The 53216-nt window shown below is 73.4% G+C and carries 49 protein-coding genes, 1 tRNA gene and 1 pseudogene; 27 read left to right on the forward strand and 24 right to left on the reverse strand.

Annotation, left to right across the window (positions count from 1 at the left end):
• From LG632_RS10745 to pdhA (LG632_RS10755), 3 genes are all read right to left on the reverse strand, one after another.
• On the reverse strand, window positions 1-320 hold a 320-nt coding region (locus LG632_RS10745; RefSeq protein ID WP_308108227.1), incomplete at its 3' end, for a biotin/lipoyl-containing protein.
• A 31-nt stretch (window positions 321-351) separates the two neighbouring features.
• Window positions 352-1332, reverse strand: a complete 981-nt coding sequence (locus LG632_RS10750; protein WP_226726695.1) for an alpha-ketoacid dehydrogenase subunit beta — start codon at window positions 1330-1332, stop codon at window positions 352-354.
• A complete protein-coding gene (gene pdhA / locus LG632_RS10755) occupies window positions 1332-2513 on the reverse strand; it encodes a pyruvate dehydrogenase (acetyl-transferring) E1 component subunit alpha (RefSeq protein WP_226726696.1) in 1182 nt (393 codons plus the stop codon). Before pdhA (LG632_RS10755) ends, LG632_RS10750 begins: the two co-directional genes overlap by 1 nt.
• 325 nt (window positions 2514-2838) lie before the next feature.
• Between pdhA (LG632_RS10755) and LG632_RS10760 the strand changes: the two genes are divergently transcribed.
• Both LG632_RS10760 and LG632_RS10765 read left to right on the forward strand, forming a co-directional pair.
• The gene (locus LG632_RS10760) at window positions 2839-3498 is read left to right on the forward strand and encodes a response regulator (RefSeq protein ID WP_308108215.1); all 660 of its coding nucleotides are present in this window, start codon (window positions 2839-2841) and stop codon (window positions 3496-3498) included.
• A 76-nt stretch (window positions 3499-3574) separates the two neighbouring features.
• On the forward strand, window positions 3575-3991 hold the full coding sequence (locus LG632_RS10765) for a pyridoxamine 5'-phosphate oxidase family protein (RefSeq protein ID WP_226726697.1): 417 nt from the start codon (window positions 3575-3577) through the stop codon (window positions 3989-3991).
• A 33-nt stretch (window positions 3992-4024) separates the two neighbouring features.
• Here the strand turns inward: LG632_RS10765 and LG632_RS10770 are convergent, their stop codons facing one another.
• On the reverse strand, window positions 4025-5587 hold the full coding sequence (locus tag LG632_RS10770) for a protein kinase domain-containing protein (RefSeq protein ID WP_226726698.1): 1563 nt from the start codon (window positions 5585-5587) through the stop codon (window positions 4025-4027).
• 224 nt (window positions 5588-5811) lie between these two features.
• Here LG632_RS10770 and LG632_RS10775 point away from each other — a divergent pair, with 224 nt between their 5' ends.
• The 10 genes from LG632_RS10775 to LG632_RS10820 all read left to right on the forward strand — a co-directional run bounded on the left by LG632_RS10775 (window position 5812) and on the right by LG632_RS10820 (window position 17704).
• Window positions 5812-7500: a protein kinase domain-containing protein gene (locus LG632_RS10775; RefSeq protein ID WP_226726699.1), complete on the forward strand. Its 1689-nt coding sequence runs from the start codon at window positions 5812-5814 to the stop codon at window positions 7498-7500.
• Between the two features lie 146 nt (window positions 7501-7646).
• Window positions 7647-8090, forward strand: a complete 444-nt coding sequence (locus tag LG632_RS10780) for a hypothetical protein (protein WP_226726700.1) — start codon at window positions 7647-7649, stop codon at window positions 8088-8090.
• A gap of 110 nt (window positions 8091-8200) precedes the next feature.
• Window positions 8201-8848 carry a PadR family transcriptional regulator gene (locus tag LG632_RS10785; protein ID WP_226726701.1) on the forward strand — a complete coding sequence of 216 codons (648 nt, stop codon included), beginning with the start codon at window positions 8201-8203 and terminating at the stop codon, window positions 8846-8848.
• Window positions 8849-8870: 22 nt separating this feature from the next.
• Window positions 8871-9608, forward strand: coding sequence for an ABC transporter ATP-binding protein (locus LG632_RS10790; RefSeq protein WP_226726702.1), 738 nt, complete (start codon window positions 8871-8873; stop codon window positions 9606-9608).
• Window positions 9605-12451, forward strand: a complete 2847-nt coding sequence (locus LG632_RS10795; RefSeq protein ID WP_226726704.1) for an FtsX-like permease family protein — start codon at window positions 9605-9607, stop codon at window positions 12449-12451. Before LG632_RS10790 ends, LG632_RS10795 begins: the two co-directional genes overlap by 4 nt.
• Before the next feature lie 98 nt (window positions 12452-12549).
• Window positions 12550-13086, forward strand: coding sequence for a bacterial proteasome activator family protein (locus LG632_RS10800; RefSeq protein WP_226726706.1), 537 nt, complete (start codon window positions 12550-12552; stop codon window positions 13084-13086).
• Between the two features lie 295 nt (window positions 13087-13381).
• Window positions 13382-14272: an NTP transferase domain-containing protein gene (locus tag LG632_RS10805; protein ID WP_374203451.1), complete on the forward strand. Its 891-nt coding sequence runs from the start codon at window positions 13382-13384 to the stop codon at window positions 14270-14272.
• A complete protein-coding gene (locus LG632_RS10810; protein WP_226726709.1) occupies window positions 14269-15609 on the forward strand; it encodes a molybdopterin molybdotransferase MoeA in 1341 nt (446 codons plus the stop codon). Before LG632_RS10805 ends, LG632_RS10810 begins: the two co-directional genes overlap by 4 nt.
• A complete protein-coding gene (locus LG632_RS10815) occupies window positions 15597-16697 on the forward strand; it encodes a potassium channel family protein (RefSeq protein WP_226726710.1) in 1101 nt (366 codons plus the stop codon). Before LG632_RS10810 ends, LG632_RS10815 begins: the two co-directional genes overlap by 13 nt.
• Before the next feature lie 23 nt (window positions 16698-16720).
• Complete coding sequence (locus tag LG632_RS10820; RefSeq protein WP_226726711.1) at window positions 16721-17704, forward strand: NAD(P)H-quinone oxidoreductase; 984 nt, start codon at window positions 16721-16723, stop codon at window positions 17702-17704.
• A gap of 4 nt (window positions 17705-17708) precedes the next feature.
• On the opposite strand, the gene LG632_RS10825 is transcribed toward LG632_RS10820, so the two are convergent.
• Window positions 17709-18266 carry a TetR/AcrR family transcriptional regulator gene (locus tag LG632_RS10825; protein WP_226726712.1) on the reverse strand — a complete coding sequence of 186 codons (558 nt, stop codon included), beginning with the start codon at window positions 18264-18266 and terminating at the stop codon, window positions 17709-17711.
• A 76-nt stretch (window positions 18267-18342) separates the two neighbouring features.
• On the opposite strand from LG632_RS10825, the gene LG632_RS10830 reads away from it, so the two are divergent.
• Window positions 18343-19575, forward strand: a complete 1233-nt coding sequence (locus tag LG632_RS10830; RefSeq protein WP_226726714.1) for an FAD-dependent monooxygenase — start codon at window positions 18343-18345, stop codon at window positions 19573-19575.
• A gap of 269 nt (window positions 19576-19844) precedes the next feature.
• Here LG632_RS10830 and LG632_RS10835 read toward each other — a convergent pair whose 3' ends face one another.
• From LG632_RS10835 to pdhA (LG632_RS10845), 3 genes are read right to left on the reverse strand one after another with little or no spacing between them, the layout of a single operon-like run.
• Entirely contained in the window at window positions 19845-21227 is a 1383-nt protein-coding gene (locus tag LG632_RS10835; protein ID WP_226726716.1) for a dihydrolipoamide acetyltransferase family protein, read from the reverse strand.
• Window positions 21227-22225, reverse strand: a complete 999-nt coding sequence (locus LG632_RS10840; RefSeq protein ID WP_226726718.1) for an alpha-ketoacid dehydrogenase subunit beta — start codon at window positions 22223-22225, stop codon at window positions 21227-21229. The genes LG632_RS10835 and LG632_RS10840 overlap by 1 nt, the downstream gene beginning before the upstream one ends.
• Window positions 22222-23358, reverse strand: a complete 1137-nt coding sequence (gene pdhA / locus LG632_RS10845; protein ID WP_226726720.1) for a pyruvate dehydrogenase (acetyl-transferring) E1 component subunit alpha — start codon at window positions 23356-23358, stop codon at window positions 22222-22224. The genes LG632_RS10840 and pdhA (LG632_RS10845) overlap by 4 nt, the downstream gene beginning before the upstream one ends.
• 201 nt (window positions 23359-23559) lie before the next feature.
• Here pdhA (LG632_RS10845) and LG632_RS10850 point away from each other — a divergent pair, with 201 nt between their 5' ends.
• Entirely contained in the window at window positions 23560-24135 is a 576-nt protein-coding gene (locus tag LG632_RS10850) for an Lrp/AsnC family transcriptional regulator (RefSeq protein ID WP_226726721.1), read from the forward strand.
• An 82-nt stretch (window positions 24136-24217) separates the two neighbouring features.
• On the opposite strand, the gene LG632_RS10855 is transcribed toward LG632_RS10850, so the two are convergent.
• Complete coding sequence (locus LG632_RS10855) at window positions 24218-24805, reverse strand: TetR/AcrR family transcriptional regulator (protein WP_226726722.1); 588 nt, start codon at window positions 24803-24805, stop codon at window positions 24218-24220.
• Window positions 24802-26313 carry a 3-hydroxyacyl-CoA dehydrogenase gene (locus LG632_RS10860; protein ID WP_226726723.1) on the reverse strand — a complete coding sequence of 504 codons (1512 nt, stop codon included), beginning with the start codon at window positions 26311-26313 and terminating at the stop codon, window positions 24802-24804. Before LG632_RS10860 ends, LG632_RS10855 begins: the two co-directional genes overlap by 4 nt.
• 124 nt (window positions 26314-26437) lie before the next feature.
• On the opposite strand from LG632_RS10860, the gene paaN reads away from it, so the two are divergent.
• A complete protein-coding gene (gene paaN, locus LG632_RS10865) occupies window positions 26438-28123 on the forward strand; it encodes a phenylacetic acid degradation protein PaaN (RefSeq protein WP_226726725.1) in 1686 nt (561 codons plus the stop codon).
• 76 nt (window positions 28124-28199) lie between these two features.
• Here paaN and LG632_RS10870 read toward each other — a convergent pair whose 3' ends face one another.
• Genes LG632_RS10870 through LG632_RS10880 form a run of 3 tightly spaced genes read right to left on the reverse strand, consistent with a single transcriptional unit; the run spans window position 28200 to window position 30937 of the window.
• Window positions 28200-28976 (reverse strand): TrmH family RNA methyltransferase, encoded by a 777-nt coding sequence (locus LG632_RS10870; protein ID WP_226726726.1) that lies wholly within the window; start codon window positions 28974-28976, stop codon window positions 28200-28202.
• 9 nt (window positions 28977-28985) lie between these two features.
• A complete protein-coding gene (locus LG632_RS10875) occupies window positions 28986-30299 on the reverse strand; it encodes an HTTM domain-containing protein (protein ID WP_374203452.1) in 1314 nt (437 codons plus the stop codon).
• Window positions 30287-30937 (reverse strand): DUF5819 family protein, encoded by a 651-nt coding sequence (locus LG632_RS10880; protein ID WP_226726728.1) that lies wholly within the window; start codon window positions 30935-30937, stop codon window positions 30287-30289. The genes LG632_RS10875 and LG632_RS10880 overlap by 13 nt, the downstream gene beginning before the upstream one ends.
• 156 nt (window positions 30938-31093) lie before the next feature.
• On the opposite strand from LG632_RS10880, the gene paaA reads away from it, so the two are divergent.
• From paaA to LG632_RS10910, 6 genes are all read left to right on the forward strand, one after another.
• Window positions 31094-32137 carry a 1,2-phenylacetyl-CoA epoxidase subunit PaaA gene (paaA, locus tag LG632_RS10885; protein ID WP_226726730.1) on the forward strand — a complete coding sequence of 348 codons (1044 nt, stop codon included), beginning with the start codon at window positions 31094-31096 and terminating at the stop codon, window positions 32135-32137.
• On the forward strand, window positions 32134-32418 hold the full coding sequence (gene paaB / locus LG632_RS10890; protein ID WP_226726731.1) for a 1,2-phenylacetyl-CoA epoxidase subunit PaaB: 285 nt from the start codon (window positions 32134-32136) through the stop codon (window positions 32416-32418). The genes paaA and paaB overlap by 4 nt, the downstream gene beginning before the upstream one ends.
• Window positions 32415-33152, forward strand: coding sequence for a 1,2-phenylacetyl-CoA epoxidase subunit PaaC (paaC, locus tag LG632_RS10895; RefSeq protein ID WP_226726732.1), 738 nt, complete (start codon window positions 32415-32417; stop codon window positions 33150-33152). Before paaB ends, paaC begins: the two co-directional genes overlap by 4 nt.
• Entirely contained in the window at window positions 33146-33655 is a 510-nt protein-coding gene (gene paaD / locus LG632_RS10900) for a 1,2-phenylacetyl-CoA epoxidase subunit PaaD (RefSeq protein ID WP_374203453.1), read from the forward strand. The genes paaC and paaD overlap by 7 nt, the downstream gene beginning before the upstream one ends.
• Entirely contained in the window at window positions 33656-34759 is a 1104-nt protein-coding gene (locus tag LG632_RS10905) for a 2Fe-2S iron-sulfur cluster-binding protein (protein ID WP_226726734.1), read from the forward strand.
• 465 nt (window positions 34760-35224) lie between these two features.
• Complete coding sequence (locus tag LG632_RS10910) at window positions 35225-36361, forward strand: acyl-CoA dehydrogenase family protein (protein ID WP_226726736.1); 1137 nt, start codon at window positions 35225-35227, stop codon at window positions 36359-36361.
• 3 nt (window positions 36362-36364) lie between these two features.
• On the opposite strand, the gene LG632_RS10915 is transcribed toward LG632_RS10910, so the two are convergent.
• The 6 genes from LG632_RS10915 to LG632_RS10940 all read right to left on the reverse strand — a co-directional run bounded on the left by LG632_RS10915 (window position 36365) and on the right by LG632_RS10940 (window position 42002).
• On the reverse strand, window positions 36365-36709 hold the full coding sequence (locus tag LG632_RS10915; RefSeq protein ID WP_226726737.1) for a rhodanese-like domain-containing protein: 345 nt from the start codon (window positions 36707-36709) through the stop codon (window positions 36365-36367).
• 98 nt (window positions 36710-36807) lie between these two features.
• Window positions 36808-37638, reverse strand: a complete 831-nt coding sequence (locus LG632_RS10920; protein ID WP_226726738.1) for a J domain-containing protein — start codon at window positions 37636-37638, stop codon at window positions 36808-36810.
• A 256-nt stretch (window positions 37639-37894) separates the two neighbouring features.
• On the reverse strand, window positions 37895-39289 hold the full coding sequence (locus LG632_RS10925) for a DUF2252 domain-containing protein (protein ID WP_226726739.1): 1395 nt from the start codon (window positions 39287-39289) through the stop codon (window positions 37895-37897).
• A 110-nt stretch (window positions 39290-39399) separates the two neighbouring features.
• Window positions 39400-40059, reverse strand: a complete 660-nt coding sequence (locus tag LG632_RS10930; RefSeq protein WP_226726741.1) for a response regulator transcription factor — start codon at window positions 40057-40059, stop codon at window positions 39400-39402.
• Window positions 40060-40097: 38 nt separating this feature from the next.
• Window positions 40098-41774, reverse strand: a complete 1677-nt coding sequence (locus LG632_RS10935; RefSeq protein WP_264201658.1) for a sensor histidine kinase — start codon at window positions 41772-41774, stop codon at window positions 40098-40100.
• A gap of 145 nt (window positions 41775-41919) precedes the next feature.
• A tRNA-Leu gene (locus tag LG632_RS10940) sits at window positions 41920-42002 on the reverse strand.
• Between the two features lie 303 nt (window positions 42003-42305).
• Between LG632_RS10940 and LG632_RS10945 the strand changes: the two genes are divergently transcribed.
• The 6 genes from LG632_RS10945 (at window position 42306) to pknB (ending at window position 50363) form a co-directional block, all read left to right on the forward strand.
• Entirely contained in the window at window positions 42306-43130 is an 825-nt protein-coding gene (locus tag LG632_RS10945; protein ID WP_226726743.1) for an FHA domain-containing protein, read from the forward strand.
• 10 nt (window positions 43131-43140) lie between these two features.
• Window positions 43141-43644: an FHA domain-containing protein FhaB/FipA gene (locus LG632_RS10950; RefSeq protein WP_226726744.1), complete on the forward strand. Its 504-nt coding sequence runs from the start codon at window positions 43141-43143 to the stop codon at window positions 43642-43644.
• Between the two features lie 138 nt (window positions 43645-43782).
• Window positions 43783-45249 carry a PP2C family protein-serine/threonine phosphatase gene (locus tag LG632_RS10955; protein ID WP_226726745.1) on the forward strand — a complete coding sequence of 489 codons (1467 nt, stop codon included), beginning with the start codon at window positions 43783-43785 and terminating at the stop codon, window positions 45247-45249.
• Between the two features lie 43 nt (window positions 45250-45292).
• Window positions 45293-46717 carry an FtsW/RodA/SpoVE family cell cycle protein gene (locus tag LG632_RS10960; RefSeq protein ID WP_226726747.1) on the forward strand — a complete coding sequence of 475 codons (1425 nt, stop codon included), beginning with the start codon at window positions 45293-45295 and terminating at the stop codon, window positions 46715-46717.
• The gene (locus LG632_RS10965; protein WP_226726748.1) at window positions 46714-48174 is read left to right on the forward strand and encodes a peptidoglycan D,D-transpeptidase FtsI family protein; all 1461 of its coding nucleotides are present in this window, start codon (window positions 46714-46716) and stop codon (window positions 48172-48174) included. Before LG632_RS10960 ends, LG632_RS10965 begins: the two co-directional genes overlap by 4 nt.
• 149 nt (window positions 48175-48323) lie before the next feature.
• Entirely contained in the window at window positions 48324-50363 is a 2040-nt protein-coding gene (pknB, locus tag LG632_RS10970; protein WP_226726749.1) for a Stk1 family PASTA domain-containing Ser/Thr kinase, read from the forward strand.
• Window positions 50364-50390: 27 nt separating this feature from the next.
• Here the strand turns inward: pknB and LG632_RS10975 are convergent, their stop codons facing one another.
• The 5 genes and pseudogenes from LG632_RS10975 to LG632_RS10995 form a co-directional block, all read right to left on the reverse strand.
• Entirely contained in the window at window positions 50391-51101 is a 711-nt protein-coding gene (locus LG632_RS10975; RefSeq protein ID WP_226726751.1) for a class E sortase, read from the reverse strand.
• A 7-nt stretch (window positions 51102-51108) separates the two neighbouring features.
• Window positions 51109-51777, reverse strand: a pseudogene (locus LG632_RS10980) (class E sortase); the annotation flags it as partial.
• A 104-nt stretch (window positions 51778-51881) separates the two neighbouring features.
• Window positions 51882-52520 (reverse strand): aminodeoxychorismate/anthranilate synthase component II, encoded by a 639-nt coding sequence (locus LG632_RS10985; RefSeq protein WP_226726753.1) that lies wholly within the window; start codon window positions 52518-52520, stop codon window positions 51882-51884.
• Window positions 52517-52711 (reverse strand): hypothetical protein, encoded by a 195-nt coding sequence (locus LG632_RS10990; RefSeq protein WP_226726760.1) that lies wholly within the window; start codon window positions 52709-52711, stop codon window positions 52517-52519. The genes LG632_RS10985 and LG632_RS10990 overlap by 4 nt, the downstream gene beginning before the upstream one ends.
• 15 nt (window positions 52712-52726) lie before the next feature.
• Window positions 52727-53216, reverse strand: a 490-nt coding sequence (locus LG632_RS10995) for a class E sortase (protein WP_226726755.1), incomplete at its 5' end; no start/stop codon positions are given.

The raw sequence follows: 53216 nt of genomic DNA on the forward strand, positions 1-53216 counted from the left end.
GGCTGGCGGCCCTCCGGCTCGGGCTCCTCGGCGGGGGCGGGCGCGGCGGCCGGCGCGGCGGCCGGGACGTCGGCGGCCGCGGGGGCCTCGTCGGCTCCCGCACCCGTGCGGACGGAGATGATCACCTGGCCGACGTCGACCGTGGTGCCCTCGGGGAAGCGCAGCTCGTGCACGACCCCGTCGAACGGGATCGGCAGCTCGACGGCCGCCTTGGCGGTCTCGACCTCGCACACGACCTGGCCGTCGGTGACGGTGTCACCGGGCTGGACGTACCACTTGAGGATCTCGGCCTCGGTCAGGCCCTCGCCCACGTCGGGCATCTTGAATTCGCGGATGGTCACGGGGCTCTCCTCAGTACGCCAGCGAGCGGTCGACGGCGTCGAGCACCCTGTCCAGACCCGGCAGGTATTCCTCTTCCAGCCGCGCCGGCGGATACGGCGCGTGGAAGCCGCCCACCCGCAGGACCGGCGCCTCCAGGTGGTAGAAGCACCGCTCCGTGATCCGGGCGGCGATCTCCGAGCCGACGCCGAGGAAGACCGGGGCCTCGTGCACGACGACCAGCCGGCGGGTCTTCTCGACCGACCGCTGCACCCCGTCGAAGTCGATCGGGGACATCGACCGCAGGTCCACGACCTCGACCGACTTGCCCTCCTCGGCGGCCGCGGCCGCCGCCTCCAGGCAGACCTTCACCATCGGGCCGTACGCCGCCAGGGTGAGGTCCGTGCCCTCGCGGGCGACGCGGGAGGCGTGCAGGGCGTCGGGGATGGCCTCGACGTCGACCTCGCCCTTGTCCCAGTAGCGCCGCTTGGGCTCGAAGAAGATCACCGGGTCGTCGCTCTGGATGGCCTGCTGCAGCATCCAGTACGCGTCCGACGGCGTGGACGGCGAGACCACCTTCAGGCCGGCGACGTGCGCGAACAGCGCCTCCGGCGACTCGCTGTGGTGCTCGACGGCACCGATGGCGCCGCCGTAGGGGATCCGGACGACGACCGGCATCTTGACCTTGCCCAGCGCGCGGGCGTGCATCTTGGCCAGCTGCGTGACGATCTGGTCGTAGGCCGGGAAGACGAAGCCGTCGAACTGGATCTCGACGACCGGCCGGTAGCCGCGCAGCGCCAGGCCGATCGCGGTCCCGACGATGCCGGACTCGGCGAGCGGGGTGTCGATGACGCGGTCCTCGCCGAAGTCCTTCTGCAGGCCGTCGGTGATCCGGAAGACACCGCCCAGCTTGCCGACGTCCTCACCCATGATCAGGACCTTGGGGTCCGTCTCCAGGGCCTTGCGCAGCGACTCGTTGAGCGCCTTGGCGATCGACATCTTTTCGGCAGCCATCAGTGACCCTCCTCGAAGGACGCGAGGTAGGCCGCGAACTGCGCGCGCTCCTCGTCGACGAGCGCGTGCCCGTCCGCGTAGACGTTCTCGAAGATCGCCATCGTGTCCGGGTCGGGCATGGAACGCACCGCCTCGCGGACCCGCTTGCCGAGCTTCTCGCTCTCCTCCTCCAGCCCGGCGAAGAAGGCCTCGTCGGCCTCGCCGGAGGCCAGCAGGTGGGCCTTCAGCCGCTCGATCGGGTCCTTCGCCTCCCAGGCCGCGCGCTCCTCGTCGCGCCGGTAGCGCGTCGGGTCGTCGGAGGTGGTGTGGGCGCCCATGCGGTACGTGAACGCCTCGATCAGGGTCGGGCCCTCGCCGCGGCGGGCCCGCTCCAGGGCCCAGCGGGTGACCGCCAGGCAGGCGAGCACGTCGTTGCCGTCCACCCGGACGCCGGGGAAGCCGAAGCCGGCCGCGCGCCGGTAGAGCGGGACGCGGGTCTGGCGCTCGGTGGGCTCGGAGATGGCCCACTGGTTGTTCTGGCAGAAGAACACCACCGGCGCGTTGTAGACGGCCGAGAAGGTGAAGGCCTCGTTGACGTCGCCCTGGCTGGAGGCGCCGTCGCCGAAGTACGCGATGACCGCCGAGTCGGCGCCGTCCTTGGCCACGCCCATGGCGTAGCCGGTGGCGTGCAGGGTCTGCGAGCCGATCACGATCGTGTACAGGTGGAAGTTGTTGCCGTTGGGGTCCCAGCCACCGTGGTTCACACCGCGGAACATGCCCAGCAGGTTCGTCGGGTCGACCCCGCGGCACCAGGCCACGCCGTGCTCGCGGTAGGTCGGGAAGACGTAGTCGTCGTCGCGCAGCGCCCGGCCGGAGCCGATCTGCGCGGCCTCCTGGCCCAGCAGCGAGGCCCACAGGCCCAGCTCGCCCTGGCGCTGGAGGGACGTCGCCTCGCCGTCGAAGCGGCGGGTCAGGACCATGTCGCGGTACAGCCCGCGCAGGTCCTCGGCCGTGATGTCCTCGACGTACGACAGGAACTCCGCGTTCTCCGCGGTCTCCACCCGGTCGCCCTCGGGCGTCAGCAGCTGTACGAGCTGGGGCTCGGCACTCTGCGCGGCGGTCTTGCGGGTGCTGGCGCCCGCCGCTCGCTTGGTGCCGCTGCTGCGTCGCGGCTTGCGCGCGGCAGTGCTCTCCACGGTCACGTGTGCTCCTCCGTCGGTCCGGCACCCGGGTTCTCCGGGAACCAGTGCGGCTCGCCTGGATCCGTACCCGCGCACGGGGTGGGTGCGACTCGGTCGGGGACTCAGGCGTGACAGGTGCCCCGGCGAGTGCCCTGCGCAATGCACGTTACCCAGTGCGCCGCGGAACTGCGAAACCCCGTTTGACCTGGGATTTTGCTTGGATTTCCAAGTAAATCCGCGGCAGCGGGAACAAGCACTGGTCACAGCCTTGCAGGGGGCCGGAACAACGGCACGTTATCCCGGGTAACTGCGGCAGGGAAGAGGTGAGTGTGTGAAGATGGATTCCGTGCGCGAAGACGGAAAAATCAAGGTTTTTCTCCTGGACGACCACGAAGTGGTGCGCCGAGGGGTCTATGAGCTCTTGTCGGTCGAACAGGACATCGAGATCGTCGGCGAGGCGGGCACCGCGGCGGACGCGCTGGTCCGCATCCCCGCCACCCGTCCGGACGTCGCCGTCCTCGACGTGCGCCTGCCCGACGGCAGCGGTGTGGAGGTCTGCCGGGAGGTCCGCTCGCAGCACGAGGACATCAAGTGCCTGATGCTCACCTCGTTCGCCGACGACGAGGCGCTCTTCGACGCGATCATGGCCGGGGCCTCGGGTTACGTCCTGAAGGCCATCCGGGGCAACGAGCTGCTGCACGCCGTGCGCGACGTGGCGGCCGGCAAGTCCCTGCTGGACCCGGTGGCCACCGCCCGGGTGCTGGAGCGGCTGCGGGACGGCAAGAACGGCAGGGGTGACGACCGCCTGGCCAACCTGACCGAGCAGGAGCGCAAGATCCTCGACCTGATCGGCGAGGGCCTGACCAACCGCGCGATCGGCGAGCGGCTGCACCTCGCCGAGAAGACGATCAAGAACTACGTCTCCAGCCTGCTGTCCAAGCTCGGCATGGAGCGCCGCTCGCAGGCGGCCGCGTACGTGGCCCGGCTCCAGGCCGAGAAGCGCTGAATCGGGACCAACGTCCCCGTTCATGAGGGCGGGATCCTCTTCCGCACGACCACCCGGTCGGCGGACAGTGGGAGGCATGTCCCCCGACAAGCGCCACGCCATCGAACTGCTGCGCCAGGTCCCGTACGGCCGGATCGCCGCCAGCATGCGCGCGCTGCCCTTCCTCGCCCTCGCCCGGCACGTCGTGGTCGAGGACCGGGTCGTCCTGCGGATGCACGCGGGCTTCGGCCACCACCGGGCCTGCAACGGCCACGTGGTGGCGTACGGGGCGGACAACTTCCACACCGGGGACCGGCAATTGTGGTCCGTGCAGTTCACCGGTACGGCCCAGGTGGTCGAACCGACCGCGGCGGAACTGGAACTGTTCGGTCCGGCTCCGCATTTCGTCGACGGTGAGGTCTTCGACCCCATTCACCTGCGGATCGAACCGCAGTTCGTGACCGTCCACTCGCTCGCGGGAAAACCGGAACGACAGTTCCAATACCTGCGCTGAGCCATGTGGCGGCGCGCGCCGCGCCTTTTCCCGCTACGGCTCGACGCGCGGGCCCTCGGTGCCGCCGGTGCCGGTCGGGCCGGGCTTGGTGGTCGGGGACTTCGGCGGCGACTTGCTCACCGAAGGGCTCGGCGAGGTCTCCGGGGACTCGTCGCTGGGCGACGGCGACGGCGACGGACTGGCGCTCGGCGACGCACTGCGCGTACGGGGCGTCGACGGGGTGCTCGGCTCGTAGGAGCGCGAGGTCTCCGGCGTCGGGTCCGACGACGAGGTGGTCTGCGGGGTCTGCGCGGAGCTCTGCTGGCCGCCCGGCGTCGACTGGGTCGTCGACGGGTTCTTGCCCGGGCTCTCCTTCTTGCCCACGTTGTCGAGCGCGAAGACGACTCCCGCCGCGATCGCCACGACCGCGAGGACCGCGAACAGCCAGGCCTTCCACCGGCCGCCGCCGTGGCCCCCGGCGCCGTGGTCGTCGTAGCCGTCGTAGCCCCCGCCGCCCGGGTAGGCCGAGCCGTCGTCCGGGTTCAGCGGCGGCACCATCGGCTGCGGCTGGTACTGCTGGAACTGCGAGGTGCTGGCGTTGGCGGCGTACTGCGGGCCGGCGCCCGTCATGGCGGTCGTGGGCGCCCCGCCGCGGCCGTGCGGCAGCGCCATGGTGACCGGGCCGGTGTTCCACGTGCCGCTGTTGCCGCCCTCCTCCTGGAGCATCTGCAGGCCGTACTGGACCAGCCCGCGCATCTCCTCGGCGCTCTGGAAGCGGTCGTCGGGGTCCTTGGCCAGCGCGCGCATGACCAGCCCGTCCAGCTCCTGCGGCACGCCCTGGCCGAGCTGGGAAGGCGGCACGGGGGCGTCCTGGACGTGCTGGTAGACCACCGACAGCGGGGTCTCTCCGGTGAAGGGCGGGCGCAGCGCCAGGAGTTCGTAGAGCAGGCAGCCGGTGGCGTACAGGTCCGAGCGGTGGTCGACGGCCTTGCCGAGCGCCTGCTCGGGGGAGAGGTACTGCGGGGTGCCCATGACCATGCCGGTCTGGGTCATGGTGGCCTGCGCGCCGTGCAGGGCGCGCGCGATGCCGAAGTCCATCACCTTCACCGCGCCGGTGTGGGTGATGATGACGTTGGCAGGCTTGATGTCGCGGTGCACGATCCCGTGCTGGTGCGAGTAGGCGAGCGCCTCCAGCACCCCGGAGACGATGATGAGGGCCTGCTCGGGCCCCGGGGCCTCGGCACTCAGCAGCAGTTCGCGGATGGTGCGGCCCTCGACCAGCTCCATCACGATGTACGGCACGGTGTTGGGCCCGACCCGGTCCTCGCCCGAGTCGTACACGGCCACGACCGCGTGGTGGTTGAGCCCGGCCACCGACTGCGCCTCGCGCGTGAAGCGGGCCTTGGAGACCGGGTCCTCGGCGAGGTCGGCCCGCAGCAGCTTCACCGCGACCGTGCGGCCGAGCCGGACGTCCTCCGCGGCGAACACCTCGGCCATGCCGCCGCGGCCGAGCCGGTGCGTGAGCCGGTAGCGGCCGTCCCCGACCAGACCGCCGTCGCCCCACTGCTCAGGACCCTCGGCCGTCCCGGCGCCGTTTCCCTCGGGTTCGGGTGCCATCAGTCCTCGCCGTCGTCTTGGGCCGCTGCCGCGGTGGGTCTCGTTCAGGGTGCTCCGATGAACGCTACAGCCTCGGAACAGGTGACCGTTCGGACTGTGGCGCGCGGTGCCCCTGTGGTCACGGAACGGGCACCTGGCTTGACGTGTGCTTGCCCTCCGGCAGACTGGGCGCGACATGCGCTCAGCCAGGCGCGTCCAGAACTGCCCGAGGGGAAGCAACAGTCATGAGCCAGGACGGCACACAGGGCCGGTACGCAGGCGGCTCCCTGGCCGGTGGCCGTTACCAGCTAAGGGACTTGCTCGGCGAGGGCGGCATGGCGTCCGTCTACCTCGCCTACGACTCGGCGCTGGACCGGCAGGTCGCCATCAAGACACTCCACAGCGAGCTGGGCCGGGAGCAGTCCTTCCGGGAGCGTTTCCGGCGTGAGGCGCAGGCTGTAGCAAAACTGTCGCACACGAACATCGTCTCGGTCTTCGACACCGGCGAGGGCGAGCTCGACGGCGCGCTCATGCCGTACATCGTCATGGAGTACGTCGAGGGCAAGCCGCTCGGCTCGGTGCTCCAGGCGGACATCGCCCAGTACGGCGCGATGCCGGCGGACAAGGCCCTGAAGGTGACGTCCGACGTGCTGGCCGCGCTGGAGACCAGCCACGAGATGGGCCTGGTCCACCGGGACATCAAGCCGGGCAACGTGATGATGACCAAGCGCGGCGTGGTCAAGGTGATGGACTTCGGCATCGCCCGGGCGATGCAGTCCGGCGTCACCTCGATGACGCAGACCGGCATGGTCGTCGGCACCCCGCAGTACCTCTCCCCGGAGCAGGCGCTGGGCCGGGCCGTGGACGCCCGGTCCGACCTGTACTCGGTCGGCATCATGCTGTTCCAGCTGCTGACCGGGCGGCTGCCGTTCGACGCGGACTCGCCGCTGGCCATCGCCTACGCGCACGTCCAGGAGGAGCCGGTCGCCCCGTCCTCGGTGAACCGCTCCCTCACGCCGGCGATGGACGCGCTCGTCGCCCGCGCCCTGAAGAAGAACCCGAACGAGCGCTTCCCGACGGCCGCGGCCATGCGTGACGAGATCGCGCGGGTGCTGTCCGCCGGGCAGACCGCCTCGCCCGTCATCGTCGCCGGTGCCCCCGTCGGCAGCGGCGCGGGCGTCGGCTCGGCGGTGTTCCCGCCGCTGGACGCGAGCCAGCAGGGCACGCAGCAGGGCGTGCAGCAGCCGTACCAGCCCACGCCCACCCCCTCGCCCTACGGTCCGCCGACGCCGGCGCCGCACGCCGGGCCGCAGGGAGGTTACGCGTACCCGCCGCAGCAGCAGCCGCACACGCCGCCGCCGGTCCCGCACCAGCAGTTCGGGCAGCAGGCCCCGCAGACCCCGGCGCCGTTCACCATCTCGCCCACGCAGACGCAGTCCGCGTCGTCCGGCGGCGGACCGCGCCGGAACAACTCGGTGGTCCTCGGCGCGATCGTGGTCGCGCTGCTGGCCATCGGCGGTCTGATCACCGCCATCGTGATCAGCAACAAGGGCGACGAGGGCGGCAAGGGCGGTACGGCCGGCGGCGGCAGCAACTCGGCGGCGCCGTCGAACGGCGCGGGCACCGGGTCGAGCGCCAAGGCCGGCCACAAGGGCCCGGACCCGTCGCGCACCATCGAGGCCTCCAAGTGCAAGGAGGCGTACAAGTCGTACAAGGACCCGAACAAGGTGTCCGCGCCCGACTTCCGCTACAAGAACCTGACCTCCGTGAAGGAGTGCCTCCAGGCCGCGGGCTGGCGGTACAAGATCCAGGAGCGGGACGAGGCCGTGTACGGCCAGGACATGGTGCTGGAGCAGCTGCCGGCGCCGAGCACGGACGTGGACAAGTCCGGCACGGAGTTCACGCTGGTGGTGTCCACCGGCAATCCGCAGTAGTCCGCCTCGCCTGGGCGGCCCCGACCGCCCGGTGAAGCCCCGGCGAAGCCCCCGCGTAGTCCACGCGGGGGCTTCGTGCTGTGCGGGCGGAACCTGGTCGGCCCGCCCCGGATGCCGGTTTTGGGGTGGTATGTGAATCTGGCCGCGTGACCCAGGGTTTCCGCGTGTCCCGCTGGCTGGCCGGAGCCACCCTCGCCGTCGTCGCGCTGACCCCGGTGGCCCCCGTCCGCGCGGCCCACGACGTCCCCGGCGAGGGCGACCTCGCCGGCAGCGCGGCGGGCGCCGGCCGGGAACGGCCCGGACGGCCCGTGGGCGCGCCCGCCGACCCCGGGGCGCGGGTGATCTCCCGGCCCGTCCCGGTGCGGCAGCCCGAGCCGACCACCCCCTCCTCGCCCCCGGCCCGGGCCTCCACCTCGCCCCCGCCGTCCGTGATCGCGGCCCCGTCGCCGTCGGTCCCGGTGGTCGCGCTGGGCACCGAGCCGAACGAGCGGGCCGCCGACCTGGCCGCCCACATGCTGCCGCTGGGGACCGGATTCGCCCTGATGGGCATCGGCCTGGGCTACCTCGGCGTGCGCCTGCGGCGCGGCTGAGGCGGCTCGCCGCGGGCGCGGCCCAGGCGGCTCGCCCTGCGGCCGAGGGCGGCTTGCCGCGCGGCCGAGGCGGCTTGCCCTGGCGAACATACTCGGTATACATACTGAGTATGTCGATTCGCCACGGCCTTCTCGCCCTGCTGGAACGCGGTCCGAGATACGGCTCCCAGCTCCGCACCGAATTCGAGTCCAGGACCGGCTCCACCTGGCCCCTCAACGTCGGGCAGGTGTACACGACCCTGTCCCGGCTGGAGCGGGACGGACTCGTCGCCCCGGGCGGTGAGGACGAGGCCGGGCACACGCTCTACGCCATCACCGACGCGGGCCGCGCCGAGCTCGCCGCCTGGTACGAGCGCCCGGTGGACCGCACCAACCCGCCCCGCGACGAGCTGTCGATCAAGCTCGCCATGGCCGTGGGTGCTCCCGGGGTGGACGTGCGCGCCGTGATCCAGGCGCAGCGGCACGCCACGGTCCAGGCGATGCAGGACTACACCCGGCTCAAGGCCCAGGCCCTCGCCGCCATCGAGAGCGGCCGCGCCCAGGAGCGTGACGACGTCGCCTGGCTGCTGGTGCTGGAGCAGCTCATCTTCCAGACCGAGGCCGAGGCCCGCTGGCTCGACCACTGCGAATCCCGGCTGGTGCGGCTGTCGGCCCAGGCGGGCCGGTCCACCGAGGCGGGACGGGCGGGTGCGACCGGGTCCGGCCCGGCCGCCGACGCCACCTCCGTGCCGCCCCGCGCCCGCACCGCGCGCCGCTGACCCGACCTCCCAGGGGAACCACATGTCCGACCAGCACCAGCCCGTGCTGCAACTGAAGCAGCTGACCCGCGTCCACGGCAGCGGCGCCACCGAGGTGCACGCCCTGCGCGGGATCGACCTCGCCGTGCACCCCGGCGAACTCGTCGCCGTCATGGGCCCGTCCGGCTCCGGCAAGTCCACCCTGCTCACCCTCGCCGGCGGGCTCGACACCCCCACCGGCGGCCAGGTGATCGTGGAGGGCCAGGACATCACCCGGGCCGGCCGCAAGCAGCTGGCCGCGCTCCGCCGGCGCAGCATCGGCTACGTCTTCCAGGACTACAACCTCATACCGGCGCTCACCGCCGCCGAGAACGTGGCCCTGCCCCTCGAACTGGACGGCACCTCCGCCCGCAAGGCCCGCAAGGCGGCCCTCGCCGCGCTCCAGGAGATGAACCTGCCCCAGCTCGCCGACCGCTTCCCCGACGAGATGTCGGGCGGCCAGCAGCAGCGCGTGGCCATCGCCCGGGCCCTGGTGGGCGACCGCCGGCTGGTCCTGGCCGACGAACCCACCGGCGCCCTGGACTCCGAGACCGGCGAGTCCGTCCTCGCCCTGCTGCGGGCCCGCTGCGACGCCGGCGCCGCCGGCGTCCTGGTGACCCACGAGCCGCGCTTCGCCGCCTGGGCCGACCGGGTGGTCTTCCTGCGGGACGGCAGCGTCGTCGACGAGACCCTGCGCAGCCGCGCCGACTCCCTGCTCACCGGCCAGGTGGCCGACCGGTGAAGTCCTGGTACCACCCCTGGATCGCGGCCCTGCGCATCGCCCGTCGCGACGCCTGGCGGGCCAAGGGGCGCAGCTTCCTCGTGCTCGCCATGATCGCCCTGCCGATCATGGGCGTCAGTGCCGCCGACCTCACCGCGCGCAGCGCCGACCTCTCCGCCGCGCAGAGCGCCGAGCGCAAGCTGGGCGCGGCCGACGCGCGGATCGAATCGCCCGAGGGCGGGACCGCTCTCGCCCAGACCCCCGACGGCCGCAACTGGAAGCCGCTGAACGGCTCCACCCGGCCGGGCCGCGGCGGTGAGGCCCCCGACGAGCAGGTCGTGAGCGCCGTCCGCGCGGACCTGCCGCCCGACGCCGAGCTGGTCAAGCAGAGCGAGGGCCGGATCCGCGTCCGGACCGAGTACGGCCTGCTGGACGTGCAGGCGCGCGAGCTCGACGCCGCGCACCCGGCGGTGCGCGGTCTGCTCACCCTCCTCCGCGGCGAGCTGCCCGACCGGCCGGGCGAGGTCGTCGCCACCGAGGCGTTCCTGAAGGCCTCCGGGCTCCACGTCGGCTCCGGCGTCACCCCCCGCGGCTCCGGCATCACGTACAAGATCGTCGGCGCCTACGAGCAGCCCGACGACCTCGCCGCGAAGGAGCTGCTGGCCCCGCCCGGCAGCCTGCTGGGGCCCCTGGACAAGGCCCTGCGGGGCGCCGGGATGCGCGGCGTGGTCGCCCACGACTCCTGGTACGTCTCCGTCGGCCGCGGTGGTTTCACGTGGAACATGGTCAAGCAGGCCAACACCAAGGGCGCGCTCGTGGTCTCCAAGGCCGTCCTGGTCGACCCGCCGGCCGACTCCGAGGTGCCGCTCTACCAGGTGGAGCCGCCCGAGAGCTTCGGCACGCCGCGGCTGGAGGCCGCCGAGATGGCCGTCATCGCCACGGTGGTGGGCCTGACCATGCTGGAGGTGTGCCTGCTGGCCGGGCCGGCGTTCGCGGTCGGAGCGCGGCGCTCGCGCCGCCAGCTCGGCCTGGTGGGGGCCAACGGCGGTGACCGCCGGCACATCCGCGCCGTGGTGCTCTCCAGCGGCATCGTCATCGGGGCGGCGGCCGCCGTCACCGGCATCGTGCTCGGCCTGGCCCTGACCCTGGGCCTCCAGCCGGTGCTGGAGGAACAGCTGGGCAAGCGCTTCGGCCACTTCGAGGTCCGGCCGCTGGAGATCCTCGCCATCGCCGTACTGGCCGTCCTCACCGGCCTGCTGGCCGCGGTCGCCCCGGCGGTCACCGCGTCCCGGCAGACCGTGCTGGCCTCCCTGACCGGCCGCCGCGGGGTGCGCCGGGCCGGCCGGGTGCTGCCCGTGCTCGGCCTGATCGCCCTGGCCGCGGGCATCGGTCTCGTGCTGTTCGGCGCGGTGGCCGACCTGGGGTTCATGGTCGTCGCCGGCGGCAGCGTCGTGGCGGAGCTGGGCATCGTCGCCCTCACCCCGGTGCTGGTCGGCCTCTTCGGGCGGACCGGGCGCTGGCTGCCGCTGTCGCCGCGGCTGGCCCTGCGCGACGCCGTGCGCAACCGGGGGCGTACGGCTCCGGCCGTGGCCGCCGTCCTGGCCGCCGTCGCCGGGACCGTGGCGGTGGCGACGTACCAGAGCAGCGCGCAGGCCCAGTACGTGCACCAGTACACCGCCCAACTCCCCGACGGAGCGGGCCGGCTCACCCTCGACGAGTCGGGCGGCTGGCGGGACATGCCCGCCGTGCGTGAGGCGCTCAGCCGGGACCTGCCCGTCGCGGTACGGGCCGACGTGGAGCGGATCAGCGTCGGCGCACCGGACTGCGAGCCGTACGCCATGACGCCCGGCTGCGGCCTGGCGGAGGTCCTGGTCCCCAAGGACCAGCGGTGCCCGCTGTGGGAGGCCCCGGCCGAGCAGAGGTTCAGTCCCGAGCAGGCCCGGGAGTTGGGCAAGGACTGGCGCTGCCAGCGCCCTTCGGGCTTCGCCGGGATCGAGACGGCCGTGGCCGACGAGAAGCTGCTGGCCGTCCTCGGCATCACCGACCCGGGCGTCGTACGGGCCCTGAGGGAGGGTCGGCCCGTCTCCTTCGACCCGACCCAGGTCAAGGACGGCAAGGTGACGCTGCGCGTGGTCACCGACGCCGACCAGGCGGACGAGGCCCGGGAGCGCGGCGAGGACCCGCCGGGCCAGGACAAGGTGTTCCCCGTCCACCAGGCGCCCGCGAGCGCCAACGCCTGGGGCATCCGGCTGCTGCTGCCGCCGGGCGCCGTTCAGGCCGCCGGACTGCGCACCGCCCCGTACGGCTCGTACTTCAGCCTGGACGGCAAGGCGAGTACGGAGGCACGGCAGCGGCTCGACGGCGACATCGACCGGATGGGCGTGGACGCCTCCGTCCACATCGAAGAGGGCCCCGGGTCCCCGGACCGGATGATGACGCTGATCCTGTCCGTGTTCGCGGGCCTGGTCACCATCGGCGCGGCGGGTATCGCCACCGGGCTCGCCCAGGCCGACGCCGAGGCCGACCTCAGGACGCTGGCGGCCGTCGGTGCGGCACCACGGGTCCGACGCACCCTCAGCGGCTTCCAGTGCGGCGTGGTGGCCGCCATGGGCGTGGTGCTGGGCGCGGCGGCCGGCGTACTGCCCGCCATCGGACTGCTGCTGGTGGAGCGGCGCGAGCAAGTGCGCCTCCACGAGGAGCTGGTGGCCCACGGCTTCGGTCAGGGGCACGAGCCGTTCGTGCCGATCGTGGTGCCCTGGGAGACCCTCACGGGCCTGCTGGTCCTCGTCCCCCTCGGCGCGGCGCTGCTGGCCGCGCTGGTCACCCGTTCCAGCGGGGCGCTGGCACGGCGGGCGCAGGCCTGATCAGGCGGCGGACCCCATTTGGTGCCCCCGGACAGGGTGGATCACGTCTGTCCGGGGGCACACCGTGTGAAAGCGACGGTGTGCGAGAGAATGGCGGCATGGAGATGCCGAGGAGTGAACGGTCGCAGGACAGCCCCCCGCACGTCCTGATCGTGGGACAGGACGGGCTGGCCGTCGGCGGCGCAGATGACGAGTCGCGCGAGGTCCCCGTGACGGAGATGGTCGAACAGCCCGCGAAGGTCATGCGCATCGGCAGCATGATCAAGCAACTTCTGGAAGAAGTCCGCGCTGCGCCTCTGGACGAGGCCAGTCGGGTCCGCCTCAAGGACATCCACGCCTCCTCGGTGAAGGAACTGGAGGACGGCCTCGCCCCGGAGCTCGTCGAGGAACTGGAGCGCCTGTCGCTGCCGTTCACCGACGAGGCCATTCCCTCCGAGGCGGAACTGCGCATCGCGCAGGCACAGTTGGTGGGGTGGCTGGAGGGCCTGTTCCACGGCATCCAGACCGCCCTGTTCGCGCAGCAGATGGCCGCCCGTGCCCAGCTGGAGCAGATGCGCCGCGCCCTGCCGCCCGGCGCCCCGACCGACGACAAGGACGGCACCCACGGCCCGGTCCGCTCCGGCCCGTACCTGTAAGGGCACGTCCACCGGCCCGGCCCGCCCACGCGGCGCGCCGGGCCGCGTCGCGCCCGGCGGCCGACCGACAGGCTGCCCGCTCCCCAGGTGGCCGACCGACAGGGCTGCCCGCTCCCCAGGTGGCCGGCTCGCCCGGGGCCCGGCTCGCACGGCGCCGGCCCACCCCGGGCCCGGCTCACCCCGCGCCCGGCTCGCACGGCGCCGACCCACCCGGCGCCCGGCTCACACCGCGCCCGGTCGCGGAGTGGGGCGCGTACCCACATCCCCGAAACACGGCCCGCGCATACTCATGACCATGACCTACGACGCCATCGTCCTGGCCGGCGGTGCGGCCCAACGGCTCGGCGGGGCCGACAAACCCGGTCTCAGCGTGGGCGGCCGCAGCCTGCTCGACCGCGTGCTCGACGCCTGCGCGGACGCCGCACGGACCGTGGTCGTCGGCGGTCGGCGGGGCACCGCCCGGCCGGTGACCTGGGCCCTGGAGGATCCGCCCGGCGGCGGCCCGCTGGCCGCCCTGCACGCCGGCCTGCGGCTGACCACGGCCGAACAGGTCCTGGTCCTCTCCGCCGACCTGCCCTTCCTGGACGCGGCGACCGTCCACACCCTGCTGGCCGGGCCGGGTGCCGAGGGCACCCTGCTGCGCGACCCCGACGGCCGCGACCAGCCGCTGGTCGCCGCCTACCGCGCCGAACCGCTGCGCCGGGAGCTGGCCCTGCTCGCCACCGAGCACGGCACCCTCTACGGCCTGCCCCTGCGGGCCCTGACCGCCGAACTGGACCTGGCTCGCCTCGACGCCGACGCATCCGCCGCCTTCGACTGCGACACCTGGGACGATCTCGCCGCCGCCCGTGCCCGGATCAGGGAGCATGGGAACGTGCTGGACGAATGGATCACCACCGTCAAGAACGAGCTGGGCATCGACCTCGACGTCGACACCAAGGCCCTGCTCGACCTCGCCCGGGACGCCGCCCACGGCGTCGCCCGGCCCGCCGCGCCGCTGACCACCTTCCTGGTGGGCTACGCGGCCGCCCGCGCCGAGGCCGCCGGCGCCGACCCCGCCGAGGCGCTCGCCGAGGCCTGCCGCAAGGCCACCGGCCTGGCACTGCGCTGGGCCGCCGAGACCGAACCCGGCCCCGGGGCCACCTCCGAGGGCCGTCCGGGCACCGAGGGAGACCGATCGGGATGACCTTCTCCGACGCCGAGCGGGCCGTGGAGGAGGCCCTCGCGCTGGTCGCCCGCGATCCCGGCGGCCGCGCCCCCGGCCCCTCCGGCGGAGGGGGTGGCCGGGGCCGTGGCGAGGGCGCCGGCACCGACCGGGGCCACCGGGCGACGGCCTGGCCGCGGGCCCGCGAGGTCGCCGCCCGCGCCGGAGCGGTCACCCGTCCGCGCACCCACCGCGTCGCCCTCGCCGACGCCCTCGGCGAGGTGCTCGCCGCGCCCCTGGAGGCGCTGACCGACCTCCCGTCGTTCGACACCTCCGCCATGGACGGCTGGGCCGTCTCCGGCCCCGGCCCCTGGTCGGTCCGGCCCGGCTCCGATGTGCTGGCCGGCTCCGACCGCCCCGACCCGCTCACCGACGGCGAGGCCGTCCGCATCGCCACCGGGGCCCGGATCCCCGGCGAGACCACCGCCGTGCTCCGCACCGAGCACTCCCGCGAGGTCGGCGGTCAGCTCTACGCCGACCGCGACGTCCTCACCGGCCAGGACATCCGCCCGCGTGGCCAGGAGTGCCGGTCCGGCGACCTGCTGCTGCCCTCCGGAAGCGCCGTCACCCCGGCCGTGCTGGGCCTGGCCGCCGCCGCGGGGTACGACGAGCTGCTCACCCGGCCCCGCCCGCGCGTGGAGGTCCTGGTCCTCGGGGACGAGCTGCTGACCGAGGGCCGCCCGCACGACGGGCTGATCCGGGACGCCCTCTCCCCGATGCTCGGGCCCTGGCTGGAGCGGATCGGCGCCGACGTCACCGCCATCCGCCGGCTCGGCGACGACCCCGAGGGCGCCGAGGCCCTGCTGCGGGCCGTCACCGGGTCCGCCGCCGACCTCGTGATCACCACCGGAGGCACCGCCTCGGGCCCGGTCGACCACGTCCACCCCGTGCTGGAGCGGGCCGGGGCCGAGCTGCTCGTCGACGGGGTCGCCGTACGCCCCGGGCACCCCATGCTGCTGGCCCGCCTGGACGGCGGCGCCCGGCACCTCGTCGGGTTGCCGGGCAATCCGCTGGCCGCCGTCTCCGGGCTGCTCACCCTCGCCGAGCCGCTGGTGCGCGGCCTGGCCGGGCGGGCGCCGCGGCCGCGCTACGCCGTCCCGGTGCGGGACGCGGTGTCCGGGCACCCGTACGACACCCGGCTGGTGCCGGTGGTGCTGACCGCCGACCACGCCGTCCCGCTGCGCTACCAGGGCCCCGCGATGCTGCGCGGTATCGCCGCCGCCGACGCCCTGGCCGTCGTACCGCCGCACGGGGCCAAGGCCGGACAGGACCTGGAGATCCTCGATCTGCCGTGGGTGGCAGGAGGATGTTTCACGTGAAACTCCACGGTCAGGACGCAATGGCCCGCGAGGCCGACGAGAAGCTCGTCTCACGCCGCGTCAAACTCCCCACCCGGGTCGTCGAGAAGCCGCTGCGGCAGGTCAGCAAGCGGCTGTTGATGGCGCTGTTCGTGCTGTTCCTGACGGTCCTCATCGTCTACCTCGACCGCGGGGGCTACCACGACAACGCCGACGACACGCTCACCCTGCTCGACTGCATCTACTACGCCACGGTCACCCTCTCGACCACCGGCTACGGCGACATCACCCCGTACAGCGACAGCGCGCGCCTGGTCAACGTCCTGCTGATCACCCCGCTGCGCGTGCTGTTCCTGATCATCCTGGTCGGCACCACCCTTGAGGTCCTCACCGAACGGACCCGGGAGGAGTGGCGGCTGAACCGCTGGAGGAAGAACTTGCGTGACCACACGGTCGTCATCGGTTTCGGCACCAAGGGCCGTTCGGCTCTGCACACGCTGCTGGCCACCGGGGTGAGCAAGGACGCGGTGGTCATCGTGGACCCCAGCTCCAAGGTGATCGACATCGCCAACTCCGAGGGCTACACCGGGGTGGTGGGTGATGCCACCCGCTCGGACGTCCTGCTGCGCGCCGAGGTGCAAAAGGCCCGGCAGATCGTCGTCGCCACCCAGCGCGACGACACCGCGGTCCTGGTCACCCTGACGGCGCGCCAACTCAACCGCGGCGCCAAGATCGTCGCAGCGGTGCGCGAGGAGGAGAACGCCCCGCTGCTGCGGCAGTCCGGCGCGGACGCCGTCATCACCAGCGCCAGCGCCGCCGGCCGGCTGCTGGGCCTGTCGGTGCTCAGCCCGAGCGCGGGCACCGTGATGGAGGACCTGATCCAGCAGGGCACCGGCCTGGACCTGGTCGAACGACCCGTCACCAAGGCCGAGGCCGGCAAGGGCGTGCGGGAGACCAAGGACCTCGTCGTCAGCGTGCTGCGCGGGCACCGGCTGCTCCCCTACGACGACCCGCACCTCGGCCCGCTCCAGCTGACGGACCGGCTGATCACCATCGTCCGCGCGGTCCCTCCGGCCGAATCGGCCCCGGCGCGGGGCGCCGGGGACTGAGCCGGCGTACTACTGTCCGGGCCATGCATGCGATCACCATCCCGCAGCCCGGCGGCCCCGAGGCCCTGGTCTGGGCCGACGTACCCGATCCGGTGCCCGGCGAGGGCGAGGTCCTCGTCGAGGTCACGGCCGCCGCCGTGAACCGTGCCGATGTGCTCCAGCGGCAGGGCTTCTACGATCCGCCGCCCGGCACCTCGCCCTACCCGGGCCTGGAGTGCTCCGGGCGGATCGCCGCGCTGGGCCCGGGGGTCTCGGGCTGGGCGGTGGGCGACGAGGTCTGCGCGCTGCTGACCGGCGGCGGGTACGCGCAGAAGGTCGCGGTCCCGGCCGGGCAGCTGCTGCCGGTGCCCAAGGGGGTGGACCTGGCGACCGCCGCCGCCCTGCCGGAGGTCGTCTGCACGGTGTGGTCGAACCTGTTCCTCGTGGCCCATCTGCGGCCCGGGGAGACCGTCCTGGTGCACGGCGGTTCCAGCGGCATCGGGACCATGGCGATCCAGCTGGCCAAGGCCGTCGGCGCGAAGGTCGCGGTCACGGCCGGCGGGCCGGAGAAGCTGGCGCGCTGCAAGGAGCTCGGCGCGGACATCCTCATCGACTACCGCGAGCAGGACTTCGTGGAGGCACTGCGGGCCGCGACGGGCGGTGCCGGCGCGGACGTGATCCTGGACATCATGGGCGCCAAGTACCTGGCCCGGAACATCGCGGCGCTCGCCGTGAACGGCCGGCTGGCCGTCATCGGGCTCCAGGGCGGCGTCAAGGGCGAGCTGAACCTGGGCGCGCTCATGGCGAAGCGGGCCGCCGTCACGGCGACCACGCTGCGGGCCCGTCCACTGGAGGAGAAGGCGGCCATCGTGGCGTCCGTCCGCGAGCACGTCTGGCCGCTGGTCGAGTCCGGCCGGGTCCGGCCGGTGGTGCACGAGGCCTTCCCGATGTCGCGGGCGGCGCAGGCCCACGCGGTCATGGAGTCCAGCGCGCACGTGGGCAAGCTCCTGCTGACCCCGGCCTCCTGAGGACTCAGCGCAACGCGGCCGCGACCAGGCCTTCCACCGCCTCCCGGGGGACCGGGGTGGCCGTGAGCAGGTGGTCCAGGACCAGGCCGTCCACACAGGCCAGGAGCGTGTGGGTCCGGGCGTCGGGGTCGGCCACCCCGCGGGCGGCGAGGAAGGCGCGCACGGCGTCGCGGCCGGCGTTGTCCCGGGGCACGAGGATCTCCCGTAGCTCCGGGTCGCGCACGCTCTCAAGCGCGCAGGCGTAGCGGGCCAGCGAACGCTGCCGGCCCTCCCCGGTGAGCCGCCGCCTCGTCAGCGCGAGGAAGCCGTCGGTGAGTTCCTCGGCCGTCCGGGGGACGGGCGCCGCCTCGCCCGCGGCCTGGAGCTCGGCCTGGTCCCGGGCGACCAGGCGGCGGACCAGGGCGGTCAGCAGGGCCGCGCGGGTGCGGAAGTAGGCCGAGGTGGTCCCGTCCGGCAGGCCGGCCGCCCGGTCCACGGCCCGGTGGGTCAGGCCCCGCATGCCGGCGCCGGCCAGGACCTCGATGGCCGCGTCGGCCAGGACGGTACGTCGTTCCTCACTCACCCCCTCTTTCTACACCTGTAGAAGCGGCTGAGTACACTGCGCCCCAGGTCTTCTACAGATGTAGAAAGGGGCGGTCATGGGCAGCAGGGGCAGAGCCGTGGTGGTCGGCGGGGGCATCGGGGGACTCGCGGCGGCCGTCGGGCTGCACCGCACCGGCTGGGAGGTGGCCGTCCTGGAGCGCTCGGCCGTGCTCGACGACGCCGGCGCCGGGATCTCCCTGGCCGCCAACGGGATCCGGGCACTGGAGGCGCTGGGCCTGGGCGCGGCGGTGCGCCGGGCCGCCCGGCCGCAGTACACCGGCGGGACCCGGGCCCCCGACGGCCGCTGGCTGTCCCGGATGGACGGGGCAGCCCTGGAACGCGCCCTGGGCGTACCGATGACCGGCGTCCCCCGGGCCGAGCTGCACGCGCTGCTGCGCGCCGCCCTTCCGCAGTCCGCCCTCCTGGTGGGCCGCACGGCGGAGCGGATCACGACCGGCAGCGCCCGGCCGGTGGTGCACTGCCAGGGCGGTGAGGCCCACGAGGCGGACGTGGTGGTCGCCGCGGACGGGGTGCGCAGCCGGATCCGCGCGGCCCTCTTCCCGGAGCATCCCGGCCCCGCCTACAGCGGCTCGACGGTGCTCCGGGCGATCACCGCCCGGCCGGTCCGCCTGGACACCGACTTCACCCTGGTGTGGGGGCCGGGCGCGGAGTTCGGGCACATCGGGTTCCGCGACGGGCGCGCCGAATGGCACGCCGTCCTGAACGCACCGGCGGGCGTGCGCCACGCCGACCCGCTCGCGGTCGTCACCCGCCGCTTCGCGTCCTGGCCGGGACCGGTACAGGACCTGCTGGCCGCGACCCGCCCCGAGGACGTGCTGCACCACGACATCCACGAACTGGCCGTGCCCCTGCCGCGCTTCGTCTCCGGCCGGGTGGCCCTGCTCGGGGACGCCGCGCACGCCATGACCCCCCACCTCGGGCAGGGCGCCTGCCAGGCCCTGGAGGACGCCGTCACCCTGGCGGCCGAACTGGCGGCCGGACCCGGGCCGGAGGCGGCGCTGGCCCGCTACGACGCCCTGCGCCGGCCGCGGACCCAGGCCGTGACCGTGGCCGCGCGACGGGCCGGGCGGATGGGCCAGCAACTGACCCACCCGCTCGCCGTCGCCCTGCGCAACACCGCACTGCGGCTGGCCCCGTCGGGGGCCACCATCCGCACGATCCTGCGCCACGCGGACTGGACCCCGCCCCGGCTGCCGGGCGTCCCGGCCGCTACTGCGGCCGGGACGGACACCGGCACCGGCACCGGGCCCGGGCCCCGCGACCGGTGACCGGGGCCTGGCCCCGCGACCAGTGACCGGGCCGGGGCCCGGGGCCCGCCACCGGCGACCAGGACCGGGGCCCGAGACCGGCGACAGACGGGGCCGGTACCGGGCCGGGCCCGCGAGCGGCGACCGGGGCCCGAGACCGGTGACAGACGGGGGCCGGGGCCGGGCAGGGTCCGGGCCAGGTCCGGGTCCGGATCGCTGGTGCCGGCGCCAGACCAGCCCAGCACCGACACCCGCACCGGCACGGGCACCAGCACCAGCACCAGCACCAGCTACAGCGAGCGCAGCAGTACCGCCGGGGACTCCACGCAGTCGGCGACGTAGCGCAGGAACCCGCCGGCCGTGCCGCCGTCGCAGACCCGGTGGTCGAAGGTCAGCGACAGCTGGACCACCTGGCGGACCGCCAGCTCGCCCTGGTGGACCCAGGGCTTGGGGACGATCCGGCCGACACCGAGCATGGCCGCCTCGGGGTGGTTGATGATCGGCGTGGACCCGTCCACGCCGAACACGCCGTAGTTGTTGAGCGTGAACGTGCCGCCGGTCAGATCGGCGGGTGCCAGCTTTCCGGCGCGCGCCACCTCCGTCAGCCGGGCGAACTCGGCGGTCAGCGCCTCCGGGTTCATGGTGTGCGCGTCGCGCACCACCGGCACCACCAGGCCCCGGTCGGTCTGCGCCGCGAAGCCCAGGTGCACCCCGGGCAGCCGGACGATCTCGTTGGCCGCCAGGTCCACCGTGGAGTTGAGCTCCGGGTAGCGGGCGAGGGCCGCCGTGCAGATCCGGGCCAGCAGCGCCAGCACCGAGATCTTCGGCCCGCCGGCCGCGTTCATCGCGGCCCGGGCCGCCATCAGCTCGGTGGCATCGGCGTCCACCCAGCACGTGGCGTCCGGTATCTCGCGCCGGCTGCGCGAGAGCTTCTCGGCGACCGCCCCGCGCAGCCCCTTGAGCGGAATGCGCTCGCCCGCCGCGGCCGTCCCGGCGGCGGCCGGGACGGTCACCGGCGCGGCCACGGACGCGGCGGCGCGCAGCGCTGCCTCGACGTCGGCGCGCAGGATCAACCCGTCGGGCCCGCTGCCGGCCAGCGCCCGCAGATCGACCCCGTTGTCCTTGGCCAGCTTGCGCACCAGCGGCGAGATCACCGGCACCGGACCGGCGTCCCGGACCACCGGCGCGGCTGCCACCGGAGCCGCCGCAGCGGCCACCGGAGCAGGAGCAGGAGCAGGAGCAGCCACGGACGTAGGCCCAGGCGCGGGCGTGGCAGCCGGACCTGCCGGGGCCGGGGCGCCGGGGCGGATGCGGCGGCGCCGGGCCGGGCGGGAGTGGTCCGTGCCGTACCCGACGAGGACGTTGCCCGAGCCGGACTCCGCCTGCTCACCGGCGCCCGCCCCCGCGGCGTCGTCCGACCCGGTGGCCGAACCCACCGCCACCGTCAGCAGCGGCGCCCCCACGGGAAGCTCGGTGCCCTCCTCGCCGAACCGGGCGGTGACCACACCGCCGTACGGGCAGGGCACCTCCACCATGGCCTTGGCCGTCTCGACCTCCACCACGGGCTGGTCCACGGCGACCACGTCGCCGACGGAGACCAGCCAGCGCACGATCTCCGCCTCGGTCAGTCCCTCACCGAGGTCGGGGAGCTTGAACTCGAACACCTGAGGCATCAGTTCTCCCACTGCAGGCGGGCCACGGTGTCCAGGATCCGGTCCACGCCGGGCAGGTGGTGCTTCTCCAGCATCGGCGGCGGGTACGGGATGTCGAACCCGGTCACCCGCAGCACCGGCGCCTCCAGGTGGTGGAAGCAGCGCTCGGTGATCCGCGCGGCGATCTCCGCGCCCGGTCCGCCGAAGCCGTTGGCCTCGTGGACCACCACCGCCCGTCCGGTGCGGCGTACCGAGGCGACGACCGTGTCCTCGTCGAACGGCACCAGCGAGCGCAGGTCCACGACCTCCAGGTCCCAGCCCTCCTCGCGGGCCGCCTCGGCGGCCTCCAGGCACACCGGCAGCGAGGGGCCGTAGGTGATCAGGGTCGCGCTGGTGCCCGCCCGGCGCACGAGCGCCTTGCCGATGCCCGGCACGGCCGCCGGGGTGTCCGGGTTCCACTCGGACTTCGACCAGTACAGCCGCTTGGGCTCCAGGAAGACCACCGGATCGTCCGAGGCGATCGAGGCGCGCAGCAGGCCGTACGCGTCCTCCACCGTCGCCGGCGTCACCACGTGCAGGCCGGGGGTGGCCACGTAGTACGCCTCGGAGGAGTCGCTGTGGTGCTCCACGCCGCCGATCCCGCCGCCGTAGGGCACCCGGATGGTGATGGGCAGCGGCATCGCGCCGCGGGTGCGGTTGCGCATCCGGGACACGTGCGAGATCAGCTGCTCGAACGCCGGGTAGGCGAACGCGTCGAACTGCATCTCCACGACCGGGCGCAGCCCGTACATCGCCATGCCGACGGCCGCGCCGAGGATGCCGGCCTCGGCCAGCGGGGTGTCCGTGCAGCGCTCCTCGCCGAACTCCTTGGCCAGCCCGTCCGTGATCCGGAAGACGCCGCCGAGGGTGCCGACGTCCTCGCCCATGACGTGGACCGTGGGGTCCTCGGCCATCGCATCGCGCAGCGCGCGGCCCAGGGCCTGGGCCATCGTCGCCGGCTTCACCGCCACCGTGGTCATCCCTGGGCCTCCGCGTCGAGCTCGGCGCGCAGCATGGCGGCCTGTTCGCGCAGCCGCCCGGTCTGCTCGGCGTACACGTGGGCGAACAGGTCCATCGGGTCCAGCACCGGGTCGGCGTTCATCCGCTCGCGCAGGGCCGCGGCCATCGTCTCGGCCGCGTCCTTGGCGGCCTCGATCCCGGCCTCGTCCAGGATGCCGCGCGCGGTCAGCTCGCGCTCCAGCAGTTCCACGGGGTCGTGCTCCTTCCAGGCGGCCACCTCGTCGTCGTCCCGGTAGCGCGTGGCGTCGTCGGCGTTGGTGTGGGCGTCCATCCGGTACGTGATCGCCTCGACCAGGGTCGGGCCGCCGCCCGTACGGGCACGGTGCACCGCCTCGGCCAGCACCTCGTGGACGGCGGCGACGTCGTTGCCGTCGACCAGGCGGCCCGGCATGCCGTAACCGACGCCCTTGTGGGCCAGGGTCGGCGCGGCGGTCTGCTTGGCCAGCGGGACGGAGATGGCGAAGCCGTTGTTCTGCACCAGGAAGACGACCGGGGCCTGCCAGACGGCCGCGAAGTTCAGCGCCTCGTGGAAGTCGCCCTCGCTGGTGCCGCCGTCGCCGACCATGGCGAGGGCGACGACGTCGTCCCCGCGCAGCCGGGCGGCGTGCGCCAGGCCCACGGCGTGCGGCAGCTGGGTGGCCAGGGGGGTGCTCAGCGGGGCTATGCGGTGCTCGCGCGGGTCGTAGCCGGTGTGCCAGTCGCCCCGCAGCAGGGTCAGGGCCTGCACGGGGTCGAGGCCGCGCGCGACGGCCGCCAGGGTGTCGCGGTAGCTCGGGAAGAGCCAGTCCTGCTCGGCCAGGACCAGCGCCGCCGCGATCTCGCAGGCCTCCTGGCCCACGGTGGACGGGTAGACCGCGAGCCGGCCCTGCCGGGTCAGCGCGGTGGCCTGGGCGTTGTACCGGCGCCCGCGCACCAGCTCGGCGTAGCACCGCCGCATCAGCTCCGGGTCGAGCTTGTCCGCGGCCGGCGTGCCCAGCACCCGGTAGGGCTCGGCGTCGGGCAGCAGCGGCGCGGCCTCCGTACGGGGCCTCCACGAGGGAGGCGGGGTGGGACGGTAGGACGCACCGGCACCGGGCAGCTCTTGGACCGTCATGGCGGCGTACACCTCCTCGTGGGAAGCGGGCAGGGCGGGCGCCCGGCACCCCCGGCGGTGACCGGGCGGAGTGAAGCGCCTCACCTACCGATTGTTCGGTCGACCGCACATTTTGGCTACAGGCGCCTCCAGGCTGTGGACAAACGGGCGCCGGGGCCCTGGGATGGGTGCAGGACGTCCAGGAGAGGGAGGCAGGGGGCAATGGCGGATGAACAAATGGCTGGAGCGGGTTCCGCGCCGGTCACCCCGGGTCCGGCGGCGGCCTGCCCGCCCGGCGCGCCCGCGGCCGCGACGCCCCCGCCGCGCCCCCTGGACCCCATCGACCGTTCGATCCTGCGGTTGCTCCAGACGGACGGCCGGGCGTCGATACGGTCGGTCGCCGAGCAGGTGCACGTCAGCCGGGCGAACGCGTACGCCCGGATCAACCGGCTGATCGACGACGGCGTGATCCGCGGCTTCGCGGCCCGGATCAACCACGAACGCGCGGGTCAGGGCGCGTCGGCGTACATCACCTTGAAGATCGTCCAGAACTCCTGGCGGACCGTGCGCGAGCAACTGCGCGAGCTGCCAGGCGCCGCCCACATCGCGCTGGTCAGCGGGGACTTCGACGTCCTGCTGCTGGTGCACACCCCGGACAACCGCACCCTGCGCGAGCTCGTCCTCACCCGCCTCCAGGCCATCCCGGAGGTGCTCTCCACGCACACCCTGCTGGTGTTCGAGGAAACGGATCTGCTGGACCCGCAGTCCCCCCGGGCGCCCCATCTCGGCGAGGAGTGACGCGAGAGGAGGACCGGAGGACGTCGGACGACGTCGGAGGACGCGGAGGATCTCGGACGACCGCGGACGACCCCGGACGACGTCAGTGCGCCGTGCGCAGACCGTCGAAGGCGAGCCGGACGACCGCCTCGGCGAGCTGTTCCCGGTCCGCGGCCGAGTGCGGCCGGTACCACTCCACCAGCGAGTTCACCATGCCGAACAGCAGCCGGGTGGCGAGCCGAGTGTCGAGGTCCGCGCGCAGGTCGCCCTCGGCCTCGGCGGCGCCGAGCAGCTCGGCCACCCGGTGGTCGAACTCGCGGCGGCGCTCCAGCGCCCAGCGTTCGGTGCGCGTGTTGCCGCGCACCCGCAGCAGCAGCGTGACGTACGGCAGTTCGGTGACCAGCACCTCCACCGTGCGCCGCGTGACGTGCTCGACGCGCTCGACGGCCCGCCCGTGCGTGGCGCCCGGCTCGTCGAGGATCGCGAACAGCCCGTCCAGCGCCCGGCTGACGGCACGCTGGAGCAGCTCCTCCTTGCCCGCGACGTGGTGGTAGATCGAGGACTTGGAGATCCCGGCGGCCTTGGAGAGGTGCTCCATGGAGGTGCCGTCGTAGCCGCGCTCGTTGAAGACCTGGACGGCCACCGACAGCAGCGTCTCGGGGGTGTAGGTGTCCCGCCGTGCGGTGGTCATGAGGTGCCGTTCTCCTCGTCGTCGCGGTAGCCGAGCCGGTACAGCGCCAGGGAGGGCGCGTAGCGGCCGCCCGGGCACCGCTCGTCGAGGTGGTGCAGGAGGTCGTAGGCCCAGTCACGGCCGAGCCGCTCGTTCCACTCCCAGGGGCCGAGGGGGTAGTTCACGCCGAGTTTCATCGCGGTGTCGATGTCCTCGGCGGTGGCCGTGCCGCGGGCGACCGCGTCGGCGGTCAGGTCGATCAGCATCGCGACGGTGCGCGCGACGATCATGCCGGGCACGTCCCCGATGACGCTGACCTGCTTGCCGAGCTTCTGGAACAGCCCGACGGCCTCGGCGAGGGTGCGCTCGGAGGTGTCCTCGGACGCCGACAGCGCGATCCGGGTGGCGCCGCGGTAGTCGAGGGCGAGGTCGAAGTAGACGACGTCGGAGAACTCGATCGAGGTCCTGCCGTCGGCCAGGACGAGCTGGCCCTCACCGGGCAGCTGGATGTACGGACCGCCGGTCTCGCTCGTGGTGACCGCGATCCCGGCCTCCTCGAACAGCTCCACCAGCGCGGCGGCGGGCCCCAGGTCACCGACGACGGTGACCTTCTCGGGGGCCTCGGCGGGCGGGGCGGTGTGCGGCTGCGGAGCCGGCGCCTGGGGGCCGTACGGGTACCAGCCGTGGCCCGACTTGCGGCCGAGCCGGCCCGACTGGACCAGCCGGCGCTGCGCGAGCGAGGGGGTGAACTTGGGGCTGCGGAAGAACGACTCCCACACCGAGCGGGTGACGGCCTCGTTGACGTCCTGGCCGATCAGGTCGGTCAGCTCGAACGGGCCCATCCTGAAGCCGCCGCACTCGCGCAGCACCGCGTCGATCGTCGCCGGGTCGGCGCCCTGCTCCTCGTGGACCGCGAAGGCCTCGGCGTAGAACGGGCGGGCGATCCGGTTGACGATGAAGCCCGGGGTGTCGGCGCAGCGGACCGGGGTCTTCCCCCAGCCCAGCACCGTGTCGTACGCCGTGTCGGCGGCCTGCGGGTCGGTGGCGAAGCCGCTGACCACCTCGACCAGCGGCAGCAGCGGCGCCGGGTTGAAGAAGTGCAGGCCGACGAACCGGCCCGGGTGCGTGAGGGCGCCCGCCAGCTCGGTGACCGAGAGGGAGGAGGTGTTGGTGGCCAGCAGGGCGTCCGCCGGCACCACCGCCTCCAGTTCCGTGAACAGCCGGCGCTTGACGTCCGCGTCCTCGACGATCGCCTCGATCACCAGGGCGGTCCCGGCGAGATCGGCCAGCCGCTCCGCGGCCGCGAGCCGGCCCAGGGCGGCGTCCGCGGCCGCGCGGTCCAGGCGGCCCTTGTCGACCAGCCGCTCGATCCGGCCGGCGACCGCCTCGGTGGCCTCACGGGCGCGCCCGGGCAGGGCGTCGTGGAGCAGCACGGGGTGGCCGGCGAGCAGGGCGACCTGGGCGATCCCCTGGCCCATGGTCCCGGCGCCGACGACCGCCACGGTGCGGGAGCGCTCGATAGCTGTCATGTCCCCGATCCTCCCGCATGCGTTGTCCACAGGCTCGGTCGGGCCCTCTTGTCCCGACCGATCGTTCGGTTACTCTAACTCCAGTCTGCTCCGCTTCGCCCGGCTCAACGAGGAGTTGGTCTTGATGGCCGCCGCCGACCTGTCCGCCGCCCAGCTTTCCGAGAAGCACCGGCCCACTCTCGACCAGGCGCTGGCGGCCGTCCGCAGCCGCGCCTACTGGTCCCCGCACCCCGAGCACCCCAAGGCCTACGGCGAGACCGCCCCGGCCGACGGCCTCGCGGCCTTCCAGTCCCTGCAGGGCACCCGGCTGGACCTCGGCCAGCCCGGCACCGACGGCTGGACCGGCGGCGAGGTCTCGCCGTACGGCCCGGAGCTCGGCGTGGAGTACCCCCACGTCGACCCCGACGTGCTGCTGCCCGCGATGAAGGCGGGCATGGCCGCCTGGCGGGACGCCGGCCCCGAGACCCGCGCCCTGGTCTGCATCGAGATCCTGTCCCGGATCAGCGCCCGCACCCACGAGTTCGCCCACGCCGTCATGCACACCAGCGGCCAGGCGTTCATGATGGCGTTCCAGGCCGGCGGCCCCCACGCCCAGGACCGCGGCCTGGAGGCCGTGGCCTACGCGTACGAGGAGCAGACCCGCGTCCCCGCGCAGGCGCAGTGGTCCAAGCCGCAGGGCAAGAAGGACCCCCTGGAGCTGGGCAAGACCTTCACCGCCGTGCCGCGCGGCATCGCGCTGGTCATCGGCTGCAACACCTTCCCCACCTGGAACGGCTACCCGGGCCTGTTCGCCTCCCTGGCCACCGGCAACGCCGTGCTGGTCAAGCCGCACCCGCGCGCCGTCCTGCCGCTGGCGCTGACCGTGCAGGTGGCCCGTGAGGTGCTGGCCGAGGCCGGCTTCGACCCGAACCTCGTGGCGCTGGCCACCGAGCGTCCGGGCGAGGGCATCGCCAAGACCCTGGCGGTCCGCCCCGAGATCAAGGTGATCGACTACACCGGCTCCACCGAGTTCGGCGACTGGCTGGAGACCCACGCCCGCCAGGCGCAGGTCTACACGGAGAAGGCCGGCGTCAACACCGTCGTCGTGGACTCCACCGACAACTACAAGGGCATGCTGGCGAACCTCGCCTTCTCCCTGTCGCTCTACAGCGGCCAGATGTGCACCACCCCGCAGAACCTGCTGATCCCCCGGGACGGCATCGCCACCGACGCCGGCCACAAGACGTACGACGAGGTGGTCGCCGACCTCGCCGCGTCCGTCGAGGGGCTGCTGGGTGAGGACGCCCGGGCCAACGCCCTGCTGGGCGCCCTGGTCAACCCCGACGTCAAGGCGCGCCTGGAGGCGGCGGCCGGGCTCGGCGAGGTCGCGCTGGCCTCGCGGGAGGTGACCAACCCGGAGTTCCCGGGCGCCGTGGTGCGCACCCCGGTCATGGTCAAGCTGGACGCTGCCAAGCCGGACGACTCCGCCCCCTACCTCTCCGAGTGCTTCGGGCCGGTCTCGTTCGCGGTGGCGGTGGACTCCACCGCCGACGCCCTGGAGCTGCTGCGGCGCACGGTCCGGGAGAAGGGCGCCATGACGGTCGGCGCGTACACCACCTCGGCGGACACCGAGCGGGCGGTGGAGGAGGTCTGCCTGGAGGAGTCCGCGCAGCTCTCCCTCAACCTCACCGGCGGGGTCTACGTGAACCAGACGGCCGCGTTCTCCGACTTCCACGGCTCGGGTGGCAACCCCGCGGCCAACGCGGCCCTGTGCGACGGCGCGTTCGTCGCCAACCGCTTCCGCATGGTGGAGGTGCGCCGCCAGGCCTGACCCGCTGCGGAGCGCCCGCCGCCGGGTCTGACCCGCTGACGGGCCGAAGCCGCTGACGTAGCGCCCGCCGCCGGGCCTAGCCCGCGGCGGGGCCGCCCCAGTGGAAGAGGGTCATGGCCACGCTCGTGGCCAGGTTGTAGCTGGAGACCTGCGGCCGCATGGGCAGGGAGACCAGGTGGTCGGCCCGGGCCCGCAGCTGCGCCGAGATGCCGTGCCGTTCGGAGCCGAAGGCGAGCAGCGCGTCGTCGGGGAGGGTGAGGGACCGGATGTCCTCACCCTCGGGGTCCAGCGCGTACAGCGGCCCGGGCGGCAGGTCGTCGCCCTCCAGCCGGTCCACCGTGGTGGCCCAGTGCAGCCCCGCCCCGGCCCGGACCACGTTCGGGTGCCAGGGGTCGAGGCTGCCGCGGGTGACCACACCGGTGGCGCCGAATCCGGCGGCGAGCCGGACGACGGCGCCGACGTTGCCGAGGTTGCGCGGGTTGTCCAGGACCACCACGGGCGCGCGGCGCGGGATGCGGGCCAGTGCGGCGCGGCCCGCGTCGCGGTCCGGTCGCACCGCGAGGGCGGCCACCCCGGTGGGGTGCACCCGGGGCAGCAGCGAGCGCAGCTCGGCCGCGCGCACCAGGCCGGCGACGGCCGGCTCGACGTCCGGGGCGAGCTCGGCGGCCAGGGCGCGTACGGCGGCGGGGTCGTCGGCGACGGCCAGGCGCACGTCGGCGCCGAAGCGGAGCGCGTGCTTGAGCGCGTGGAAGCCGTCCAGCAGCACCAGGTCGTCCCGCTCCGCGGCCGACCGCCACAGCCGTACCGTGCCGTCGTCCTCCGGCGTCCGCTCGGCCACCCGCGCATCACTCATGCGACGAGCCTACGAGGTGCCCGCCGACGGCTGCTCCACGGCCGCCGGGCCGCCGCCCCCGGTCCCCGGCCTCGGCTCCGGCCTCGGCTCCGGCAGGGGCGCGGGCGCCGGGCCGGGATGCTCGGGGTCGGGCTCCGGCGCGGGCGCCGGGCCGGGATGCTCCGGGCCGCCAGGCTCCGGCGCGAGGTCCGTCCCTGCGGTGGCCGGACGCCGCCCGGGGAGCATGCCGCGTACGGACGCCGCGCGGGCGCCGAGCCACAGCAGGAAGCCGGTGGGCAGGAACACGGCGTCGGCCGCGATCATCGCCAGCGAGAAGAACGGCAGCCCGAGCAGCACCGCGATGCCCGCGTGCTCCAGCATCATCACCGCCAGCAGCGCGTTCTTCACCCGCCGGTTCAGCAGCGTGAAGGGGAAGGCGACCTGCACGGCCACCGTGCCGTACGTCAGCAGCATCACCAGCGTCCCGCTGCCCGCCAGCAACCCCGACAGCCCGGGCCAGGGCGTGAAGTAGTCCAGGCCGAGCGGGTAGTACAGCGCGGTGCCGTCCTGCCAGCGCGAGCCCTGAATCTTGTACCAGCCGGCCGTCGCGTAGATCAGGCATACCTCGGCCATGATCACCAGCAGGGCCGCGTTGTGCACCAGGTTGGCCAGCACGTCCAGGGTCGCCCGGCCCGCGCCGTCGGGGTCGTGGCGCTCCACGGTCCACCACAGCGCCTGGAGCACCCACAGCGCCGCGAACCCGGCCAGCCAGCCGGCGCCGAGCCGCCCGGTCACCGCCGCGTACAGCAGGACCAGGCCGAGGACGGCCCACAGCAGCGGTCCGGCCGGCCCGTCACGCCCCGGGCGGCGCCGCGCGGCCCGCCGGGCGTCCAGGGACCACACCTGGGCGCACCGCGTGAGCACCAGGTACAGGGCCATCAGGTGGATGACGTTGTCCCCGCCGTCGCCCATGAAGACGCTGCGGTTCTGCAGCGACAGCACGCCCACCATGAACAGCACCGAGACGGCCCGGGTGTGCCAGCCCAGCAGCAGCAGGACGGCCGAGAGCACCGCGACCGCGTAGACGATCTCGAACCAGACCGCCGAGGATCCCCACATCAGCACCGAGAAGGCGTCGTTCGTCGCGATCAGCCGCCGGCCCAGCTCCCAGCTCCACGGGCTCTCGGGCCCGTACAGCTCGCGCCGGTGCGGGAGCTCCCGCAGCAGGAAGAACAGCCAGGTCCCGGCGATGCCGATGCGCAGCACGGCACTCTGGTACGGGCCCAGCGCCTGCCCGGTGACCCGTGCCAGGGCCCGCCCGGCGGCGGCCCTCACACGGTCCACCACGGCAGCTCCCGGTAGGAGGGCGCGGTGTCGGTGGTCTCGGTGCTCCACCTCGGCGCGGCCACCGCCCGGGTCACCGAGCGCAGCTGGACCCGCAGGAGCTCGCCGGCGCCGTACGTGCCCGCCAGCCGGGCCACCGCGATCCGCTGGAGGTAGGCCTCCGAGAGCGCGCCGCGCTCGCCCTGGGGCTTTTCGTCCTCGTCGTGCGAGGAGGTGTAGAAGTCCCAGGCCCGGCGCAGCTCGTTCTGCGCGGTGTGGCTGGGCAGCAGCTGGTGCCGGATCCGCCGGGCGTCCTCGGCGGACAGGTCCCGCCAGTCGGTGGTCAGGCGTTCCCCGGCCTCGGTGCGGATCTGGGCGCGGACCTCGACGGCGATGTTCTGCTGGAGGGGGTTGGGGGCGAAGAGCTTCCAGTTCTGTTCGAACTCGGGGTAGACCCAGGCGTCGACGGTGGCGCCGTGCCGCTTGGTGACCGTGTTCGACGGCGCGACGTGCAGGAACACCATGGCCAGGTGCCAGCAGGCGGCCACCGACACGGCGCCCAGCGCCAGGGCCGCCACGACGCGGTACGGGCCGGGCAGACCGGCGATGCCGGCCGGTCGCGGGCCCGGGGCCGCGCCCTCCCGCTCGTTCGAATCCATCCCGCCCCGCTCCTCGGCGTCCACAGAGGGTCCCACAGAGGTTGACACCCTACGGGCCGCCGTCTCACCATTGAAGAGTTCGAACCGAACGATCGGTCGGTCGGTCGCCCGGGTCGGACGGTCAGCGCAGCCGAATTCACTGGCAAGGGGGCCGGGATGGTGGCAGTGACCCCGGAGACGGGGCAGGACAGGGCCCTCGCGGCCGCCTTCGAGGCCGCCGTGGCGGCCGACGAGCGGGTGGAGCCCCGGGACTGGATGCCCGAGGAGTACCGGGCCTCGCTGGTCCGCCAGATGGCCCAGCACGCCCACTCCGAGATCATCGGCATGCAGCCCGAGGCCAACTGGATCACCCGGGCGCCCTCGCTGCGCCGCAAGGCCATCCTGATGGCCAAGGTGCAGGACGAGGCCGGTCACGGCCTGTACCTGTACAGCGCCGCCGAGACCCTCGGCACCAGCCGTGACGAGCTGCTCGACAAGCTGCACTCCGGCCGGCAGAAGTACTCCTCGATCTTCAACTACCCGACCTTGACCTGGGCCGACGTCGGCGCGATCGGCTGGCTGGTGGACGGCGCGGCGATCACGAACCAGGTGCCGCTGTGCCGCTGCTCCTACGGGCCCTACGCCCGCGCGATGGTCCGCATCTGCAAGGAGGAGTCCTTCCACCAGCGCCAGGGCTACGAGCTGCTGCTCGCCCTGTCGAAGGGCACCGAGGCGCAGCACGCGATGGCGCAGGACGCGGTGGACCGCTGGTGGTGGCCCTCGCTGATGATGTTCGGCCCGCCGGACGACGAGTCGGCGCACTCGGCGCAGTCGATGGCCTGGCGGATCAAGCGCCACAGCAACGACGAGCTGCGCCAGCGGTTCGTCGACATCGCCGTCCCCCAGTCCGAGGCCCTGGGCCTGACCCTGCCGGACCCGGACATCCGGTGGAACGAGGAGCGCGGGCACTACGACTTCGGCGCGATCGACTGGACGGAGTTCTGGGAGGTGCTCAAGGGCAACGGCCCCTGCAACGAGCAGCGCATCACCCAGCGCCGCCGCGCCCACGAGGAGGGCGCCTGGGTCCGCGAGGCCGCCGCCGCCCACGCCGAGAAGCAGGCCCGGGCCCACGCCGAGGCGCCTGCGCAAGCAGACGCAGACGCAGCCGCAGACGCAGACGCAGACGCACACGCACAGCAGCACGAGGAGGCACGGGTATGACGCAGAACTGGCCCCTGTGGGAGGTGTTCGTGCGCTCGCGCCGCGGCCTCTCGCACACCCACGCCGGCAGCCTGCACGCCCCGGACGCGGAGATGGCCCTGCGCAACGCCCGCGACCTGTACACCCGGCGCAACGAGGGCGTGTCGATCTGGGTCGTCCCGTCGGCGCAGATCACCGCGTCCTCGCCGGACGAGCGCGACCCGTTCTTCGCCCCGGCCGCCGACAAGCCGTACCGGCACCCGACGTTCTACGAGATCCCGGAGGGGGTGCGCCACCTGTGACCGCCACCGTGCCCACGACCGCCACCGTGCCGGCGACCGCCGCGCTCGCCCTCGGCGACGACGCCCTGGTGCTCTCGCACCGCCTCGGCGAATGGGCGGGCCACGCCCCCGTCCTGGAGGAGGAGGTCGCCCTCGCCAACATCGCCCTGGACCTGCTGGGCCAGGCCCGTGTCCTGCTGTCCCTGGTGGGCGACGAGGACGAGCTCGCCTTCCTGCGCGAGGAGCGGGCCTTCCGCAACCTCCAGCTGGTGGAGCAGCCCAACGGCGACTTCGCGCACACCATCGCCCGGCAGCTCTACTTCTCCCTCCACCAGCACCTGCTGTGGACGGAGCTGGCGGCGGGCGACGGCCCGTTCGCTCCGCTCGCGGCCAAGGCCGTCAAGGAGACCGCCTACCACGTCGACCACGCCGCCCAGTGGACCGTGCGCCTCGGCGACGGCACCGAGGAGAGCACCCGCCGCATGCGGGCCGCCCTGGACGCCCTGTGGAAGTACACGGGCGAGATGTTCCAGCCCGTCGACGGCCTGGACGTGGACGGCTCCGCCCTGGAGCAGCGCTGGCTCGCCGAGCTGGCCGAGGTCCTGGACCGGGCCCGGCTGAGCCTGCCCGAGGGCCCGCGCACCGGCGCCTGGTCCGCCGGGGCCGGCCGCCAGGGCCTGCACACCGAACCGTTCGGGCGGATGCTCGCCGAGATGCAGCACCTGCACCGCAGCCACCCGGGGGCGTCGTGGTGACCGGGGCGGTCGTCGAGGAGACCCGGCTGGAGCAGGAACTGGCCGCGCTGGCCGGCTCCGTGCCCGACCCCGAGCTGCCCGTGCTCACGCTGGCCGAGCTGGGCGTGCTGCGCCGGGTCCACATGCGGGAGGACGGCGGCGTCGACGTCGACCTCACCCCCACCTACACCGGCTGCCCCGCGATCGAGGCGATGTCCGCCGACATCGAGCGGGTCCTGACCGACCACGGCATACCCCGGGTGACCGTCCGTACGGTGCTCTCCCCGGCCTGGTCCACGGACGACATCAGCGCCGAAGGCCGCCGCAAGCTGGCCGAGTTCGGCATCGCCCCGCCGCGTCCGCACGCGGCCGGCGGGCCGGTCCCGGTCTCCCTGTCGGTGCGCTGCCCGCACTGCGGCTCCACCGACACCGAGCTGCTCAGCCGCTTCTCCTCCACCGCCTGCAAGGCGCTGCGCCGCTGCGTCGCCTGCCGGGAACCGTTCGACCACTTCAAGGAGCTGTAGATGGCCGCAGCCCGCCACGGCGCGTTCCACCCGCTGACGGTGGCGGCCGTCGACCGGCTCACCGACGACTCGGTCGCGCTCACCCTCGCCGTGCCGCCGGAGCTGCGCGAGGAGTACCGGCACACCGCCGGCCAGCACCTGACGCTGCGCCGGACCACCGACGAGGGCACCGAGGTCCGCCGCACCTACTCGATCTGCTCGCCCGCCCCGGACCCCGGGGGCCCCGGGCCGGACCGGCTGCAGGTCGGCGTACGGCTGGTGGAGGGCGGCGAGTTCTCCACGTGGGCCCACAAGGAGATCGCCGCCGGTGACGTCCTGGACGTGATGGTCCCGGCCGGGCGCTTCGTGCTCGACCCGGCCAAGGCCGCGCCCGGCGCGCACTACGCGGCGGTCGTCGGCGGCAGCGGGATCACCCCGGTGCTGTCCATCGCCGCCACCCTGCTCGCCGCCCGCCCCGACGCCCGGTTCTGCCTGGTGCGCAGCGACCGTACGGCCGCCTCGACGATGTTCCTGGAGGAGGTCGCCGACCTCAAGGACCGCTGGCCGGAGCGGTTCCAGCTGGTCACGGTGCTCTCCCGGGAGGAGCAGGAGGCCGGGCTGCCCTCGGGCCGGCTCGACCAGGAGCGGCTGACGGCCCTGCTGCCCGCGCTGCTGCCGGTCCCCGAGGTGGCCGGCTGGTTCCTGTGCGGCCCGTACGGGCTGGTGCAGGGCGCCGAGCGGGCCCTGCGGGGCCTGGGTGTCGGACGCGGCCGGATCCACGAGGAGATCTTCCACGTCGAGGACACCGCCGCCCCGGCGCCGGTCGCCGCGGGCACGGCCGCGCCCGCGCACAGCCGGGTCACCGCCCGCCTGGACGGCCGCTCCGGCACCTGGCCGGTCCGTGAGGGCGAATCCCTGCTGGACGCGGTGCTGCGCAACCGGGCCGACGCCCCGTACGCCTGCAAGGGCGGGGTCTGCGGCACCTGCCGGGCCTTCCTGGTCGGCGGCGAGGTCCGCATGGAGCGCAACTTCGCCCTGGAGGCTGAGGAGACCGAGGCCGGCTTCGTCCTGGCCTGCCAGTCCCACCCGGTGACGGAGGAGGTCGAGCTCGACTTCGACCGCTGAACCACCCAAAGCCACGACCCGGCCACGGCTGGGCCACGGCCCGGCCGGGGTTCAGCCCGGCTAGGGCCACGGCCCGGCTCTGCTACGGCTCGACCTGGCCCGGCCCGGCCCTGCCCGGCCACGGCTCGGGCCTGACCGGCCCGGCCATGGCGCGGCTCGGGCCTGCCCGGCCACGGCCCGGCTCGGCTCGGCCAGGGTCCAGCCCCGCCACGGCCCGGCCACGGCGGCTCAGCCAGGGCTCAGCCCCACCACCGCCCGACCCGGCCCTGCCCGGCCACGGCGGCTCAGCCAGGGCTCAGCCCCGCCACCGCCCGACCCGGCCACGGCCCGGGTTCAGCCCAGTCCGGCCAAGGCTCGGCCCGCGCCTCCTCGGCGCCGTTGCCCGTAGCCCGGGGCTGGTGAATTCCAAGAAGCTGCTCTATCTTGACGCCCCGTCAGAAAACCGGTGTGCGCGGAAGGACAGCCGTGGACTTCACCTTCACCGAGGAGCAGCAGGCCGCCGTCGAGGCGGCCCGGGCGGTCTTCGCCGACGTCGCCCCGGACTCCGTGCCCAGTCCCGCGCTCACCCCCGGCGCCGTCGCCGAGGACTTCGACCGCCCGCTGTGGGCCCGGCTCGCCGCGTCCGACCTGCTCGGCCTGGTCCTGGCCGAGCGGTACGGCGGCGCCGGGCTGGACACCGTCGCGCTGTGCCTGCTGCTGCGCGAGTCCGCCAAGGTGCTCGCCCGGGTCCCGCTGCTGGAGCACTGCGCCACCGCGACGGCCCTCCAGGCGTACGCCGACCCCCGCCTGGCCGCGGAGCTGCTGCCCCGCGCCGCCCGCGGCGAGCTGGTGCTGACCGTGGCCGCACAGGGCCGGACCGGGCACGACCCGGCCGAACTCGCCGTCACGGCACGCCGCGACGACGGCGCCTGGGTCCTGGACGGGCTCCAGACCGCCGTGCCCTGGGCACACGGCGCCGACTGGATCGCCGTACCCGCGCACACCGGCGAGGGCAGGGCGGTGCTCGCCCTGGTGCCGCGGACCTGCGCGGGCCTGGGCCTCGCCGACCAGTACTCCACCAGCGGGGAACGGCTGGCCGAGCTCACCCTGGACGGCGTACGCGTGCCCGCCGAGCGGCTCGTCGAGGCCGACGGCGCCTGGGAGCACCTGCGCCAGCTGCTGGCCACCGGCACCTGCGCGCTCGCGCTGGGCCTGGGCGAGGCCGTGCTCGCCATGACCGGCCGGTACACGGGTGAGCGGGAGCAGTTCGGGTTCCCCGTCGCCACCTTCCAGGCCGTCGCGGTGCAGGCCGCCGACCGCTACATCGACCTGCGCGCCATGGAGGCCACCCTCTGGCAGGCCGCCTGGCGCCTGGACAGCCCCGGCTCGGGGGGCCCGCTGCCGAGCGCCGGCGACGTGGCCGTGGCCAAGATCTGGGCCTCGGAGGGCGTCCGCCGGGTCGTGCAGACCGCGCAGCACCTGCACGGCGGCTTCGGCGCCGACACCGACTACCCGCTGCACCGCTACCACGCCTGGGCCAAGCACCTGGAGCTGTCGCTCGGCCCGGCGGCCGCGCACGAGGAGGCGCTGGGCGACCTGCTGGCCGCCCATCCCCTCGGCTGAGGATCAGACGACGGTGCCGGGAGCGCCCGCGTCGGTGACCACCGGGCGGCCCGAGGCCTCCCAGTCCTGCATGCCGCCGTCGACGTTCACGGCGTCGACGCCCTGGCCGACCAGGTAGCGCGCGACCTGCGCCGAACGGCCGCCGACCCGGCACATCACGAACACCCGGCGGCCGTCCTCGGCCGCCTCCGTCAGCTCGCCGAACCGGGCCACGAACTGGCTCATGGGGATGTGCAGCGCGCCTTCGGCGTGCCCGGCGTCCCATTCGTCCTGCTCGCGGACGTCCAGGATGAAGCTGTCCGCGTCCAGCGCGTCGACGCCCACCACGGGCACGGTGCCGAAGCTCATGCGTATCGCCTTTCGAAAAGAGAACCCACCGCCAGTGTGCCCCACCGGCCGTGCCCGCCCGGGACGCGCCGGGTCGGGCGCGATCCGCCGGGCACCGGTCAGCCCTGCACGGCCGCGAGCTCCGCCTCGCGCTCGGCGACCTGGGCCAGCAGCTGCTCGGCGATCTCCTCCAGCAGCCGGTCCGGGTCGTCCGGGGCCATGCGCAGCATGGAGCCGATGGCGCTCTCCTCCAGCTCGCGGGCCACCACCGTCAGCAGCTCCTTGCGCCGGGCCAGCCACTCCAGCTGCGCGTACAGCTCCTCGCTCTCGGTGGGCCGGGCCGCCTCGGGCACCGGGCCGGCCGCCCATTCCCCGGCCAGTTCGCGCAGCAGCTGCTCGTCGCCGCGCGCGTACGCCGCGTTCACCTTGACGACGAAGGCCTCCCGGCGGGCCCGCTCGGTCTCGTCCCGGGCGAGGTCCGGGTGCGCCTGGCGGACCAGCTCGCGGTACAGCTTGCGGGCCTCCTCGGTCGGCCGGACCCGCTCCGGCGGGCGCACCGGCCGCTCGGTGAGCATCGCGCCCGCGTCGTCGGAGATCCCGTCCGAGCCCATCCAGTCGTGGAACAGCTCCTCCACGCCCGGCATCGGCATGACCAGCGAGCGCGCGTCCCGGGCGCGCCGCAGGTCCTCCGGGTCGCCCGAGCGCGCCGCCCTGGCCTCCCAGATCAGCGCGTCCAGCTCGTCGAGGCGGGTGTACATCGGCCCGAGCTTCTGGTGGTGCAGCCGGGAGAAGTTCTCCACCTCGACCCGGAAGGTCTCCACCGCGATCTCGAACTCGATCAGCGCCTGCTCGGCCGCGCGCACGGCCCGCTCCAGCCGTGCCTCGGGCCGCTCGTCGGCAGCGGGCCCGTCCGTGGGGGCCGAGGGCTCCCCGGCAGTCTGCTCACTCACCCGCCCCACCCTACGGCCCACCGCCGGGCACCGGGAGGCGGGCAGGGGGCGGGACCCCCGCGGCCAGGAGACGCCCGACCGCCGGGCACCGGGAGGCGGGCAGGGGCGGATCCCCGCGGCCGGGAGGCGGGCAGGGGCGGACCCCCGCAGCCCGGAGGCGGGCAGGGCCGGGACCCCCGCGGCCCGGCGCCCCCCGGGCAGGCCCAGAAGCGGCAGCCCGGCTTCCGCAGCAGCGGAGGAAGCCCCGCCGCCGCGCCTAGACGCCTTCCTCCGCCGCGATCCGCCCCGCCCTGACCGCCGCCACCAGATCCGCGTGGTCGGCCTCCGTACGGTCGGCGTAGGCCACCGCGAAGGCCGCCACCGCCTCGTCCAGCTCCTCGTTCTTGCCGCAGTACCCCGCCAGCAGCCGCGGATCGGCGCTGTGCGCGTGCGCCCGGGCCAGCAGCGCGCCCGTCATCCGCCCGTAGTCGTCGAGCTGGTCGGCGGACAGCGCCGCCGGGTCCACGCTGCCCTTGCGGTTGCGGAACTGGCGCACCTGGTACGGCCGCCCCTGCACCGTGGTCCAGCCGAGCAGGATGTCCGAGACGACCTGCATCTGCTGCTGCCCCGCCACCACCCGGCGGCCCTCGTGCTCCTCCACCGGCGCGGGGAAGCCGACGGCCGGCAGGTGCGGCAGCAGCACCGAGGGACGGGCCTCCTTCACCTGGAGCACCAGCGCCTCACCGCGGTGGTCCAGCAGCAGCACCACGTACGAGCGGGTGCCCACGCTGCCGGTGCCCACCACCCGGAACGCCACGTCGTGGACGGCGTACCGGGCCAGCAGCGGCAGCCGGTCGCCGCTCAGCGTCCCCAGGTAGGGGCCGAGCGAGGCCGCGACGGCGGCGGCCTCCTCGTCCCCGACCCGCCGCAGCACCGGCAGGGCGTCGACGAAGCGCCGGCCGCCGTCCTCGGCCGGCTCCGTGGACTTCGCCGCGAACCGCGCGCCGGTGTTGTTGCGGGCCTTCTCCGAGACCCGCTCCAGCGTGCCCAGCAGGTCCCGGGCGTCGGTGTGCGAGACGAGTTCCTCGTCGGCGATGGCGTTCCAGGCGTCCAGCGCCGGCAGCTTCGCCAGCAGCCGCACGGTGCGCCGGTAGGCGCCCACCGCGTCCCGGGCGGCCGCCCGGCAGACGTCCTCGGAGGCGCCCGCGACCCGGCCGGCCAGCACCAGCGAGGCGGCCAGCCGCTTGACGTCCCACTCCCACGGGCCGAAGACCGTCTCGTCGAAGTCGTTGAGGTCGATCACCAGTCGGCCGCGGGCGTCGCCGTAGAGCCCGAAGTTCGCGGCGTGCGCGTCACCGCAGATCTGCGCGCCCACGCCGGTCACCGGCGTGCCCGCCAGGTCGTGCGCCATGAGCCCCGCGGCCCCGCGCAGGAAGGCGAACGGGTTGGCTGCCATCCGCCCCACCCGGATCGGCGTCAGCTCCGGCACCCGGCCGGCGTTGGACTCCTCCACCGCCCGCACCGCGTCCGGCCGGTCCGCCGCCACCGCGAGGCCCGCGTGCGCGGCGCGCGGGACGCTCCTGCGCAGCGCCTTGCCCGCCTCCTTGGGCGACACCCCGGCCGTCGTGCGGGGCGCGAACCCCGCCACCGCCGGTATCCGCTCCACTGCCATGTCCGCCGGACCCCCCGTGTCGATCTTCCGTCTTCGGTGCCCACGACCGTACCGACCCGCGCCCGACCGGCATGACCCGGTCCTGCCACAACCGCGCTACGAAGTCGTGGTCACAGCCCCGCGTCCCGGGCCAGCAGCGCCGCCTGCACCCGGTTCTCGCACTCCAGCTTCGCCAGGATCCGGCTGACGTACGTCTTCACCGTCGCCTCGCTCATGTGCAGCCGCCGCCCCGCGTCCGCGTTGGACAGGCCCTCCCCGAGCAGCGCCAGCACCCCGCGTTCGCGCTCGCTGAGTTCGGCCACCCGGCGCCGGGCCTCCTCGCCGCGGGCCGCCTCCCGGCCCGAGGCCAGCTGGTCCACCACGTGCCGGGTCGCGCCGGGCGAGAGGTAGGCGTCCCCGGCCGCGGCCGCCCGTACGGCGCCGATCAGCTCGCCGGGGGCGGAGTCCTTGAGCAGGAAGCCCGCGCCGCCCTCCGCCAGGGCGCGCAGGACGTTCTCCCGCTCGCCGAACGTCGTCAGGATCAGCGCCCGCGCCTGCGGCACCGCCCGGCGCAGCTCCGCCAGCGCGCTCAGCCCGTCCAGGACGGGCATCTGGATGTCCAGCAGCACCACGTCCGGGTGGTGGGCGCGGGCCAGCTCCACCGCCTCGCGCCCGTTCGGCGCCTCCGCGACCACCTCGATCCCGGGGTCCGACGTCAGGATCATCCTGATGCCGGCCCGGATCAGCGGCTCGTCGTCCGCGATCACCACTTTGATCGTCCGGCCCGTCACGCCCGCCCTCCCACTGCTTCCACCGTGTCCACCCCTGCTCAGCCCGCGTCGACCTCGTACGTCTGCTTCTCGACGAGCTTGCCGTCCTTGAAGCAGAACCGGAAAACCCGGTCCTTCGCCAGATCCGTGTCGTCCTCCGGGTCCAGGAGCGCCAGGCACGAGGCACCGGCCGGCTTCGGCGGCCCCTTGCGGTCCAGTCCCGAGGTCATGATCGAGTCCCCGCTGGGCACCGCCTTGCGCACCTCCTTCTCGCTCTGTCCCACCTGGACCCGGTCGTACTCCTCCCGCGTCAGGTACGCCTCGTCGGCCGAGCTCGCCATCAACGCGATCAGCGCCACCACCGCGATCAGCAGCAGCACCGCCGCGGCGAACGCGATCCCGCAGCCCAGCGCCACCCCGCCGCCGGGCGAGCGCCCGTGCCGGCCCACGGCCAGCTCCCGGTCGACCGCCGCCCAGTCCATGGGCGCCGTGGCTCCCGAGACGCGGACGGCCAGTTGCCCGAAGTCGTCCGGCTCCGGCCCCTGCGCCCCGGCCGGCTCGGCGCCGTACGGCAGCACGCCCGCGACGCGGAAGCCGCCGCCCTCGACCGGGCCCGCGTGCACCATGCCGCCGACCAGCCGGGCCCGCTCGCGCAGCCCCGTCAGGCCCTGTCCGCCCGAGACGACCCCGTCCGGCCGCTCGGCCGCCGCCGGGCCGTTGGCGATCTCCACCACCAGGGAGTCGTCCTCGTAGCGCAGTTCCACGGTGATCGCCGCGCCCGGCGCGTGCTTGTAGGCGTTCGTCAGCGCCTCCTGCACGATCCGGTACGCCGCGTGGTCGCAGGCCGGGGCCAGCGGCCGGGTCGCCCCGGTGACCGTCAGGCGCACCTCGGTGCCGGCCGCCCGGGCGGCCTCCACCACGCCGCCGATGCCGGCGACCCCGCGGGCGGCCGGCTGGACGGTGTCCTCCGCCGCGACCGGCGCCTCCACCCCGTCGCGCAGGATGCCCACGACCTCGCGCAGTTCGTGCATCGCGCCGACCGAGGCCTGGCGCAGCACGCCCACCGCCTCGCGCTGACGTTCCGTCAGTGCCGGGTCGACCTCCAGCGCGCCGGTGTGCACGGAGATCAGCGCCAGCTGGTGGCCGAGGCTGTCGTGCATGTCCTGGGCGATCCGCTGGCGCTCGCGCAGCCGCGCCTGGCCGGCGATCATCGCCCGCTCCCGCATGAGTTGCGCGTTGCGCTCCTGGAGCGCGTGCAGCAGGGTCCGCCGCTGGTACCAGTACCGGCTCGCCAGGCCCGGCATCAGGGTGGTCGCGAGGAACGCCAGGGTGACGAAGACGGCGATCCACAGCGGCCGGGTGTTCGACCACTCCGTGACCACCGCGACGCCCACCTCCAGCGCGAAGGTGAGCGTGAACGCGACCACCGCACGGGTCACCCCGACGATCCGCCGGCCCGCCGACCAGGCGAGCAGGATCGTCACCAGGAACGCCCCGGGCAGCACCCCGCTGATCACCGCGCCCGCCACCAGCGTCCCCGCGGGCAGCCGGCGCCGCAGCAGTGTGAGGAGCACCACGACCACCGCGGACAGGGTGTGCCGCCACCAGGCCCCGCCCTCGATCTCCTCCAACGGCATGCCGAGCAGCGCGAGCACGGCGGCCATCGCGCAGTCCTTGAGCAGGGCGGCCCGCGTCCACCGCTCCGGCCCCTGGAGCCAGGCCCGGCCCGCGCGCATCTTCGACGTCACATCCACGCGCCCGACCCTAGGGTCCGACGCCGGGGCCCGGCCGCTCACTTTCGTCGCGTCCCGGCCGACGAAAGTCGCGCGGCCCGCAACGGAAGAAGCCCCGCGGATCGATGATCCGCGGGGCTTCCCACAGTGGGCGAGGGGGGATTTGAACCCCCACGTCCCGAAGGACACTGGCACCTGAAGCCAGCGCGTCTGCCGTTCCGCCACTCGCCCGAGCAGCGTCCCAGTGGTCTTCCCTTTCGGGCCGTTCCCCTGGCGACACCGGAACATTAGCACGTCAGAGGCGGGGGATTGAAATCGCTTTCCCCGCACCGCTCGCGCGACGTCCCGACAGCCCCTCCCGTAGTGCCCGCCGGGTGCGGGACACTGTCCCTGGAGCGCCCCTACGATCCCCTGGGTAGGACTTGTGAGGACCAACACTTGTCCACACGTGGGACAAGGGGAACCACCCGAATCCCCCACGCGTGGATACGATCAGTAAGCAGTACAGGGCGACAACGACGGAGGAGGTGCCCGATGGGAGTCCTGAAGCGGTTCGAGCAGCGACTCGAAGGTCTGGTGAACGGCACCTTCGCCAAGGTGTTCAAGTCCGAGGTCCAGCCCGTGGAGATCGCCGGCGCGCTGCAGCGCGAGTGCGACAACAACGCCACGATCTGGAACCGCGAGCGCACCGTCGTCCCCAACGACTTCATCGTCGAGCTCTCCGCCCCCGACTACGAGCGCCTGAGCCCGTACTCGGGCCAGCTCGGCGACGAGCTCGCGGGCCTCGTCCGCGACTACGCCAAGCAGCAGCGCTACACGTTCATGGGCCCGATCAAGGTCCACCTGGAGAAGGCCGAGGACCTCGACACCGGCCTGTACCGCGTGCGCAGCCGCACCCTGGCCGCCAGCTCCTCCCAGCCGCAGGCCGGCCCGGGCCAGCAGCAGGGCGGCTACGGGTACCCCCCGGTGGGCGCCCCGCCGATGCCCAGCTCGCCGCCCCCCGGCCCGCCCGGCGGCCCGCAGCGCCGCCCCGCCGGCGGCGGCCACGTGGCCCCGGTCCCGGGCGGCGCGGGCCAGGCGGTGCGCCGCTGGATCGAGATCAACGGCACCCGCCACCAGATTTCCCGTCCCACGCTCGTACTCGGCCGCAGCACCGAAGCCGACGTACGGATCGACGACCCCGGCGTCTCGCGCCGGCACTGCGAGATCCGGACCGGAACGCCCTCGACGATCCAGGATCTCGGGTCCACCAACGGCATCGTGGTGGACGGGCAGCACACCACCCGCGCTACGCTCCGCGACGGCTCGCGGATCGTCGTGGGCAGCACGACCATCATTTACCGGCAAGCCGAAGGGTGAAGCGGGGGCAATGTCAGAGCTGACCCTGACGGTCATGCGGCTGGGTTTCCTGGCCGTTCTGTGGCTGTTCGTCATCGTGGCCGTCCAGGTCATCCGCAGTGACCTCTTCGGCACGCGCGTGACCCAGCGCGGCTCCCGCCGTGGTTCCTCCGGCGCGGCCGCGCCGAGCGGCGGCGCCGGCCGGCAGGCCGCGCCCCCGCAGCAGCGCCAGCGCCGGGGCGCCCCCACCAAGCTGGTGGTCACCGAAGGCACGCTGACGGGCACGACGGTCGCCCTGCAGGGCCAGACGATCAGCCTGGGCCGCGCGCACGACTCCACGATCGTGCTGGACGACGACTACGCCTCCAGCCGGCATGCCAGGATCTACCCCGACCGGGACGGACAGTGGATCGTCGAGGATCTCGGGTCCACCAACGGCACGTATCTCGACCGGACCCGCCTGACCACCCCGACGCCCATTCCGCCGGGCGCCCCGATCCGCATCGGTAAGACCGTCATCGAGCTGCGGAAGTAGTACGAGAATGAGCGAGCGGAGCGAGCGAGCCGCAGCGGTCCGGCCCCTGGAGGGCACCGGCCCGAGCGCGCTCCCGACCGGAGGGTGGGCAGTGTGGCTCTGTACCCGGATGCCGGATCACCGACAGGGCAGGTGCGCATGAGCCTGTCGCTGAGGTTCGCCGCCGGATCGCACAAGGGCATGATCCGCGAGGGCAACGAGGACTCCGGCTACGCCGGTCCGCGGCTGCTCGCCGTCGCGGACGGCATGGGCGGCCAGGCCGCCGGCGAGGTGGCCAGTTCGGAGGTCATCTCCTCCCTCGTCCAGCTCGACGACGACATCCCGGGCTCCGACGTCCTCACCTCGCTCGGCATCGCCGTGCAGCGGGCCAACGACCAGCTGCGCATCATGGTCGAGGAGGACCCCCAGCTGGAGGGCATGGGCACCACGCTCACCGCCCTGCTGTGGACCGGTGCCCGCCTGGGCCTGGTGCACGTCGGCGACTCGCGCGCCTACCTGCTGCGCGACGGCGTCCTCACCCAGATCACCCAGGACCACACCTGGGTGCAGCGGCTGGTCGACGAGGGCCGGATCACCGAGGAAGAGGCCACCACCCACCCGCAGCGCTCCCTGCTGATGCGCGCGCTGGGCAGCGGCGAACACGTCGAGCCCGACCTGTCGATCCGCGAGGTCCGCGTCGGCGACCGCTACCTGGTCTGCTCCGACGGCCTCTCCGGCGTCGTCTCCCACCAGACCCTGGAGGAGACCCTCGCCGACTACCACGGCCCCCAGGAGACCGTGCAGGCGCTGATCCAGCTCGCCCTGCGCGGCGGCGGCCCGGACAACATCACCTGCATCGTCGCCGACGTCCTCGACACCGACAGCGGCGACACCCTCGCCGCCCAGCTCAACGACAGCCCGGTCGTCGTCGGCGCGGTCGCCGAGAACCAGCACCAGCTCTTCGACCACGGCGCCATGCAGACCCCGGCCGGCCGCGCCGCGGGCCTGGGCCGCCAGACCCCGCCGCCCGGCGCCTTCGGGCCGCCCGGCAGCGGTGAGACGCCCGGCTACGGCGCCGCGCCCGAGCCCGGCTACGGCGGCGGCGCGTACGGCTCCTTCGGCGAGGCCGAGCCGTACGACCCGGACGACGGCAGCATGGACGACCACTACGACCACCCGCGCCGGCGCCGCAGCAAAGGGCGCAAGTGGACCACCCGCACCCTGCTCCTGCTGCTGCTCGCGGGCGTCATCGGCGGCGGCGCCTACGCGGCCCACCGCTGGACCCAGACCCAGTTCTTCGTCGGCAAGAACGGCGACCACGTCGCCCTCTACCGGGGCCTGAGCCAGGACCTCGGCCCGCTGAAGCTGTCGAAGGTGGAGACGGACCGCCCCGACATCGAACTGAAGTACCTGCCGCCCTTCAAGCGCAAGCAGGTCGAGGGCGCCATCACCGAGGGAACCCTCGACGGCGCCAAGCAGAAGATCGACGAGCTCGCCCTCCAGGTCACCGCCTGCAAGAAGGACGAGGCCCGCCGCGGCGCCGAGGCCAACAACCAGACACCGCCCGCGGACACCGCCCTGACGCCCGAGGAGCAGAAGCTCGTCGGCCTGTGCGAAAAGCAGTAGCGGTACCAGCAGTCACCTGCGGGCACAGGGGGCCCGTCACACCATGAGCGTTGTCACCAACACGACCACCATCGGCGCCATCGAGCTGCCGAGCCGGCGGAACACCGAGCTGATGCTGCTCGGCTTCGCCGTGGTCATCCCGATCTTCGCCTACGCCAACGTCGGCCTCGCCATCCACGGCAAGCTGCCCCCTGGCATGCTCGTCTACGGCCTCGGCCTGGCGCTGCTGGCGGGCGTGGCCCACCTGGTCGTGCGCCGCTTCGCCAAGTACGCCGACCCGCTGCTGCTGCCCCTGGGCATCCTCCTCAACGGCCTGGGCCTGGTGCTGATCTGGCGGCTGGACCAGTCCGAGCGGCTGCAGAACCTCGCCAAGCGGGCGTTCGGCGGCTTCTCCGAGTCCACCCCGAACCAGATGCTCTACACGGCCCTGGGCATCGCGCTGTTCTCCGCCGTGCTGCTGATCCTCAAGGACCACCGCACGCTCCAGCGGTTCACGTACATCTCGATGGCCGGCGCGCTGGTGCTGCTGATCCTGCCGGTGATCCCGGGCCTCGGGGCGGACGTCTTCGGCGCGAAGATCTGGATCCGGGTGGCCGGCTTCTCCATCCAGCCCGGTGAGTTCGCGAAGATCGTCATCGCGGTCTTCTTCTCCGGCTACCTGATGGTCAAGCGGGACGCGCTGGCGCTGGCCAGCCGCCGGTTCATGGGCCTGTACCTGCCGCGCGGCCGCGACCTCGGCCCGATCCTGGTGATCTGGGCGATGAGCCTGCTCATCCTCGTCTTCGAGAACGACCTCGGCACCTCGCTGCTGTTCTTCGGCATGTTCGTGATCATGCTGTACGTCGCCACCGAGCGGACCAGCTGGATCGTGATCGGCCTGCTGATGTCGGTGGCCGGCGCCGTGGTCGTCGGCACCACCGCCAGCCACGTCAAGGCGCGCGTCACCGCCTGGCTCGACCCCTTCGCCTGCTACAGCACTTCCGGCGCCTGCGAGCAGGTCGGCCAGTCGATCATGAGCTTCGGTTCGGGCGGGGTCCTCGGCGCCGGTTGGGGCCAGGGCAACTCCGACCTGATCGGCTTCGCCGCCAACTCCGACTTCATCTTCTCCACCGTCGGCGAGGAACTCGGACTCACCGGCGTCATGGCGTTCCTGCTGCTCTACGGCCTGATCATCGAGCGCGGCGCGCGCACCGCGCTGGCCGCCCGGGACCCGTTCGGCAAGCTGTTCGCGATCGGCCTGTCGGGCGCCTTCGCCATCCAGATCTTCGTCGTCGCCGGTGGCGTGATGGGCCTCATCCCCCTCACCGGTATGACCATGCCCTTCCTCGCGTCCGGCGGCTCCTCCGTCCTCGCGAACTGGGCCCTCATCGGCATCCTCATCCGGATCAGCGACACCGCACGCCGCCCCGCCCCGGCCCCCGCCCAGTCCCCCGACTCCGAGATGACCCAGGTGGTCCGCCCGTCATGAACAAGCCCCTGCGCAGAATCGCGATCTTCTGCGGGCTGCTCATCCTCGCCCTGCTGATCCGTACCAACTGGCTGCAGTACGTCCAGGCCGAGGAGCTGGCCACCCGCAAGGAGAACCGCCGGGTCCAGATCGCCCAGTACGGGACCGAGCGCGGCAACATCATCGTCGAGGGCCAGCCCATCACCGGCTCGCAGGCGGTCGGCGGCAGCGACTACAAGTACAAGCGGACCTACCTCGACGGCCGCCTGTGGGCCCCCGTCACCGGCTTCGCCTCCCAGGCGTTCGGCTCCACCCAGCTGGAGTCGCTGGAGGACGGCATCCTCACCGGCAACGACGACCGGCTGTTCTTCGACCGCACCATCGGCATGTTCACCGGCGAGAAGAAGCAGGGCGGCAACGTCGTCACCACGCTCAAGGCCGCCGCGCAGAAGGCGGCGTACGAGGGGCTCGGCGACAAGAAGGGCGCGGTCGCCGCGATCGACCCGCGCACCGGCGCCATCCTCGCGCTGGTCAGCACCCCCTCCTACGACCCCTCCACCTTCGCCGGCAACTCCAAGGCCGACGAGAAGGCCTGGGTCGAGCTGAAGGACAGCGAGGACAAGAACCTGGTCAACCGCGCGCTGCGCGAGACCTACCCGCCCGGCTCCACCTTCAAGGTGGTCACCGCCGCGGCCGCCCTGGAGCACGGGGTCGTCACCGACATCAACGCGCCGACCGACACCCCCGAGCCGTACCTCCTGCCCGACACCCGCACCCAGCTGCCCAACCAGCACGGCGGGTGCGAGAAGGCGAGCCTCAACGAGGCGCTGCGGGTGTCCTGCAACACCGTCTTCGCCAACATCGCCACCAAGGTCACGCGCGACAAGATGGTCGAGACGGCCGAGAAGTTCGGCTTCAACAACAGCAAGATCGACACCCCGGTCCGCGCGTTCGCCAGCGTCTACGACAAGACCATGGACAAGCCCGGCAACGCGCTGTCGGCCATCGGCCAGTTCAACACCGCGGCCACCCCGCTGCAGATGGCCATGGTCGCCGCCGCCATCGCCAACGACGGCAAGCTGATGAAGCCGTACATGGTCGACCAGCTGACGGCCCCCAACCTCGACGTGATCGAGAAGACCGAGCCGCAGGAGATGGGCCGGCCCCTCTCCGCCGCCAACGCGCAGAAGGTCCAGCAGATGATGGTCAACGTCGTCGACAACGGCACCGGCGGCAAGGCCAAGATCTCCGGTGTGACGGTCGGCGGCAAGACCGGTACCGCCCAGCACGGCGAGAAGAACAAGAAGAACCCGTACGCCTGGTTCATCTCCTACGCCAAGACCGACAAGGGTTCCCCGGTCGCCGTCGCCGTGGTCATCGAGGACTCCAGCGCCGACCGCGAGGACATCAGCGGCGGCGGTCTGGCCGCCCCCGTGGCCAAGGCGGTCATGCAGGCCGTACTCAACAACCAGGGCTGACGGCGGTGCCCGCAGCGCACGGTACCGGTCCGGTATCAGCCTGTGGGCACCACCCGATCACTGACGATCGGCCGGTAGCCTTTGCGCGAGCAGCACACCGCCGGACCACACACGGGTGCGGTCGGGACTGACGGAGAGGGCTGGAAGTTATGGAAGAGCCGCGTCGCCTCGGCGGCCGGTACGAGCTGAGCCACGTACTCGGCCGCGGTGGCATGGCCGAGGTGTACCTCGCCCAGGACACCCGGCTCGGCCGTACCGTCGCCGTCAAGACCCTGCGTGCCGATCTCGCCCGTGACCCGTCCTTCCAGGCCCGGTTCCGGCGTGAGGCGCAGTCCGCGGCCTCGCTCAACCACCCGGCGATCGTCGCGGTCTACGACACCGGCGAGGACTACGTCGACAACATCTCCATCCCCTACATCGTGATGGAGTACGTCGACGGCTCCACCCTGCGTGAGCTGCTGCACTCCGGCCGCAAGCTGCTGCCCGAGCGCACGCTGGAAATGACCATCGGCATCCTCCAGGCGCTGGAGTACTCCCACCGCGCGGGCATCGTCCACCGCGACATCAAGCCCGCCAACGTCATGCTGACCCGCACCGGCCAGGTCAAGGTCATGGACTTCGGCATCGCCCGGGCCATGGGCGACTCCGGCATGACCATGACGCAGACGGCGGCCGTGATCGGCACCGCCCAGTACCTCTCCCCGGAGCAGGCCAAGGGCGAGCAGGTCGACGCCCGGTCCGACCTGTACTCCACCGGCTGCCTGCTCTACGAACTGCTGACCGTCCGGCCCCCGTTCGTCGGCGACTCGCCGGTGGCCGTCGCCTACCAGCACGTACGCGAAGAGCCGCAGCCGCCGTCGAACTTCGACCCCGAGATCACGCCCGAGATGGACGCCATCGTCCTGAAGGCGCTGGTCAAGGACCCGGACTACCGCTACCAGAGCGCCGACGAGATGCGCGCCGACATCGAGGCCTGCCTCGAGGGCCAGCCCGTCGCCGCCGCGGCGGCCATGGGCGCCCCGGGCTACGGCTACCCCGACCACGGCGGCTACGGGCACCAGGGCTACGACCAGCCCACCGCCGCGATGCGCCCCGCCGAGCCCGGGCAGACGTCGATGATGCCGCCGACGCCCCCGGGCGGCGACGGCGGTTACTACCCCGACCAGAACGGCTACGACCAGGGCGGCTCGCGCCGCCGGCAGCAGAAGAAGAGCCGGGCCTCGACGATCCTGCTCGTCGCCGCCGGCATCCTCGTCCTGGTCGGCGCGATCCTGATCGGCCGCTCCCTGTCGGGCGGCGGCGCCGACAACCGGCCCACCGTGCCCAAGCTGGTCGGCAGCACGCTGGAGCAGGCGCAGAAGAGCGGGGAGAACGTCGGGCTGAAGGTCGAGAAGGACGGCGAGGAGCCCTGCGACAACCAGCCCAAGGGCAACATCTGCTCGCAGAACCCCGAGGCCGGCGCCAAGGCCGACAAGGACTCCGTCGTCAAGGTCAAGATCTCCTCGGGTGCGCCCAAGGTGACCATGCCGAACCTCGAAGGCCTGACCTACGAGGAGGCCGAGGCCAAGCTGCGCGGCCTCGGCTTCCAGACCGTCGAGCGCAAGAACGTCGAGTCGGAGCGCAAGGCCGGCACCGTCATCGGCCAGGACCCCAAGCGGGACACCCAGGTCGAGAAGGGCACCACGGTCACCCTCCAGGTGGCCAAGGAGGTCACCAAGTCCGTCGTGCCGAACCTGATCGGCAAGACGAAGGACGAGGCGAAGCAGCTGCTGACCGACGCCAAGCTCAAGCTCGGCAGCGTGACCGAGGTGGACGCGCCCGGCGCGGCGCCGAACACGGTCGTCCAGCAGCAGTACGACCCGAACTCCCAGCTCAACCCGAACACCGCGGTCAACATCCAGGTCACCAAGGCCACGTCGGCGACGCCGGCCACGACCATGCCGCAGCTGGTGGGCCGTACGGTCGCCCAGGCCAAGGCGGAGCTCGCCCGCAACGGCCTGACCTTCGGCGCGGTCCTGTCCGGGCCGACGGACGACAACGCCACCGTCGTGATCAGCGACCCGCCCGCCGGCAGTCCGGTGGTGCCCGGCCAGGTGGTCAACGTCCGTACGCTCGCCGGGATCCAGCAGCAGGACAACCGCAACGGCGGCGACTCGGGCGGCGGCTGGTTCGGCTTCGGCCGCAACTGACACCCCGGCCCCGCCGGGCGGGCTCCGTCAGCGGAGCTCGGCCGGCGGGGTCCGCTCGGCGTCGACCTTCTCGGTGCGCACCAGCTCGCCCCACACGATGTAGCGGTACTTCGACGTGTAGACGGGCGTGCACGTGGTCAGCGTGATGTACCGGCCCGGGGCCGTACGGCCCGAGGCCTTCGGGACCGGGTTGATCACGTCCACGTCGTACTTCGAGGTCTGCGGCAGCTGCGCGAAGACCTTGTAGACGTACCAGGTGTCGCGCGTCTCGAAGACGATCGCGTCACCGCTGCGCAGCTTGTCGATGTTGTGGAACTTCGCCCCGTGCCCGTCCCGGTGCGCGGCGAGGGCGAAGTTTCCCGTGCGGTCCCACGGCAGCGCGGACTTCACCGGGTCCGTGTAGTAGCCGGCCACCCCGTCGTTGAGCACCTCGGGGCTCGTCCCCCGCTTGACCAGCACCTCGCCGTTCTTCATCGCCGGCACGTGCAGGAAGCCGATGCCGCCCTGGGTGTCCAGCGCCCCGGGCTCGGCCGCGGGCGGCGCGCTCTGCCACTGCTGGCGCACCTGGTCGCCGCGGGCCGAGGCCTGGCGGTCGGCGACCACGTTGGTCCACCACAGCGAGTACCAGACGAACAGGGCCAGTACGACCCCCACCGTGATCAGCAGCTCGCCGAGCAGGCTCAGGGATCCTGCGACCCAGTTGCGGTTGCGCGGGGCCGCGCGACGGGCACGTGACACGGGTGACTCATCCTCTGAGAGCGGGCGGCGCCCCTTGGCTGCGGGGACGCTCGTCGACCATCCTGCCCCATACGATCATCCGGTAGGTGCTGGTGAACTCCGGGGTGCAGGTGGTCAGCGTGAGGTACCGGCCGGGAGAGGTGAAGCCCGATCCCTCCGGCACCGGCCGCAGCACGGCCACGTTGGTCGGCGGGGTCTGCGGCAGGATGCTGGTCATCTCGTACGTGTAGTACGCGTCCCGGGTCTCGACCACGATCGGGTCGCCGGGGGTCAGCCGGTTGATGAAGCGGAACGGTTCGCCGTGGGTGTTGCGGTGCCCGGCCACCGCGAAGTTGCCCGTGCGGTCGGCCGGCATCGCCGTCTTCAGCGCGCCCTCGCTGTAGTGCCCGACCATGCCCCGGTCCAGCACCTTCGGCTTGCTGGTCCCCTCCGCCACCGGCACCTTCACGTCCAGCTTCGGGATGTGCAGGATGGCGAAGCCCTGCCCGGGCTCGAAGGCCTCCACCGCGGGCGCGCCCGCGCCGCCCGCCGCCCAGTCCTCGCGCAGCGACCCGGCCGCGCCGCTGGCCTGCCGTTCGGCGAGCACATTGGTGTACCAGAGCTGGTAGGTCACGAAGAGCAGCATCACCAGGCCGACGGTGATGAACAGCTCCCCCACCAGGCGGCTGACGACCACCACCGCGCCGCTCCTGCGCCGCCGTCGCGCCCGCTTCGCGGCCGCCTGGGCAGCCTTGCGTCGCGCGGCCCGTCCCCCGGAGGACGCGGGCGGCGCGAGCGCCGTCACGCGACGGCCTTGCCCACCACCGGGGCGAGCCCCACCGAGCGCTCCACGGCACCCGTGTCGCCGCACCGCACCAGCCAGTTGGCGAGCATCCGGTGGCCCCACTCGGTCAGCACCGACTCGGGGTGGAACTGCACGCCCTCGACGTCGTGCTCCCGGTGCCGCAGGCCCATGATGATCCCGTCCTCGGTGCGGGCCGTGACCTCCAGCTCGGCGGGCAGGGCGGCCGGCTCGGCCGCCAGGGAGTGGTAGCGGGTGGCCGTGAAGGGGGAGGGCAGGCCGGCGAAGACGCCCTTGCCCTCGTGGACCACCGGGGAGGTCTTGCCGTGCAGCAGCTCCGGGGCCCGGTCGACCACGCCGCCGTACGCGACCGCCATGGACTGCATGCCCAGGCACACGCCGAAGACCGGGACGCCCGTGGCGGCGCAGTGCCGGACCATGTCCACGCACACGCCGGCCTCCTCGGGGGTGCCGGGGCCGGGGGACAGCAGCACACCGTCGAAGCCGTCCTGGGCGTGGGAGAGCTCCACCTCGTCGTTGCGGAGCACCTCGCACTCGGCCCCGAGCTGGTAGAGGTACTGGACCAGGTTGAAGACAAAGCTGTCGTAGTTGTCCACAACCAGAATGCGCGCGCTCACCCGGTGGCTCCCGCTCCCTCGTCGACCGTCACATCGTTGAACGGGAGCAGGGGCTCGGCCCACGGGAAGACGTACTGGAACAGTACGAACACCACCGCGAGCACCAGCACGAGCGAGATCAGCGCGCGGACCCACGCGTTGCCCGGCAGATGCCGCCAGATCCAGCCGTACATGCCGTCCCTTCCACTCACCTGTTCCGCACCAGACTACGGGCTGCCCCGCTTCACCGGCCGGGTCTCGGTGAGTTCCGCCCAGACGATGAGACGGTGGCTGTGCCCCCACTCCGGCTCGCAGGTCGTCAGGGTCAGATAGCGGCCGGGCCCGGTGAAGGGGGAGCGGTGCGGCACCGGCGCGACCACGCCGACGTCGGTGGGCAGGGTGCGCAGCGGGGCGGCCCGGACGGTGTACGTGTACCAGTTGGTCGCGTCCTTGACGATCACCAGGTCGCCGGGGCGCAGGGCCGGGACGTCCTTGAACGGGTCGCCGTAGGTGCGCCGGTGCCCGGCCACGGCGAAGTTGCCGGTGCCCCCGGGGCCGGCGGTGCCGGCGTAGTGGCCGAGGCCCTTCTTGAGCAGCCCGGCGTCGGTGCCCTCCAGGACCGGCTTGACCCAGTCCCCGCCGAAGCGGGGCACGTACATCTCCGCGAAGGCCTCGCCGGGGGCGTACGCCGGGGCCGGCCCCGTCAGGTCCACGAGC

This window comes from Streptomyces antimicrobicus (assembly GCF_020532625.1).
GTDB lineage: Bacteria > Actinomycetota > Actinomycetes > Streptomycetales > Streptomycetaceae > Streptomyces > Streptomyces antimicrobicus.

What these genes read in the sequence shown, in the direction of transcription:
- LG632_RS10935 (WP_264201658.1), bottom strand. Translation starts at nt 41,774, where the DNA reads ATGCGCGCGGGCCGGGCCTGGCTCCAGGGGCCGGAGCGGTGGACGCGG.
- paaB (WP_226726731.1), top strand. Translation starts at nt 32,134, where the DNA reads ATGACGCAGAACTGGCCCCTGTGGGAGGTGTTCGTGCGCTCGCGCCGC.
- LG632_RS10860 (WP_226726723.1), bottom strand. Translation starts at nt 26,313, where the DNA reads ATGACAGCTATCGAGCGCTCCCGCACCGTGGCGGTCGTCGGCGCCGGG.
- LG632_RS10870 (WP_226726726.1), bottom strand. Translation starts at nt 28,976, where the DNA reads ATGAGTGATGCGCGGGTGGCCGAGCGGACGCCGGAGGACGACGGCACG.
- LG632_RS10880 (WP_226726728.1), bottom strand. Translation starts at nt 30,937, where the DNA reads ATGGATTCGAACGAGCGGGAGGGCGCGGCCCCGGGCCCGCGACCGGCC.
- LG632_RS10790 (WP_226726702.1), top strand. Translation starts at nt 8,871, where the DNA reads ATGTCCGACCAGCACCAGCCCGTGCTGCAACTGAAGCAGCTGACCCGC.
- pdhA (WP_226726720.1), bottom strand. Translation starts at nt 23,358, where the DNA reads ATGACGGTCCAAGAGCTGCCCGGTGCCGGTGCGTCCTACCGTCCCACC.
- LG632_RS10945 (WP_226726743.1), top strand. Translation starts at nt 42,306, where the DNA reads ATGGGAGTCCTGAAGCGGTTCGAGCAGCGACTCGAAGGTCTGGTGAAC.
- LG632_RS10805 (WP_374203451.1), top strand. Translation starts at nt 13,382, where the DNA reads ATGACCTACGACGCCATCGTCCTGGCCGGCGGTGCGGCCCAACGGCTC.
- LG632_RS10785 (WP_226726701.1), top strand. Translation starts at nt 8,201, where the DNA reads ATGTCGATTCGCCACGGCCTTCTCGCCCTGCTGGAACGCGGTCCGAGA.
- LG632_RS10850 (WP_226726721.1), top strand. Translation starts at nt 23,560, where the DNA reads ATGGCGGATGAACAAATGGCTGGAGCGGGTTCCGCGCCGGTCACCCCG.
- LG632_RS10835 (WP_226726716.1), bottom strand. Translation starts at nt 21,227, where the DNA reads ATGCCTCAGGTGTTCGAGTTCAAGCTCCCCGACCTCGGTGAGGGACTG.
- LG632_RS10915 (WP_226726737.1), bottom strand. Translation starts at nt 36,709, where the DNA reads ATGAGCTTCGGCACCGTGCCCGTGGTGGGCGTCGACGCGCTGGACGCG.
- LG632_RS10840 (WP_226726718.1), bottom strand. Translation starts at nt 22,225, where the DNA reads ATGACCACGGTGGCGGTGAAGCCGGCGACGATGGCCCAGGCCCTGGGC.
- LG632_RS10955 (WP_226726745.1), top strand. Translation starts at nt 43,783, where the DNA reads ATGAGCCTGTCGCTGAGGTTCGCCGCCGGATCGCACAAGGGCATGATC.
- LG632_RS10750 (WP_226726695.1), bottom strand. Translation starts at nt 1,332, where the DNA reads ATGGCTGCCGAAAAGATGTCGATCGCCAAGGCGCTCAACGAGTCGCTG.
- LG632_RS10830 (WP_226726714.1), top strand. Translation starts at nt 18,343, where the DNA reads ATGGGCAGCAGGGGCAGAGCCGTGGTGGTCGGCGGGGGCATCGGGGGA.
- pknB (WP_226726749.1), top strand. Translation starts at nt 48,324, where the DNA reads ATGGAAGAGCCGCGTCGCCTCGGCGGCCGGTACGAGCTGAGCCACGTA.
- LG632_RS10950 (WP_226726744.1), top strand. Translation starts at nt 43,141, where the DNA reads ATGTCAGAGCTGACCCTGACGGTCATGCGGCTGGGTTTCCTGGCCGTT.
- LG632_RS10925 (WP_226726739.1), bottom strand. Translation starts at nt 39,289, where the DNA reads ATGGCAGTGGAGCGGATACCGGCGGTGGCGGGGTTCGCGCCCCGCACG.
- LG632_RS10775 (WP_226726699.1), top strand. Translation starts at nt 5,812, where the DNA reads ATGAGCCAGGACGGCACACAGGGCCGGTACGCAGGCGGCTCCCTGGCC.
- LG632_RS10905 (WP_226726734.1), top strand. Translation starts at nt 33,656, where the DNA reads ATGGCCGCAGCCCGCCACGGCGCGTTCCACCCGCTGACGGTGGCGGCC.
- LG632_RS10820 (WP_226726711.1), top strand. Translation starts at nt 16,721, where the DNA reads ATGCATGCGATCACCATCCCGCAGCCCGGCGGCCCCGAGGCCCTGGTC.
- paaA (WP_226726730.1), top strand. Translation starts at nt 31,094, where the DNA reads ATGGTGGCAGTGACCCCGGAGACGGGGCAGGACAGGGCCCTCGCGGCC.
- LG632_RS10810 (WP_226726709.1), top strand. Translation starts at nt 14,269, where the DNA reads ATGACCTTCTCCGACGCCGAGCGGGCCGTGGAGGAGGCCCTCGCGCTG.
- LG632_RS10770 (WP_226726698.1), bottom strand. Translation starts at nt 5,587, where the DNA reads ATGGCACCCGAACCCGAGGGAAACGGCGCCGGGACGGCCGAGGGTCCT.
- LG632_RS10960 (WP_226726747.1), top strand. Translation starts at nt 45,293, where the DNA reads ATGAGCGTTGTCACCAACACGACCACCATCGGCGCCATCGAGCTGCCG.
- LG632_RS10815 (WP_226726710.1), top strand. Translation starts at nt 15,597, where the DNA reads ATGTTTCACGTGAAACTCCACGGTCAGGACGCAATGGCCCGCGAGGCC.
- LG632_RS10765 (WP_226726697.1), top strand. Translation starts at nt 3,575, where the DNA reads ATGTCCCCCGACAAGCGCCACGCCATCGAACTGCTGCGCCAGGTCCCG.
- LG632_RS10855 (WP_226726722.1), bottom strand. Translation starts at nt 24,805, where the DNA reads ATGACCACCGCACGGCGGGACACCTACACCCCCGAGACGCTGCTGTCG.
- LG632_RS10965 (WP_226726748.1), top strand. Translation starts at nt 46,714, where the DNA reads ATGAACAAGCCCCTGCGCAGAATCGCGATCTTCTGCGGGCTGCTCATC.
- paaN (WP_226726725.1), top strand. Translation starts at nt 26,438, where the DNA reads ATGGCCGCCGCCGACCTGTCCGCCGCCCAGCTTTCCGAGAAGCACCGG.
- LG632_RS10800 (WP_226726706.1), top strand. Translation starts at nt 12,550, where the DNA reads ATGGAGATGCCGAGGAGTGAACGGTCGCAGGACAGCCCCCCGCACGTC.